The sequence below is a fragment of the Rhizobium sp. BK312 genome (assembly GCF_014193605.1).
In the GTDB taxonomy this organism is placed as follows: domain Bacteria; phylum Pseudomonadota; class Alphaproteobacteria; order Rhizobiales; family Rhizobiaceae; genus Rhizobium.
Window position 1 is genome coordinate 500,503 of record NZ_JACHZP010000003.1, and the last position, 56,324, is coordinate 556,826.

Genomic DNA, 56,324 nt, shown 5'->3' on the forward strand with positions numbered 1-56,324 from the left:
GAGGGCGTTTCCAGACGTCCTTAGCCGGGTCGACGACGGCGCCTTCGGTCTCGACGACGCGATCGAAGAAGGCCGAAAACTTCGGCAGGTTTTCCTTGGTGAATTTCGGGCTGTCGATGACGTCGGAGAAGCGCCAGACGTTCTCTTCGGCATCGGCCACGGCGCGAGCCGCCATTTCCGGCGTGCGGGTCACCTGGATCGTTAGGATTTCGCCGAGCTCCGCCTTCATCTGCGCGGAATCATTGGCGGGTGGCGGCGGCAGCAGATCGAGAAGGTTGATCTCCTTGGCATCGGCGAAAGGTTTGGCATCTTCGGCGAAAACCGGCGAGGCTAGGCCGACGACGAGCAACAGGCTTAAAGCTTTGGCAAAAGTACGCATTTGGGGGCTCCCTTCAAAAGACCCTCGTACCTAGCAAGCTGTCATCTCAGTCTCGTGACAAAAATCGGTGAATAACTGCTACGCCTCGGTGCTGCCATGGGAAAGGATTCAATGCATCCGCAGTTTTTCACCTTGCCGGCGCCAGGCGGTCGATAACGCCCAGGTCGTCGTTCTCGCGCACCTGCTTCAGATGCTCCTCGGCCTGCGTCGCCTCGCGCTGGCGGTTCCACATGGACGCATAAAGCCCGTTCCGTGCCAGCAGTTCGGCATGTGTGCCGCGCTCGGCGATCACGCCGCTTTTGAGCACGATGATCTCGTCCGCGCCTATAACGGTCGACAGGCGGTGAGCGATGACAAGCGTCGTGCGGTTCTTGGAGACGACGTCGAGGGCGGCCTGTATTTCGCGTTCGGTCGTCGTATCGAGCGCAGAGGTCGCCTCGTCGAGGATCAGAACGGGCGGCGATTTAAGAACGGTGCGCGCGATCGCCACGCGCTGCTTCTCGCCGCCAGACAATTTGAGACCGCGTTCGCCGACCTTGGTCTCGAAGCCTTCCGGCAGTTGACGGATGAAATCGCCGATCTGCGCGATCTCCGCGGCCGCCGTCACTTCCGCCTCGCTTGCGCCCGGCCGGCCATAGCGGACGTTGTAGGCGATGGTGTCGTTGAAAAGCACGGTATCCTGCGGCACCATGCCGATGACCTTACGCAGGCTCTTCTGTGTGACGGTTCGCAGATCCTGGCCGTCGATGGTGATCGTACCGCTTTGCACATCGTAGAAACGATAAAGCAGGCGCGACAACGTTGATTTTCCGGCGCCTGAAGGCCCGACGACGGCGACGGTCTTGCCTGCCGGAACTTCGAAAGAAATGCCCTTCAGGATCGGCCGGGCCGGATCATAGGCGAAATGTACGTCCTTGAACGCGATCGCGCCATTACCGATGACAAGTTCCTTGGCGTCAAGCGCATCGACCACCTCGGGCTTGACCTCGAGCAGATCGAACATCTCCTCGATATCGGTCAGGCCCTGGCGTATTTCGCGATAGACGAAGCCGATGAAGTTGAGCGGCACGGAAAGCTGCAGCAGCATGGCATTGATGAAGACGAAGTCACCGACCGTGTGTTGGCCGTTCAGGACCGACAAGCCGGACATGACTAGCATCACCGTCGTGCCGAGGCCGAAGATCAAGCCTTGGCCGAAGTTCAGCCAGCCAAGTGACGTCCAGACGCTGGTGGCTGCCTTTTCATATCGCTCCATCGATTGATCGAAGCGTTTGGCTTCCATTTCCTCGTTGCCGAAATATTTGACCGTCTCGAAATTCAGCAGCGAATCGATCGCCTTGGTGTTGGCGTCGGTGTCGCTGTTGTTCATCGTCCGGCGGATGGAGATGCGCCAGTCGCTCGCCTTGACGGTGAACCAGATGTAGAGCCAGACCGTGACGGCCGTGACCGCGAGATAGGAAAAGCCGTAGCCGCGCCAGAAGATAATGGCGGTCAGCAGGAATTCGATGAAGGTCGGAAACGTGTTGAGGATCGTGAAGCGGACGATCGTCTCGATGCCCTTGGTGCCGCGCTCGATGATGCGCGAGAGGCCACCAGTCTTGCGCTCCAGATGGAAACGCAGCGAGAGCTCGTGCATGTGCACGAAGGTCCTGTAGGCGAGTTGGCGCACCGCATATTGGCCGACACTCGCAAACAGCGCGTCGCGCAGCTGGTTGAGGCCGAGCTGGATCAGGCGCGTCGCGTTCGTGGCGATGATCAAGGCGACAGCGCCGACCAAAAAGGCAGGCAGAATGCCCTGCATGTCGAGCTTGCCGTTCAGCGCGTCGACGGACCATTTGAAGAAGTAGGGGACCAGCAGCAGGAAGAATTTCGAAACCAGCAGGAAGACGGTCGCCCAGACCACCCGCATCTTCAGATCCATGCGCCCGCTCGGCCACATATAGGGCCAGAGATTGACGATCGTGTTCAATGGATTGCTGGAATCCGCCGATATGGTTTTCTTCTGGCCTGCCATGTACGTCTCCGGCGAATAATTGAGCAGCCGGGCGTGGCAGCGTTTGCACAGCCGACTTGCAAGCCTTCACAGCCAAGACATGGCCATTGCACGAAGGCTATGGGGTCGGGGGACGCTTATACTATTTTCATGCCGTATAAAAGCAGCGGCCAGGCGTTGATGCACCTGGCCGCTGTCAATGTTCACGACGGACCGTCGTTGCTGCTAGAGATGCTCGCCCGAAAGCCGCTTGCGGTGAAGCGCCTCGGCATTCGGCAATGCATCCTTCGGCAGGCCGAAGACCTGACCCGGCAGGATCCGGTCCGGATTGTTGATCTTGTCCTCATTGGCCAGATAGATCGTCGTATAGCGCACTCCCGCACCGTAGATGCGGCGCGAGATCTGCCACAGCGTATCGCCGCGACGGATAATGACGGCATTGGTGTCCTGCGACAGCGGTGCCTGCTCGAGCGTCTTCGGCTCGTTGGACGAGACTTCGGCATTCGGCTGTGCTGGCGCCGTCTGCGCCGGCGCCGTGATAACGGCGATCATCTGTTCGAGTCCAGGCAGCGCGGCGCCGACCGACTTCGGGTCCTTCGGCAAGGCGACGAGAGCAGCTAGCGCCTTGCCGGCCACGCTGGAGGCATCGGCCGCAGCCTTCTTGAGCGCGGCGCTGGCGTTGATGGTCGGCCGGAATTCGGAGAGCGACTTCAACGCGATTTCCGTGCCGGAGCGGGCGGCTGCGAGCTGCTCCGTATTCGGTTGCTTACCGTCGGTAAAGAGGCCCTTCAGCAGCGCGAAAGCCTTGCCGGCGCCTTCCTTGAGCTTGGCAAGCTCGCCCTCGTCGAGCGGTACCATGTTTGCCGTGGTCGCTTGCGCTTGACCATTGGCGGCGGGCGTCTGCGCCGCAACCGTCACCTGATTACCCTCGGGGCGCGTGAAGTTGACGCTGGTCCGCACCACGACTTTGCCGGCACCGTCAAGCACATCGACGCGGATCTTGTGATCGCCGACGGCCAGAGGCATGGGTCCGTCTACGACGAAGTGACCGTCCGCACCCGCGACGTTCTCACCGATCAGCTTTTCGTCGGCATAGGCTCGGACCTTGGCATTCGGCTTCGCGGTGCCGGCAACGAAGATATGGTCGTTTTCGATCTCCACCGCATTGACCATGACGTCCTGATCCGCTTCCGCCTTTGCCGCCGGCGGCGTTGCCGTGCCGGCTGCCGGATTGGCGGATGCGATCGCCGTACCATCCTGTTGCAGCTTGGCATCTGTCGTGGCTGCTGGCTTGTCCGTCGTTTTGGCCTGAGTGTCGGCTGCGGACGCGTCCTGTTCGCCGGCGGTCACGCGGCCCTGTTTGGCGGAAGGCGCGGTGATGATGCGGCTTGCAGCGCCTGGCTTGGACACCATCGCGAGGACCTGGCTGGAATTGTCTTTCGGCACGGAGACAGTGGCGACTTCCTCGGAATTGACAGCCTTGCCGTCCTTGCCTGTAGCGCGCAGCACCAGTTCGTGGTCCCCAGGCGGCAGCGGATTGTCGAGCACGGCGGCAAAGTCGCCGCTCGGGCCGGCATTGGTGGTGGTGACGACCTTTTCGCCGTCGACGATTTCCAGCTTGGCATTCGGCTCTGCCGAACCAGCAATAACTGTCGAGCCATCCGGCTCGACGCGCAACACGTCGAATGAGGGTACGCGAGGATTGGCAGCCGCGTTGGTCTCGGGCGCTTGTTGGCCTGTCAGCGCTGCGAAAGCCTTGTCGATCGCTGCACTCGCTTCGGCGGCATTGTCGGGGAGAGACTGGATGATGGTGAGCGCCTTGCCAGCGCCGTCCTGTACCTTCTTCACAAGCCCCGTGGTCGCTGCGTCGATTCCCTCAGGAAGCGCGAAGCCGACGATCGATTGCAGGGCGTTGGTTGCCTTCGTCTTTGCGGCCGTGAAGGTATCCTGGGACGGTGTGTTGCCATCCTTGAACAGCGCCTTGAGATCGGCAAGCGAGGTGGTTGCCGCACCCGTAAGCTCGGTCAGTTTCTTGGTGAGATCTGCGGTATTGGCGGCATTCTGCGCGGTTTTGGTCGCGTTCTGTGCAGTCTCGCCGGCCTTCTGCGCGTTTTGGTCGATGGTGTTCTTCACCGTGTTGCTGGCTTGATTGACCGCATCGCCGATCGGGGTCTTGTCACCGTTGATGCGCGGCATCACGAAGAAGACCATCAACAGGGTCGCAATTGCCAACACCAACAGAGCCAGCCACCCGGCACGGTTCTTCATCATCAGTCATCTCCACGCGGCGAAGTCGTCGCAACTCCTGAAATTGCTAGCGATTTCGGCTGCTTTTACAAGCTTTCTCAGCCATTTTCGCATGTCCCGGCACAAGTTTTCCTTTGAAAAATCTTGACTGAGCATCTGCAGCATAGTTGTTTGCATCCATGACCGACGATTCCACGCCAATTCGAACCATTTGCGTCTATTGCGGCTCACGGCCGGGGCGCGATCCCTCCCACATGGCTGCCGGCCGCGAACTGGGCAAAAGCATTGCCGAAAACGGCCTGCGCCTGATCTATGGCGGCGGAACAAAGGGCATCATGGGCGCTGTCGCGAGCGGCGTGCTATCGCACGGCGGTCAGGTTACCGGCATCATTCCGGAATTCCTCGTCGATATGGAAGCGACGCGCCATTCGCTCGGTCAGCTCGACGAGCTCATCATAACGCCTGACATGCATGCGCGCAAACACGGCATGTTCGAACGCGCCGACGCTTTCGTGGCATTGCCGGGCGGCATCGGCACCTTGGAAGAGATCGTCGAGATCATGACCTGGGGTCAGCTCGGCCGTCACGAAAAGCCGATGGTCTTCGCCAATATCAACGGTTTCTGGGACCCGATGATGGAACTCATCCGCCATATGACGGAAGAGGGCTTCGTCCATACCGCCCACCGCGTCCAGCCGCTGGTTATCGACAAGATCGCCGATATTATCCCGGCCATCCGCAAGCACGCTGCGGAGGTACCCGGAGATCGCGGCGGCGAAGAGGCCGTCATTTCCAAGCTTTGACTGGGGATCTGCTAACCAGGCCCGCTGGTTAGCCTCCTCTACTCTGACGCAGCATCGACCAGCTGTAGAGCACGAGACCCGCCCAGATCAGCGAAAATGCAACGAGCTGCGTCGTGCCGAAAGGTTCCTTGAACAGAAAGACGGCGATCAGGAAGACCATGGTCGGCACGATGTATTGCATGATGCCGATGGTCGACATCCTCAGAAGCTTCGCGCCATTGGCGAAGATCATCAGCGGCAGCGCCGTCACGAGCCCGCAGCCGAGCAGAAGCGCGGTATCCGAAATGCCGGTCTGGTAAAAGTGGCCTTCCCCGCGCGCTTCCAGATAGAGGATGTAAAATGCTGCCGGGATGCAGAGCAGCAGCACCTCGATGAAGAAGCCCTGATTGGCTCCCACAGGCAGGGTCTTGCGGAAAAATGCATAGAAGCCCCAGGAGAAGGTCAGCGACAACGCGACCCAGGGCAGGGTGCCGGCTTTCACCGTCAGAATGATGACGGCGGCGGCTGCAAGGCAGATCGCGACGATCTGCGTCGGCGCCAGCTTTTCCTTGAGCAGGATGGCGCCGAGCGCAATGCTGAATAGCGGATTGATGAAGTAGCCAAGGGCAGCATCGAGCGAATGGCCGGCGCCGATCGCCCAGACATAGGTTCCCCAGTTGACGGTGACGAGCGCTGCCGTCAGCGATGCCATGGCGATCGTGCGCGGATTACGAAAAGCCGCCTTCACGTCACCCAGGCGCCCCAGCGCCAGCAGCACGATGCCCGCGACGGGAACCGACCAGACGATGCGATGGGCAATGACCTCGAAAGCCGGGATATGCGCCAGCGCCTTCATATAGAGTGGCAGAATGCCCCAGAAGAGATAGGCCGTCATCGCAAAACCGAAGCCGCGGATAGCGTCATTATTCTTGATTTCAGGTTTGACCGTGTCGGTGGCCATGAATTTTCCCGTCATTCTCTGTTATTTGAGACGGGATTACCCCAATGCATGCGGCATGGCTAATTCATTTCATTGACGGCATCGTCAAGCTTTTTGATGGGCGGCGGATTACTCCGCCGCGATCTTGCCTGCCATGTGCCGGTTCTTCATCAGCTTGTAGATGACGGAATCCATCAGGGCCTGGAACGATGCGTCAATGATGTTCTCGGACACGCCGACAGTCCACCAGCGTACGCCGTCGCTATCGGTAGATTCGATCAGGACTCGGGTGATGGCCTCCGTACCCCCATTGAGGATACGCACCTTGAAGTCGGCCAGTTCCAGGTCGTCGATTTCGTGCTGGTATTTGCCGAAATTCTTCCGCAGCGCCAGGTCGAGCGCGTTGACCGGGCCGTCGCCCTCGGCAACCGACATGATGGTCTCGCCATCGATGATGATCTTCACGACCGCTTCCGAGACGATTTTCACCCGGCCGTGGGAATCGAAGCGGCGTTCGACCATGACGCGGAAACCATCGATCGCAAAGAATTCCGGGATGGTGCCGAGCGTGCGGCGGGCCAGCAGCTCGAAGCTTGCATCCGCGCCTTCGTAAGCATAGCCTGTCGCTTCACGCTCCTTGACGATCTGGATCAGCTGGTCAAGCCTGGGGTCGTCCTTGCCGACCTCGATGCCACGCCGTTTCAGCGCGTTGATGAAGTTCGACTTGCCGCCCTGGTCGGAGACCATGACCTTGCGGAAATTGCCGACGCTTTCCGGCGGCACGTGCTCGTAGGTGCGCGGGTCCTTAAGCAGCGCCGAGGCATGGATGCCGGCTTTAGTCGCAAAGGCGGATGCGCCGACATAGGGTGCCTGATGGTCCGGAGAGCGGTTCAGCAGTTCGTCGAAGGCATGCGAAAGGCCGGTCAGCCCGACGAGCCGCTCCGCATCGATCGTCGTCTCGAAACGTTCGCTATAGGCCCTTTTCAGCGCTAGGGTCGGGATCAGCGTGATGAGATTGGCATTGCCGCAGCGTTCGCCGATGCCGTTCAGCGTGCCCTGGATCTGCCGCACTCCGGCTTCGACTGCGACGAGCGAATTGGCAACCGCCTGGCCGGTGTCATTGTGGGCATGGATGCCGAGACAGTGCCCGGGAACGCCGCAGGCGATGACGGCTTCGACGATGGCGCGCACCTCCGGCGGCTGCGTACCGCCATTGGTGTCGCAGAGCACGACCCAGCGCGCTCCGGCATCATAGGCCGTCTTGGCGCATGCCAGCGCATAGGTCGGATTGGCCTTGTAGCCGTCGAAGAAATGCTCGCAATCGACCAGGGCTTCCTTGCCCGCGGCGATGGCCGCCTTGACGCTTTCGGCGATGCTTTCGAGGTTCTCCTCGTTGGTACAGCCGAGCGCCACCTTGACGTGATAGTCCCAGCTTTTCGCGACGAAACAGATCGCGTCGGATTTCGCCTGCAGCAGGCTCGCAAGGCCGGGATCATTAGAGGCGGAGATACCGGCGCGCTTCGTCATGCCAAAGGCGACGAAGGTGGCCGATTTCGTGCGCTTCTCATCGAAGAAGGCCGTATCGGTCGGGTTGGCGCCGGGGTAACCGCCTTCGATGTAGTCCAGGCCGAACTCATCCAGCATGGTCGCAATCGCAATCTTGTCCTCGACCGAGAAATCGATGCCGGGCGTCTGCTGACCGTCACGGAGCGTCGTGTCGAAGAGATAGATTTTTTCGCGTGTCATACTGTTTCCTCCGGCGAACCGGTTTGATAATGGCGTGCCCTCGTCCGTACTCTCTCGGTTTCGCCTTGCTAAACCGTTTGAGTCCACCTTCTCCCCGTTTGCACGGGGTGAAGGGCTTTTGAGGTCGTTCCCTATCCCCGCGCGCGGGGAGAGGGCTAGGGTGAGGGGCCTTACGTGGCCGATACCTTGCCTGCGAACTTGTCGGTGGCGCGGATGAGCTGGTCCAGAATGCCCGGCTCGGACGAGGCATGGCCCGCGCCCTCGATCAGGTGGAATTCCGCCTTCGGCCAGGCTTTGTGCAATGCCCAGGCATAACGCGCCGGGCAGGGCATGTCGTAGCGTCCGTGAACGATGACGCCGGGAATGTCCTTCAGCTTGTAGGCGTCCCGTAGCAGCTGGCCTTCTTCGAGCCAGCCGGCATTGACGAAGAAATGGTTCTCGATACGGGCGAAGGCATGCGCATATTCCGCATCCTCGAACTGGGCGCTGACGGCAGGCTCCGGCAGCAGGGTGATCGTCTCGCCTTCCCAAATCGACCACGCCTTCGCGGCCTCGATGCGCGCAGCCTTTTCAGGGTGCGTCAGCAGCCGATGGTAGGCGGCCATCATCTCATGGCGCTCTTCCGGCAGGATAGGGGCGATGAAACGCTCCCATTTATCGGGGAACATTTCGGAGACGCCGAACTGATAATACCAGTCTAGTTCGGCCTTCGTCAGGGTATAGATGCCGCGCACGACCAGTTCGGAAACCCGCTCCGGATGCGTTTCGGCATAGGCGAGCGCCAGCGTCGAGCCCCAGGAGCCGCCGAAAACAAGCCATTTTTCCGCACCGGCCATTTCGCGCAGCCGCTCGATGTCAGCAACGAGGTGCCATGTCGTATTGGCTTCCAGGCCTGCATGCGGCGTCGAGCGCCCGCAGCCACGCTGATCGAACAGGGTCACGTCGTAAAGCGTGGGATCGAATACGCGGCGATGGCTGGGCGAGATGCCGCCGCCCGGACCGCCATGCAGGAAGACGGCGGGCTTGGCGCCGGGCGTTCCCACCCGTTCCCAATAGATCACATGCCCGTCGCCGACATCGAGGTGACCGGAAGCATAGGGTTCGATTTCCGGATAGAATGTGCGCAGGACTTCGGTCATATTTTTAGTCCCTCCGCCGGCCAGACATCCGTATCATGGTCGGGATGCTGGAACGATATGATCTGCTCCTGTCGCGAGTAGAAATCCGGATCCTGATGGACTGGCTTTTCGAAAATCGTCTCCACCCAGGGCAGACGATAGGCGTGGTTGACCTGGATCTGAGGGGCGAGATCGTCGCGTTCGTCGAAGGCGCCGATGGCGATTTCGAGGCCGCCCGGATGACGGTAGGTCAGCGGTGTGCCGCAGTTCTTGCAGAAGCCGCGATCGATGTTGACGGAGGACTGGAAATAGGTCGGTTCACCGCGCGTCCATTCCAGGCCATCTTCAGGTGCCGTAACGAGGGCGGAGAAGAAGTTGCCGAACTGCTTTTGGCACATGCGGCAATGGCAGATCGACGGACGGCCAAGCTCGCCGCGAATGCGAAACCGCACCGCACCGCATTGGCATCCTCCGCTTCTGATGGCTTCACTCATGGTGCTTCTCCTCTGGCCAGCTTCGGGTATCGTAATCGGGATGTTGGTAGGATACGATGTCAAGCACGAAAGGCGCCTGCTCGGCGTCCTCTTCGGTCCGGTGTCCAGGCAGCAGATGCAGCCGATCGACGAAGCCGATCTTGGCTTCCGTGCCATATTGGACGACAGGCGGCAGTTGCGAGGGATCGTCGAAGGCACCGGCCGCAACTGCCATGCCATCGGGCGCCTCATAGGTCAGCGGCGTTCCGCAATCCCCGCAGAAGCCGCGCTTTACGAAGTTCGAGGATTGAAACGCCTTCCGCTGGCCACGTGTCCATGTAAGCTCGGCGCCGCGCACTGAAACCAGCGGCGCATAATAGGCGCCGAATGCCTTCTGACACATGCGGCAATGACAGATGGAGGCATCCTTCAGCCCGCCTCGCACCCGAAAGCGAACCGCGCCGCACTGACAGCCGCCGGTGTAGGTCATGCTCACCGCTTGATCTCCCAAGTCGTGATGCGCTCACCCGTCGCCGCATCCTTCCCATCCTTGAGCTGAACACCTCTTGTCGTCAGCTCCTCGCGAAGCTTGTCAGCCTCGGCGAAGTTCTTTACCTTCAGCAATTCCAGACGCTGGCGCACCTTGGCATCGATCTCTGCGGCTACAGCTTCGTCGATCTCCGCCTTCTTCGGCAGCAGGCCGAGAAGATCGGCGCTGGCCGCGAAGACCGACAGGAGGCGGGCATCGGCATTGGCAGCTTGCGCCAGGGCATGCAGTGCTTGGATGGCGGCAACGGTGTTGAGATCGTCGCCGAGTGCGGCAAGCACGGTTTCATCGGGAGCCGCCCCACTTACGTCGGCAGCCGGCCATTTGGCGATCAGCCGTTCGGCTTCTTCGAGGCGCTTCACGGAAAAGTCGATCGGCTCGCGATAATGCGTCATCAGCATCGCAAGCCTCAGCACCTCACCCGGCCACGTCCGTCCGCCGAGTTTGTCCGTCTGCAGCAGTTCGTGGATAGTGACGAAATTGCCCTCCGATTTCGACATCTTCCGGCCTTCGACCTGCACGAAGCCGTTATGCATCCAGACGTTCGCCATCGCATGCGTACCGTGCGCGCAACGCGATTGGGCGATTTCGTTCTCATGATGCGGAAAGATCAGGTCGAGCCCGCCGCCATGAATGTCGAAGACATCGCCGAGATAGCGCCCGCTCATGGCCGAGCACTCGATATGCCAGCCCGGGCGGCCGCGGCCCCAGGGACTTTCCCAGCCGGGCTCGTTCTCATCGGAGAGCTTCCACAGTACGAAATCGCCGGGGCTTTTCTTGTGCTCGTCGACCGCGACGCGGATACCCGCCTGCTGCTCGTCGAGATTGCGCTTCGAAAGCTGACCGTAATCGGCCATCGACTTGGTATCGAACAGCACCTCGCCGGCCGCCCGATAGGCATGGCCCTTCTCGATCAGCGTTTCGATGATCGCGATCATCTGCGCGATGTTTTCAGTCGCCCGCGGCTGCACAGATGGCTCCAGGCAGCCGAGCGCCGTCGTGTCTTCGCGGTACTGCCGTTCGGTCTTCTCCGTCACCAGGCGGATCGCGTCGTTCAGCGGTAGGCCGGGATGGTCGCGCAGCGCGCGCGCGTTGATCTTGTCGTCGACATCGGTGATATTGCGGACATAGGTGACGTGGCTCTCGCCGTAGACGTGCCGCAGCAGCCGGAACAGCACGTCGAAAACGATCGCCGGACGGGCATTGCCGATATGGGCGAAATCATAGACCGTCGGGCCGCAGACATACATGCGGACGCTGTTGCTGTCGATCGGCTGGAAATCGACCTTTTCGCGCGTCAGCGTGTTGTAGAACTTCAATTGCGGCTCGGCGGCCATGTCACTCTCCCAAAGGCATAAATCCGAAAAATACCGTCACCGGCAGGCCGGACGTTTGTCATCTTGGATTTTGGGAGACGAAAACGGCCAGGCCAGCGAAACGCTAGCGAATAATCTTCCGGCAGATAATGCAGATAACCGTTTTCATGGGCGGCTTTATCGCGCGCCGGATGAATTTGGTCAAGTGGGGATCAGGCGTCTCGCGCAAAGGCCTGGGATGTTTTTATTACGGCATTCGATAGTCGACGAGCCTGTTCTCGCGCACGACGAAAAGCTTGCCGGTTTCAGTGACGTCTGGGCCGGTGAGCGGGACGATCGCCTGGGCGATCTCTCGCGGATGCGGCAGCGTATCCGGATCTTCGCCGGGCATCGCCTGGGCGCGCATGGCGGTGCGGGTAGCACCGGGATCGACGCTGGTGATGCGCAGCGGCGTGCTCTGCGTTTCCCCGGCCCAGGTGCGGGCCAAAGCCTCGACAGCCGCCTTGGAGGCGGAATAGGGACCCCAGAAGGGCCGGCAGCGATGAGCGGCGGCCGAGGAGAGGATGACGGCGCGACCGGCATCGGAGCGCATCAGCAGCGGCTCGACGGAGCGGATCAGTCGCCATGTGGCGGTGACATTGATCGTCATCACCTTCTCGAACACCTTGGCTTCGACGTGGCCGATCGGCGAGATCACGCCGAGGACACCCGCATTGGCAACCAGAATATCGAGTTTGCCCCACCGCTCGTAGATGGAAGCGCCGAGCGCGTCGATGGCATTCATGTCGGCAAGGTCGAAAGGAACGAGAGTTGCCGAGCCGCCGGCAGCCTTGATGGCATCGTCAAGCTCTTCAAGCCCGCCAACCGTGCGGGCGCAGGCGATCACGTGCGCACCAGCCTTGGCCAATTCCAGTGCCGTGAAATAGCCGATACCGCGCGATGCGCCGGTGACGAGGGCGATCTTGTCCTTGAGATTGACGCTCATGCTGCCTGGATCCGGATATGTAAGGGAAGGGAGAGGAGCGAAATGCCCCTCTCGGCCGTTACTTGGGCGTGTCAGCCGTTGCTGGCGAGAACGGAAAGCTTGCGCACGTTGCTGGTGCTTTCCTTGTCGAGCAGGCGCGTCGGATAGTCACCGGTGAAATAATGGTCGGTGAACTGCGGCTGCGCATTGTTGCGGGGCTCGCCGCCCACGGCTCGGTATAGCCCGTCGATCGACAGGAATTCCAGCGAATCCGCGCCGATGAAATCGCACATGGCCTTCAGGCTGCTGTACTGGTTGGCGAGCAGCTTGTCGGCGTCCGGCGTGTCGATGCCGTAGAAGTCCGGATGGAAGATCATCGGGCTGGCGACGCGGATATGCACTTCGCTGGCGCCGGCCTCGCGGATCATCTGCACGATCTTGACCGAGGTCGTGCCGCGAACGATGGAATCGTCGACGAGCACCACGCGCTTGCCGGCAATGATCTCGCGGTTGGCGGAATGCTTGAGCTTCACGCCGAAGGCGCGGATCTGCTGTGTCGGCTCGATGAAGGTGCGGCCGACATAATGGTTGCGGATGATGCCGAGCTCGAAGGGAATGCCGCTCGCTTGGGCAAAGCCAATGGCAGCAGGTGTGCCGCCGTCCGGCACGGGAACAACAACGTCGGCCGCAACAGGCGCTTCCTTGGCGAGGTTGATGCCCATGTTCTTGCGGGCAACATAGACGTTGCGGCCGCCGACGACGGAATCGGGACGGGCGAAATAGACATATTCGAAGAGGCAGAGACGCTCGGGCTGCGAAACTTCCGGCTTGCGGGTGTCGATGGTGATCGAGCCGTCGGGCTGGATCTCGCAGATGATCACTTCGCCATTTTCGACGTCGCGAACATATTTCGCGCCGATGATGTCGAGAGCACAAGTCTCCGAGCAGAAGATCGGCTTGCCGTCGAGTTCGCCCATAACCAGCGGCCGGATGCCGATCGGGTCGCGGGCGGCGATCAGCTTCGTGCGCGTCATGGCGAGCATTGAATAGCCGCCTTCCATCTGCCTGATAGCATCGATGAAGCGATCGGAAGAAGAAGCCTGTTTGGAGCGGGCGATGAGATGCAGGACGACTTCGGTATCCGAGGTCGACTGACAGATGGCGCCGTCGGCGATCAGCTGACGGCGCATGGTCAGGCCGTTGGTGAAATTGCCGTTATGGGCGATGGCGATGCCACCGACTTCCAGCTCGGCAAACAGCGGCTGGACGTTGCGCAGGATCGTTTCGCCCGTGGTCGAATAGCGGACATGGCCGATCGAACGGTCGCCAGGCAGCCGCGCGAGCGTCGCAGGATCGGTATAGTGGTCGCCAACCAGACCCATCCGCCGCTCCGAATGGAAGCGTTGACCATCGAAAGAGACGATGCCGGCCGCTTCCTGGCCGCGATGCTGCAGGGCGTGCAGACCGAGCGCCGTCAGCGTCGCCGCATCCGGATGCCCCAGAATGCCGAAGACGCCGCATTCTTCATGCAGCGTGTCGCCGTCGATATCGTCCTCGAAGGAAAGGGAATGATTCATGGCTGCGGGCCTTTGCTCTCAACGTGGGCGGATCGGGGCGGCGTCACGAGTAACCATTAAAATAGCTCAAAATCCGGCCGGAAAAAATATCGGGCCGGATCTTCGATTGTCACGCCGCTCAAATGGCGATTCTCGGGCGGCAGGTCAAGCCTGTAAACGCGCCATCAGTTGTTTGTCTGCGGCGCCGGTGCGTCGTCCGAGGGCGCGGTGTCGTTCGGCGCGGCGTTATCGCCATTTCCTTGCTGCTTCGGCGCGATCTTGTTGAGGATCTCGGCCGGCAGCCTCGCCTGAATGTCCTGCGGAAGCGCTGCGGTCAGCTTCTCGACCATCGAATCGAGGAACGGCTTCGACTTGGCGTTGTTGACCCAGTCCGGACGTGCGGCCGGTGCCACCAGCCAGTTCCAGAAGGCCACGACGACGACCATCAGGAGCAGGCCGCGAGCCGCGCCGAAGAGGAAGCCGAGCGTGCGGTCGAGCGCGCCAATGCGGCTGTCGATGATGAAATCGGCAATCCGGATGGTGATGAAGGAAATGATGATGAGCGCCAGCAGGAAGATGACGGCGGCTGACGCGATCGTCGCGATCTTGGTGTCGGCCTTGTATTGCAGGGCATAGGGAACGAGCAGCGGATAAAGATAATAAGCGGCGACTGCGGAGCCGCCCCAGCTGACAATCGAGAGGATTTCGCGCGAGAAGCCACGAACCATGGCCAGAACGGCGGAGAAGAGAATAACGCCGATAACAATACCGTCGAAAATCGTAATGGGCATTTATAATCCACTTCAAGACTTGCCAGACCTTTTGGTCGGCATCGGCCTCAATCAGGAGCCTCTTCTTCACCAAGAACGGCTGAAGTAAGGCTCAGTCTTCATCTTCCGCGCGTTTCAGCGCGCCCTTCGATCCGGCAATGCGCGCCACCAGATCCGGCAGGCTGTCGATCTCGCTCCAGCGTCCGCCGTTGACCTTCGGCAAATCGGCGGAAGCGGCAGGCAGAACAGCCCCGGAAAATCCCAGCTTCTCGGCTTCCTTGAGGCGCTGGGCGGTGTGCGCAACCGGCCGGACGGCGCCCGACAGGCTGACTTCGCCGAAATAGACGCAATCGGCGGGCAGAGCAAGACCGGCTAGGGAGGAAACCAGTGCAGAAGCGACGGCAAGGTCCGCAGCCGGCTCGGAAATGCGGTAGCCACCGGCAATATTGAGGTAAACATCGTGCTGGCCGAGCCGCACGCCACAATGCGCTTCCAGAACGGCGAGAATCATAGAAAGGCGCGCAGAATCCCAGCCGACGATGGCGCGGCGCGGGGTGCCGAGCGATGTCGGCGCGACCAGCGCCTGCACTTCGACCAGCACCGGACGTGTCCCCTCGATGCCGGCGAAGACAGCCGCACCGGGCGATTTTTCGTTGCGCTCGCCGAGAAAGAGCTCGGACGGATTGGGCACGTCGCGCAGGCCGGCATCGGACATTTCGAACACGCCGATCTCGTCGGTGGGGCCGAAGCGGTTCTTCACCGTGCGCAGGATGCGGTAATGATGCCCGCGATCGCCTTCGAAATAGAGAACGGCATCGACCATATGCTCGACGACGCGCGGCCCTGCAATCTGGCCATCCTTGGTGACGTGGCCGACCAGCACCATGGCCGTGCCAGTCTGCTTGGCGAAACGGATCATCGCCTGCACGCCGGTGCGCACCTGTGTCACCGTGCCGGGCGCGGACTCGGCAAGCTCGCTCCACAGCGTCTGGATGGAATCGATGATGACGAGATCCGGCCGCTTGCCTTCCGCCAGCGTCGCGAGAATGTCCTCGACATTGGTCTCTGCGGCCAGCAGCACTTCCGTATCAGCGGCTTTCAGACGTTGGGCGCGCAGGCGAACCTGCGCCACGGCTTCTTCACCGGAGACATAGACGATCTTGTGCCCCTGCCGGGCGAGGGCGGCCGCGGCTTGCATCAGCAGAGTCGACTTGCCGATGCCGGGATCGCCGCCGACAAGGACGGCCGAGCCGCGCACGAAACCGCCGCCTGTCGCGCGGTCGAGCTCGGATATGCCGGTATGAATGCGCGGGGCTTCCTCGATCTCGCCCGAAAGCGTCGTCAGCGTCACCGGCTTGCCCTTGCGGGGTGTCTTGGCCGGTCCGCCGCCGATCCCGCCCATCGGATCTTCCTCGACGATGGTGTTCCATGCGCCGCAACTGTCGCATTTGCCGACCCAGCGATTGTGGACCGTGCCGCAGTTCTGGCAGATGAATTGTGTACGGGCCTTAGCCATCGGATGCTGTTCTCAAGTTCAAATGCTTCGCTCTTTGCGACGAATCGCGATCGGCTGACAGATAATGTCTTTCCCGGCCTATCAAAACTAATGATTTCCGTATCAATGGCGATCGTGTCAGCTTTTATGCTGGGTTTTTATGGACGATGACCGATGTTTGACTATTCGCTTGCGCACTGGATCGCCTTTCTCACCGCTGCAACCCTCCTCAATCTGTCGCCGGGGCCGGATATCGCTTTCATTCTCGGCCATACGATCAGAAGCGGCATGCGCTCGGGCTTTGCGGCGCTGTTTGGCATCTGGAGCGGCGCGTGCCTGCATGTGCTGATGGCGGCTGCGGGACTTTCGGCGATCCTTGCTGCCTCCGCGCTGGCCTTCTCGACGGTCAAATGGATCGGTGCCGCCTATCTGATCTGGCTCGGCATCCAGGCGCTGCGCTCGAAGGGCGAGGCGGCATGGATCAAGGAGGCCGGTAAAGCCTTGTCCTTTGGCCGCATCTATCGCCAAGGCATCCTGGTCTCGCTGCTCAATCCTAAGGTCGCCATCTTCTTCCTGGCCTTCCTACCGCAATTCGTCGTCGAAGGTGCCGGCCCGGTCTGGGCGCAGCTTCTTCTGCATGGCAGCCTCATCATTGTCGTCGCCGCCTTCATCGAGCCGCCGCTCATCCTGCTCGGCGGCCGTCTGAGCGAGGCGCTTCGGCGCAATCGGAGCCTCGGCCTGTGGCTCGATCGCGGTCTCGGCACGCTGTTCGTCGCCCTTGGCGTCCGGCTGGCGATCAGCGCCCGCTAAATATTCTGAGAGTAGCCGGGCTATTCCTCGACCTCTTCCGAGATATACCGGCGCTCGTGCCGCAGCCCCATGCTGGTCAGCATCTCGTAGCCGATCGTGCCTGCCGCCCTTGCGGCCTCGTCGACCGAGATGTTGCTGCCGAAAAGCTCGACATAGTCACCGGTTCTGACCAGGTTTTCCGGCAGGTCGGTGATATCAAAGATGGTCAGGTCCATGGTGATGCGGCCGGCAACGGGCACCTTATGACTGGCAATGAAGCCATGACCGCCTGCAATGCCGGTCTCGCGCAGCGGCACGCCGGCGCTCGATAGGCTGCGCATATAGCCATCGGCGTAGCCGGCGGAGACGATTGCTAGCCGGCTGTCGCGGGTCAATTGCAGCGCACGGCCATAGCCTACGGTTTCGCCCGATTTGACCGAGCGGATCTGGATGATCCGCGCCTCCGCCGTTGCCACCGGACGCATCGGATTGGCCAAGCCGGGCACCGCCTCGCCGCCGTAGGTGGCGATGCCTGGACGGGTAAGATCGAAGTGATAGTCGGCGCCGAGAAAGATGCCGGCCGAATTGGCAAGGCTTGCCTCGATGCCTTCGAAGGCAGCGCTGACCTTGCGAAAGGCCTCGAGCTGCTGCCTGTTCATTGCATTGGAAGGATCGTCGCCGCAGGCGAGATGGCTCATGACAAGCACCGGCGCAAAGCTTGCCGGGCGGGAGACGTCATCGGCAAGCGCGATCGCATCGTCCATAGGCAGGCCGAGCCGGTTGAAGCCAGTGTCGACCTGCAGCGCACAGGGATAGTCGCCATAGTCGGATAGAACAGACATCCAGAAGGTCAGTTGCTCCTCCGAAGCGATGACGGGCACGAGATCGTTTTCGAAGAACCGCCGCTCCATGCCCGGCCAGATGCCGCTGAGCACGAAGATGCGGGCCTCGGGGGCATAGAGCCGCAAGGTCGCGCCCTCATCCGCTGTCGCAACGAAGAAATCGCGCGCGCCGGCGCCATAAAGCGTTTCACCGACATCCTCGATCCCGAGCCCGTAGGCATCGGCCTTGACCACGGCTGACGTGCGGGCTTTCCCCGAGCGGCGCGCGAGGTCGCGCCAGTTTTCGACGAGCGCGCCGAGATCCACCGTCAGCCGCAGGCCGGCGGAAGCGAAAGCATCGTCGTCATTGAAATTATCTGTCATGGGGCGCCCTAAATAAGGAAGTGGCCGGAGGTGATTTGGCTCGAGCCAGGATACCGGTCGTCGATGAAAAGAAAAAGTGCTGCGAGGGATGTATGCGAAACTAGGCAAAAACTGCCGCCACATGTCTGACGACAGCTTCCGGCTTAGCGCCTGAAACCACCGGCTGCTTCGAGGCTCGAATTAGGTGAAGAACAAACCTTCATACACGCAGCGCGCATCATCTTGAAAGTAGGCAGTCGTAGGCTTTAGTTTCCGGGATGATGGCTATTTCGCAATAGCGGCAACGGACAGTACCCCGCTGGCAATCGCCGGAATAGGACTCAGTCGTCACGCCATCTCACCGGCCATGAGGCGGTATCGCGATCAGGATGCTGGTTGTTGCTCGTCTTGATCGCCGCAGCCCAATCGGCGCCGTTATTTTCGGTCGCACCGGTATTTTCTATGCCCGTGATCGTATTGAACCAGGCCACCATGTTCTCGGTGCAGGTGTTGGCATGTGGCGGGAAGGCGTGCGGATCGTCCAGCGAACCGATCATCAGGTTGGTGCGGCCGTTTTCGAGGTGATGGAAAAACAATGGCGTGCCGCAATTGGCACAGAAGCCGCGCTCGACAAGCTCTGAGCTCTTCCAGACGCTCGGCTTGCCGCGTGTCCAGGTGAGCGCATCATTAGGCGCGGCGACGAGCGCGGCAAAGATGTTGCCAGAGGCTTTCTGGCACATGCGGCAGTGGCAGAGATGCGAATTATCGAGCATAGCGCTTGCGTGGTAGCGCACAGCACCACACTGGCAGCCGCCGCTTATCTTCATCTCGATGCGCTTCAATTTTTCTCCTCCTTCAAGGGCGGGTTTGGGCTTAATGCTTTTTAGGTTTTCATCTTTTGATCGTCCAGCAGAACGACGGATCCGATCACGCCTTCAGACGTCTGCCTATGACTTTCGCTTCGGCCACCGGTTATAAGCGGCGGCCGAAGTTCGCAGAGACTGTTTGGATGGCCTCGCAGCAGCGAAGTTCTGGTGCGCGCGCTGGTAGGCCAGAGGCAGGCGGCTAGCGTTGGAAGGTGAGATGGATAGTGCCGCTCGGTGCGGTTTCTGATTTGACCGCATAGCCAGCTTCCAGGCCGCGCAGATCGTCCCACAGGCGTATGCCTCGTCCGAGCAGAATCGGCGTGATCGCGACATGAAGACGATCGACAAGGCCCGCCTTCAGAAAGTCGCGAACGATCGTAGGGCCACCGCCGATCCTTACGTCTTTACCGTCCGCCGCCTCGACGGCTTGCTGGAGCACATCGGTCGGCGCCGCGCTGAGGAAATGGAAGACGGTGCCGCCAGCCATCTCCAGGGAAGGTCTGGGAGTATGAGTGAGGACGAAGACTGGGACGCGGAAGGGCGGTTCTTCGCCCCACCAGCCCTGCCAATTCGGGTCGTCGGGGAAGTTGTGCAGCCCGAACATGCCGGCGCCCATGATCTCGGCACCCACGTTCTCGAAGTATTCTCTGGCGTAATTATCGTCGACACCTGTGGTCCCGGTTCCGCTGGTATCCTTGAGGACGCGCTCGTGAAACGTTCGCGTTGCAACATATGCGCCGACGAGACGCGGCCAGTCCTCGCCAAACGGGGTTTCGGGTGTCTGATCCGTCGTCGTTGCGAACCCGTCGAGCGAGATCATGAGATCGACACGTATTGCCACTGGAGCTCTCCTTGCGAGTGGTTGCACCATAGCTGCTCCAGCAGTCCGGAGCTCAATACTAAGGTAAGTGCCTTTATATAAGATGCAGACAGTAAGGCAAGTACCTTATTGTTGTTGACTAAAGGTTGAAGACGTTTTACCGAGTCATATGCCTTACCATTCGACGCCCCTCGATCTTGCCTTTCATGCTCTCAGCGACCCGACCCGCCGCGCGGTGGTATCGCGGCTGGCTGAGGGCGAGGTGCCGGTCAGCATCCTTGCCGAACCTTTCGACATGGCACTGCCCTCCTTCGCCCAGCATCTCAAGGTGCTGGAGGATTGCGGACTGATCGCTAGCGAGAAGCGGGGGCGCAGCCGCTGGTGCCGACTGGTGCAGGCGCGCTTCGACGAGGCTGCGGACTGGATGGAGGCAGAGCGCAGGCGCTGGACCGAACGATTGGATCGCCTGGAAGTCTACTTGGACAAGAAGGAAGAGGATGATTGAGAACATGGCAAACCCGTTCGACACTTGGGCGCTCGATAGGGAAATCGTGCTGGTGAAACTGCTGAATCATCCGCGCGACAAGGTCTTTGCCGCGTGGATGGACCCCAAGGCCCTCGCCGAATGGTACGGTCCGGCCGGATTTGAAATTGAGAACCACGAAGCCGACATCCGCGAGGGCGGGATCTGGCGGTTCGACATGGTGGGCGTGTTCGAGGGCCGGAAGCAGCGCTTTGCGAACCTCATGCGCTTTCTGGAGATCGTCCCGAACGAGCGGATTGTGATGGACCATGGCACGCCGGAGCCCAATGACCCCGATCGTTTCCGCGTCACAGTGACCTTCGATGAGCAAGCCGACGGCAAGACGGTTCTTACCCTGCGCCAACTCCACCCCAGCCCCGAGCGGCGCCGGTTCGTCATCGGCTTCGGCGCGGTCGAATACGGGCTACAGACGCTGGATGGCCTCGCAGCATGGTTGGACAGCTGACGTGTGATCCATCAAAGCAGAGGGGTCTCTCTCTACGCAAATCTTCACCGCCCATGCTTGCGCCGGTTTCGGCGAGCGCGTCGAGATCAGGTCGCGAAAGTGAAGGCATCGTCGCCTCAGGAGGGGAGGGAAAATCTGTCATGAATCGCCGCGATGAGAAGCGAGTTGTAGAGAGGATTGTTGCAAGGAGAAAGCGCGGAAAGGCTGGATACCAGCCTTTCTCATATGCGATCACTTTTATTCAAGACGCGCGGCAGCCGGCTCGATAATGTGCTGACATGCAGAACGTTTCGCAGAAAGAGGCGGCTGACGCCATGCCGCTTGCCAAGGTGGAATCGACCCGCTTCTGGCGGGACGGTCGCTTTCGCGGCATGGAATGCCTGAGCGCAAGCTTCGTGACGCATGAATATGCTCCGCATGCGCACGACACCTTCAGCATCGGGACGATTGAAAGAGGCAGCCAGATCACCACGCTGCTCGGCAGTCGGGAAGAAGCCGGACCGGGCGACCTCTATATGATCAATCCTGGAGTAGTGCATGACGGTGCTCCGGGCGGCGAAGGCTATCGCTACCGCATGATCTACCCGGACGCGAAGCTCTTCGTCGACATTCTGGAAGACGTCACGGGCAAAGCCTTCAACGCGACGCCATCTTTCGCCAGTTCGTTGTTGCGCGATCCGCAGCTTGCCGACGCCTTCCACAAGGCCCATCGCACACTCGAGAGCGGCGCCGGCGCGCTGGAATCCGATGAAGGCATGTTCTCGGTGCTGGCAGCGCTCTTTGCGCGCTACGGCAGCACTATCATCCTTCCCGTCGATACGAAGGAGCGTAGCGCCGTCGCGCGCGCCCGCGACTACCTCAGTGAGAATTTCGACAGCGATATCGGATTGGAGGAGTTGGCCAAGGTCGCGGGGCTGAGCCGCGCGCACCTGATCCGCGCTTTCCGCCGGGAGTATCATATTACGCCCCACGCCTTTCTGACCGACCGGCGCGTCATCGTCGCCCGCCGATTGCTCAGGGAAGGCCGCATGCCGGCCGATGTCGCCATGGAATGCGGTTTCGCCGATCAGGCGCATTTTACGCGCCACTTCAAATCGCGCACCGGCGTCACCCCCGGTCAATTCCGCGTCGGCTAAAGCATTCCCAGGAAAAGTGCGCAGCGGTTTTCCATCCGGAATGCGCTGGGAAATAAGAACATAGAGCATTTCGCTTTTCTGCGAATGTTGAAAACGCTTTGCCGATTCTGGATGGAGCTCTAGTCACTTTCGTTCAATACAGCGCCAGATGCCGTCGGCTACCTCTTCGCCATTGTTGAAGTGGAGGTTGCCAATGTTGCAGCAAAGCCGGCCGGCCGGCGAATTCAAAGCCGGGATGCGTGCCATTTTTCCGCTGATCGTCGCCGTCCTGCCGATCGGCCTCGTGTTCGGCGCGGTTTCGGCGACCAAGGGGCTTTCGCCGCTGGAGACCACACTGATGAGCGCGCTCGTCTTCGCCGGCGGCTCGCAATTCGTGGCGATGGATATCTGGACACATCCCGCAAGCTGGATTGGCGCCGGCTTCGCGGCCCTGCTTGTCAATGTCAGGCACTTACTGATGAGCGCTTCGATCGGCACGAAGATGCAGTCTTTCTCCGGCACCAAACGCTATATCGCCATGCTGTTTCTCGCCGATGAGATTTGGGCCATGGCGGAATTCCGCGCCGGCACGTTGCGGCTCACACCCGCCTGGTATGCAGGCATCGTCACGCCCTTCTACTTGGCTTGGGTCGGCTCGTCGCTTGCGGGTGCTCTGCTTGGCGCCTTTCTCGGCGATCCCGCCGTCATTGGTCTCGACTTCGCCTTTCCCGCTGTCTTCATCGTGCTGGTCATGGGCTTTTGGAAAGGACCGGAAACCGGCGCGGTGCTTGCCGCGAGCGGAATTGCAGCCGTTGCTGTCCACCAGTTCGTGCCCGGTGTCTGGCATATTGCAGCCGGTGCGCTGGCGGGGCTGGCAACGGCTTTCTGGAAAGGCAGGGCGCGGGAGCAGACGGCATGACGCTTGATCTCAACACACTGCTCGCCATCCTCTCCATGGCTGCCGCAACGATCTTCACCCGTGTTGGCGGTCTTGTCTTGATTCGCTACGTGAAGATCGACGAGCGCCGGCGAACCGCAATCGAAGCTATTCCACCGGCCGTGCTGATGGCCGTCATTGCTCCGACGGCTTTTGCTACGGGCTGGGCGGAGGCGCTGGCCTGCGCGGCCACCGCAATCGTCTCACGCCGCTTGCCGATGCTGGCAAGCGTTGTTGTTGGTGTCGCGACGGTGGCTTTGCTGCGAGCTGCGGGACTGTGAAGCGTCTCCGGGAAAAGTGCGAAGCGTTTCTCCGTCCCAGCGGAACATTGACGCGTCAAGCTTCGTGTCAATGTTCCTCATACTGCGTGAAAGACGGATCGGCGAGATCGGCAAAGCGGGTGAATTCCGACTGGAAGGCGAGCTTCACCGTGCCTGTCGGTCCGTGGCGCTGCTTGGCGATGATGACGTCGGCCGTGCCTTTGACGCGGTCGAACAGGGCTTCCCATTCCCCATATTTCGGGTCGTTCGGATCGCGCGGCTCCTGGTTCTTAACGTAATATTCCTCGCGGAACACGAAGAGTACTACGTCGGCGTCCTGCTCGATCGAACCGGATTCACGCAGGTCGGAAAGCTGAGGCCGCTTGTCGTCGCGGCTTTCGACCGCACGCGAGAGCTGGGAGAGCGCGATGATCGGCACGTTCAATTCTTTGCCGAGCGCCTTCAGGCCGGTGGTGATCTGGGTGATTTCCTGAACACGGTTCTCGTTCGATTTGCCGGAGCCGGTCATCAGCTGCACGTAGTCGACCACCAGAACGTCGAGGCCGCGCTGGCGTTTCAGGCGTCGGGCACGCGCGGAAAGCTGGGCGATGGAGATGCCGCCGGTCTGGTCGATATAGAGCGGCACCTTCTGCATCATCATAGAGCAGGCGACGAGCTTTTCGAAATCGGCGTCATTGATGTCGCCGCGTCGGATCTTCGACGAGGAGACTTCCGTCTGCTCGGAGATGATACGCGTGGCGAGCTGTTCGGACGACATTTCCAGCGAGTAGAAGCCGACGACGCCGCCGTTCTTCGCCTTCATCGAGCCATCCGCTTGGACTTCGCCCTCGTAAGCGGCGGCGATATTGTAGGCGATGTTGGTCGCAAGCGAGGTCTTACCCATGCCGGGGCGACCGGCAAGTACGATCAAGTCGGAGCGCTGCAGGCCGCCCATCTTGCTATCAAGCGAGTGGATGCCTGTGGAGATGCCGGATAGGCCGCCGTCACGCTCCTTGGCGACGGCCGCCATGTCGATTGCGAGCGCCACGGCATCGTTGAAGGACTGGAAACCGCCGTCGTAGCGGCCATTCTCGGCAAGCTCGAACAGCCGGCGCTCCGTATCCTCGATCTGCGTCTGCGGAGGCATGTCGAGCGGTGCATCATAGGCGATGTTGACCATGTCCTCGCCGATGGTGATCAGCGCGCGGCGCAGCGCCAGATCATAGATGGCGCGGCCATAGTCTTCCGCATTGATGATCGACACGGCTTCGACGGCAAGCCGCGCTAGATATTGCGCAACCGTCATGTCGCCGACCTTCTCGTCCGCCGGCACGAAACTCTTGATCGTGACGGGGTTGGCGGTCTTGCCCATGCGGATGATGTCGCCGGCGACCTCGAAGATCTTGCGGTGCAGCGGTTCGTAAAGATGAATCGGCTTCAGGAAGTCGGAGACGCGGTAATAGGCATCGTTATTGACGAGAATGGCGCCGAGCAGAGCCTGTTCCGCCTCAATGTTATTGGGCGCTTCGCGATAGTGCTGGTCGGCGGGAGCAATGGCGGCGAGCTTGCGCGCAGCTTCGTTCATTTTCCATCTCTTCATGCTTTAGGGTGTCGACTGGTTTGCGACGATCCGATGTCATGGTCAACCGTGCAAATGAGCGTCCACGCGAAGTGGGGCGAATAGGTCCGGCCTATCAACGTTTTTCCACTCGTCCACAGGCGCAGATTGTCGGGACGTAAAAAATCTCTTGTGACCACTTTGCAACGAAAAGATCGACACACGAATCACATATGCAAATCATCCGTGGGGATATTTTAGCCGGGTCTTTCGCCGTGTACATCAATTGTTGCGGCTATCATGCTTGAAAAGCTGGGAAAATCCGGGTATTCCCTTTAAATTAGGGTAGGATGCTAATAGTATAAAGTTGCAATAATGCCAGGTGCGCCATCAAGACAAGAACTTTTCGACGACCTCTCTTCGTTCAATCGCAAGCTGAGGGCGGCTTTTGATGCCCTCGTTCGCGAGCACGGCATGACCCTTTCCCGTGCGAGGGTTTTTCGCAAGCTCTCCCGCCGGGATGGGATAAACCAGAGGGAGCTTGCCGACGAGCTGGAGCTGGAAACGCCGACGCTCGTACGCATCCTTGATGCGATGGAGGCGCAGAATTTCATCGAACGTCGGGCCGCCGTATTCGATCGCCGCGCCAAGCAAATCTTCATAACGGAATCCGGAAAAGTCGTTGCTGCGGAGGTCGAAGCTCTTGCCACCGGTGTGCGCGCGGATATCTTGGAGGGGATTTCGGACGAGGATGTCGGCATGGCGCTGAAGGTTATTCGCGCCATGACTGCCAATCTTCAGAATATCGGCAAATCATGAGGTAATGCATGAGCGGGGATCCGGGCCCGGTCGCCAATGCGCAAGCCAACGCCGTCCCGCCCGCTCCACCGCCTATGCCGGGCTGGAAAGTGCCGCTCTATATTGCGGCATCCGTTCTGTTCTTCCTGACCCAGGGTCTGGGTCTTAATCTTGCCTTCGCCAACCTTACGCAGATCCAGGGAACCATTGCGGCGACCACCACAGAATCGGCGTGGCTTTCTGCCGCCTATATGGCGCCCAATGTCAGCCTCGCCATCGCGCTGGTGAAGATTCGCCTTCAATATGGCGTGCGCAATTTCGCCGAGGTCAGCATTCTCGGCTTCGTGCTCGCCTCGCTGCTCAATCTCTTCGTCTCCGACCTGCATTCTGCGATCGTCGTCCGCTTCCTGAGCGGAATTGCCGGCGCGCCGCTATCGACACTCGGCTTCCTTTATATGCTGGAGGCCTTCGAACCGGCGAAGAAGATGACTGTCGGCGTCAGCCTGGCGATGATGAACACGCTGCTTGCTGCCCCCATCACGCGACTCGTGTCACCCTCGCTGCTGGACTATGGCGAATGGCGTGGCCTCTACACGCTCGAGATGGCGTTGGCGCTCCTCGTCATGCCAATCATCTATCTGCTGCCGCTGACACCGCCGCCGCGCGTCAAGGTCATCGTGCTGGGCGATATCTTCAGCTATCTTCTCGTGGCGATCGGTTTCGGCTGTCTGGCCGTCGCCCTGTCGGTCGGGCGCCTCTACTGGTGGCTGGAGGTGCCATGGCTCGGGGTCGTCCTGGTGATTGCCATAGCGTCCCTGACCGTTGCCATTGTCGTCGAGCTGAGGCGGTCGACGCCTTTGATCGACGTTCGCTGGCTGCTTCGGCCGGAAATTCTACATCTGACGGCGATCCTCCTGGTCTTCCGTATCATTGCCGCCGAGCAGACTTCCGTCATCATGACCTTTTATCAGAACGCGGTCGGGCTGCTCTATGATCAGCTTTCCATTCTGTACTGGATCATCCTGGCCTTCTCCATCATCGGCGGGCTCATCTGCACGGTGTTCATGAGCTACGGCTTCAGCTGGCAGATCCAGTTCGTCGCGCTCATCCTGATGGGCGTGGGCGCGCTGATGGATTCGCAGGTGACGAACCTGACCCGTCCCGAGCAGATGTATTTCAGCCAGGCGTTGGTCGCAGCCGGCGCGGCCCTGTTCCTGCCACCCTCCATGTCGCAAGGCTTCAAGGAGGCTATATCCAAGGGTCCCCCCTACCTGGTGACCTTCTTTGTCGTCTTCACCTTCACGCAAAGCATCGGCGGCCTGATCGGCTCGGCCTTCTATGGCACGCTGATCACCATTCGCGAGAAGTTCCATTCCGCCGTCCTGACCGAGCGCGTGCTGCTGACGGATCCGCATGTGGCCACACGCGTCAGCCAGCTTTCATCCTCCTATGGCAAGGTGATCGGGGATAGCGCGCTCCTGAAGGGGGAGGGGCTGGCGCTGCTCGGCGCACAGGTCAGCCGCGAGGCCAATATGCTCGCCTATGGAGATGCCTTCTTCACTGCCGCCGTAATCGCCTTCCTGTCGCTTGCCGGCCTCTCAATCCATGTCTTCTTCCGATTCGTCAGGGCTCGCCTTGCCGACGGTCGGGCTGAGGTCGTGACATCCAACCCATGAGGATATGAAATAGCTCCATGTCGAGGCTTGTTCGCTCCCCCATCGAAGTCATCGCGGTTCTCGCCGGCATCGGCGGCGTCATGTTGGTTCTCTATGCCTGGCATCTGCCGCCGTTCAAAACCGCGGTCGAGACTACGGACGACGCCTATGTCAAAGGCTATGTCACGACCATCAGCCCGCAGGTCAGCGGCTATATCACCGACGTGCCGATCAAGGACTACAAGCTCGTCAAGGAGGGCGACGTGCTCGCCCAGATCGACGACCGCATCTACAAGCAGAAGGTGGCGCAGGCCCACGCGACGCTGGACGGGCAGAAGGCGGCACTTGCCAATTCGCAGCAGCAGGAGCAGGCCGCCAAGGCCGGCATCGTCTCCAGTCAGGCGCAGATCGATAGCGCCAACGCAGCGCTGAAGCGTGCCCAGCTTGCCTTCGATCGCGTCACGACACTGGTCTCCAGAGGTGTCTCGACCACGAGCGATTCCGAACAGGCGCAGGCGACGCTGCAGCAGGCTCAGGCATCGGTCAATCAGGCAAAGGCCGCTCTCGACGTCTCTCAGCAGAACCTGACGACGATCATCGTCAACCGCGCCTCCCTGGAAGCCGGTGTCAGCGGCGCGGAGGCTGCCGTGCAGCTTGCCGATATCGATCTCGACAACACGACCATCAGGGCGCCGCAGGACGGCCGCATTGGGGAAGTTGGCGTACGCCTCGGCCAATATGTGACACCAGGTACGCAGCTGATGAACCTGGTGCCGAAGGACGTCTGGGTCATAGCCAATTTCAAGGAAACGCAGCTCGATGGCATGAAGCTCGATCAGCCCGCCACGATTTCCGTGGATGCGCTCGGGCATCGCGAGATCAAGGGCCGCATCCAGCGTTTCTCTCCGGCAGCGGGTTCCGAATTTGCCGTCATCAGGCCCGACAACGCCACGGGCAATTTCACCAAGGTCGCCCAGCGTCTCGGTGTAAGGATCAAGATCGAGGATGGACAGCCACTCGCCGACCAGTTGGCGCCTGGCATGTCCGTCGTCGTTTCGATTGACAAGGATTCGGCTCCGCTGCCGGAGCCCAGGAATAACGACTGACAGAGGCGTTCGCTTTATCGTCTGCCAATAACCAAAAAGCCTGGGTCGAGGACCCAGGCTTTCTTTCATTCACAGTTTTGGAGAAGGCTTGAGGATCAAGCTTCTTCTTCGCCGTCGCGGTCAGCTTCAGGATCGAAGAAATCTTCCGGACGCAGCGCGTCTTCGTCAACGCCGTAGATGGCGTCTGCGGAGGTGAGGGTTTCGCCCTTGGCCTGACGCTCGGCTTCTTCAGCGGAGCGGGCGACGTTGAGCTCAACCTTGATTTCGACTTCGGCGTGAAGCCCGATGGCAACATCGTGCAGGCCGATAGCCTTGATCGGCGTGTTCATGTGAACCTGGCTGCGACCGATGTTGAAGCCTTCGGCGGCGAGGATTTCGACGACGTCGCGAGCAGCGACCGAACCGTAGAGCTGGCCGGTTTCGCCAGCCGAGCGAACGACGATGAAGGACTTGCCGCCGAGAACGTCGGCAACCTTCTGGGCTTCGCTCTTGCGCTCGAGGTTGCGGGCTTCGAGCGTGGCGCGCTCGGCTTCGAAACGAGCCTTGTTGGCGGCGTTGGCGCGCAGCGCCTTGCCGAGCGGCAGCAGGTAGTTACGGGCAAAGCCGTCGCGAACCTTAACGGTTTCGCCCATCTGGCCGAGCTTGGAGATGCGTTCGAGAAGAATGACTTCCATTTTCTTGTTCCTTTCGATGTCAGATTTTCGTGTCTTGATTGGGTGTGTCGGCATTCTTGTTCGGGGTGAGCGATATCGCCTTGCGAGTATCGTAGAGGCCGAGAACAAGGATGATGAAGAGCGGCAGCGTCACAAAGAAGCATACCAAGTAGCAGATGATTAGAACCGGCAGACGCCAGTCCTTGCCTCGCGTCCGGTAGTGCAGCGAAGCAAAGCCGGAAACGATGAAGCCCGCGCCGAAGGCGCCAAGCACGGCGGCGGCAATGAGGCCGAGAACGCCACCGAAGAAGATCGCGACGATCGCCACGAGAAAGACGAAGATCGCATTGCGGTTCATACGCAGCGACGAGGGGATATCGTCGCGCGGACGCAGATTGTGGCTCGAGGCCGCGACGATGCGGGTCGCTACATAATAGGCGGCCAGCAGCATCATGACCCAGATCATGCCCCAGGCGATCGGAATCATGTAGAGCATCAGCGACTTCATCTTCGCGATCGCAACCGGATTGAGCTGAAGATCGGGAGACTGCTGGTTTACCGCGGCCATGTAGGCGTCGACGACTTGTCCCACTAAATCGGCACCGTAACCCATGACCGCGCCGGCGACGATGATGACGACGGCTGCAAGGCCGCACAGATGCAGCATGATGTCGGAGAGCGGATACCAGGCCATCAGATTATCTGGCCCACCAAGTTCAGAGGCAGGACGCGCCAGATTGGCGAGATGGCTGAGCCATGCTGGTATCAGCGTCAAGAGAACGACGAAGAGCCCGAAATAGACCGAGGGGGCGATGATCGTGCCGACGATGCCGGCGACCACGACGGCAACGATGACGGCGATATTGCCCCAGCCGAGGCCGACGATAAGGATCGGAAGAGCAGAAAGCGCACCGAACAGGATGAACAACAATGGCTGAAGGGTCGCGCCATACACGAGTAGGGCGGCGGTCAGACCGGCGAGCGCGCCGATGCCAAGCTCTTTTGCGTTCAACTTTTTCACGTCGCTGTCCTGCTTCGTATCGAGCAGTTAGAGGATGCCTTCGCCACGCGGGCGTGAAAGCTTATCCCCAACATGGGGTTTCAAGGTTCCGATCCGCGCCCATCGCGAAAGGGAGAAGGGAAGGCATCGCTGCCTTCCCTCTAATTCGGTCGGCGTCAGCTTATATTAAGCGACGACGTAAGGCAGCAGGCCGAGGAAACGCGCGCGCTTGATCGCCTGGGCGAGTTCGCGCTGCTTCTTCTGTGAAACGGCCGTGATGCGAGACGGAACGATCTTGCCGCGCTCGGAAATGTAGCGCTGCAGGAGACGAACGTCCTTATAGTCGATGCGCGGCGCATTGGCGCCCGAGAACGGGCAGGTCTTGCGGCGGCGATGGAACGGACGGCGGACCGGTGCGGAGGAAACTTCAGACATTCTCAAATCTCCTTATACGCGGTCTTCGCGCGGACGGCGCGGACGGTCTTCGCGGTCACCACGATCCGGGCGCGGACCACGATCGCCGAAGCTGCGCTCCGGACGGTCGCCATCGCGGCGCGGACGGTCGTCACGGTCGCGCTTCTGCATCATGGCCGACGGGCCGTCTTCGTGCTTCTCGACAGCGATCGTCATGTAACGCAGGACGTCTTCGCTGATGCGCATCTGGCGTTCCATTTCCTGGATCGCAGCGGCCGGAGCATCGATGTCCATCAGGGCGTAGTGAGCCTTGCGGTTCTTCTTGATGCGGTAGGTAAGGGACTTGAGGCCCCAATTCTCGATACGCCCGACTTTACCGCCGTGAGCTTCGATGACACCCTTGTACTGTTCTACGAGGGCGTCGACCTGCTGAGCGGAAATATCCTGCCGGGCAAGGAATACATGTTCGTAAAGAGCCATGGATAGCTTTGCCTTTCTTGCGTTGGTCTGAACCCGATATTCGGCGGCTAAGCCTCAACGACTGCTCCTGAGAGGGTAAACCCAAGCAAGAAAAGCGTTTCCGAGACGGTCGAGAGCGGAGACACGGGAGGCTGGAACGCTTCCGTTCCGAACGATTCCCCTTGCGGAAAACCGGCCCTCCGTTCAGCCACCAGCCAGAAGACCGGGTTGCGAACAGGGCGGCTTATACGGATTTTTCTCCGAAAGGCAAGGGTACGAGCGAAATTATGCCGTTTTGCCCGTGAGCGGCGTTGATGCTCGGGCCAAATCGTGAGCTCCTGTTCGCCGCAGCGTTGCACCCGCCGCGCTCTCCCATATGATGGGATGCGAATTGCAGCAACAGGGATGGTTCATGCGCATCTTTCTCGTTCGGCACGGCGAATCCCTTGGCAATATAGACGACCGGGCCTATCGGCAATTCGGCGATCATAATGTGCCCTTGACGGAATGGGGCTATCGACAGGTGCTGGAGGCGGGGGAGGCGATATCAGCCTATCTGAAGGCATTGCCATCAGCCGAATTGCGCAAGCTGAGCGTCTGGTACTCGCCTTTCCTGAGGACGCGGCAGAGCAAGGATGCCCTGCTGGAGGTTCTGTCTGCCGAGCTCATCGGGGATGTCAGAGAGGATTATCTGCTGCGTGAGCAGGATTTCGGGCTCTTCACCGAAATCTACGATCACGCCGAACAGAAGCGGAAATTCCCCGACGAGTTCGAGAAATGGGCCAGGCTGCGCAACAATAGCGGCAAGTTCTATGCGCGTCCGCCGGATGGCGAAAGCCGCGCCGATGTCGCCCAGCGCGTCCGTCTGTTCCTGCAGACCGTCATGCACGACGCCGAAAACGGCAGAAACAATATCATCATCGTCGGCCACGGCGTCACCAACCGCGCTTTCGAGATGAACTTCCTGCACCACCCGGTCGATTGGTTCGAGCGCTCGGACAATCCGGGAAATGCCGATGTCACCTTGATTGAAGGGCGCAATTCGGAGGGTTATCGGTCGATCCTGCTTCACAAGTCCACGGACCGTGTGACAGGGCAGGAAGAATTGAAGGAGGCTTATGGTTCCGAATTGGCGATTGCGCCGAAGGCGTAGTAATAGTTGCTTGCCGTAGGCATGGCTTTTCCACTGCTGCATGAGCCTGCTTTTATTTCAGCGGCAAAGCTGGCTCTCGAATGTGTTTGCAATCATGGCTTGTGAAACGGCTGGAGCTGTGGAATTCATGGCTTGGCTGCGATGGGGATGGGCTGTGAAGACTGTGAAGAAAAGCTTTGCTTTGCTGGGTTTTGCTTTGGGCTTCGCTCTTCTTGCGCAAGAGGCCGCGGCTCGGCTGAGCTACGACGTTCGAACTGCGGATGATGGCATTACCTATATCACGGTCATTGGCAGCTTCGAAGCCGATGATGATCTGAGCCTTTTCCGTAATAAGGCTGTTTCCAGCCGCGCTATTTATGTCGGCTTCGACAGTCACGGTGGCAATGTCTATAAAGCGCTGGAACTCGGTCGGCTGATCAGATCTCTGGGGCTCAGCACTCTTGCTGTCAGAAGCGCTGAATGCTCCTCGGCTTGCTCCCTATCGTTTCTCGGCGGAGTGGGCCGTTTTGCCGAACCGGGCTCGATCGGCGTTCACAAATCTTCGTTCAGCGATACAAAGGGGATGGATGTCGAGACCGCTGTTGCAGCCGTCCAGCGGCAGACCGCCGACGTGATTGCCTATATGAATGAAATGGGCATCGATCCCGGCTTGCTGCAGCTCACTCTCAAATACGACAGCAACGATATACGCTATCTGTCCTCGAGCGAAATGACACAGTTTCGGGTAACGACAGTGTCATACCAGGAGCTTCAGGAATTCGAGGCAAAATCGTCGTCTAACGATGCTCCGGTGGCGAGTGCTGAAGCGCGCAACGCGGCTCAGCCAACGAGCGAGGATTCGCCGCTTCTGCAAGTTCCGATCCCAAGAAACGGCATTGTTCAGGACGACACAGGTGCAGCCCCGCTGAAGACAAGCCGGAACATGAGCGCCAAGACGATTGGGACTTTCCCGAATGGGAGCGAGCTGACGATCAAGAAGAGCATTGGCGACTGGTATCGTGTGTCGATCGGCAAAAAGTCTGGCTATATGCATCAGACGGCGGTGTGAGTGCGCGAATTTGAAGAAAATCGCTTTGGCAAACAATATATCGAAATAACCGTCCATCCGGTGTTGAAGACAGCTATCCAGCTGGCCAAGGGGGCAAATCCTCCCATGGCGGTCCATTTGACCGCCCAAGGCCGGTATGCAGTTACCATCAAGGACGTCTACGACAAAAATATCGCGCCACTGGTATATCAGCACCTTATGGGGAGTAAACAAATCCCTCTCAGTGCGATCATAACTCACGGCAATAATTACGTTCGGGAAATCTGCTGCAGCGCGTCCACCGCAACGGCCGAATAAACGGGCGAACTCGCCCGTTTATTCATTGTTTTGCATCTTACCGGCACACGCTTTACATCGGCATCGGATACTTGCGACGGACCTGCTCGATCTCTGCGAGCGCCTCGTCGGGCAGGGTCACATAAGCGGCGGCCACATCGGTCTCGAGTTGCGCCATCGTCGTCGCGCCGATGATAACCGAGGTCATGAAGGGCTTGGTGAGGCAATAGGCGAGCGCCAGTTTCGAAGGATCGATGCCGTATTTGGCGGCGATTTCGAGATAGGCCTTCACCGGTGGTTCCTGCAGCGGCTGCAGGCGGCCACCGATATCGAGATTGATCGAGCCGCGCGAGCCGGCCGGCCTTGCGCCGCCGACATATTTGCCGGTAAGGATACCGCCGGCGAGCGGCGAATAGGCGAGCAGCCCAACATCTTCGTGATGCGACAGTTCGGCCAGATCGAGGTCGAAATGCCGGTAGAGCAGATTGTATTCGTTCTGGGTCGTGGCGACGCGCGGCAGGCCCTTTTGCTCGGCGATCGTCAGATATTTCTGAATGCCCCAGGTCGTCTCGTTAGAGAGGCCGACGGCGCGGATCTTGCCGGCCTTCACCAGTTCGCCCATCGTTTCCAGGATCTCGGTGATCTCGGCTATGACTTTCTCGCGATCCTGGTTGAAGGGGTTATAGCGCCAGTTCTGGCGGAAATGGAAATGGCCGCGGTTCGGCCAGTGGACCTGATAGAGATCGATGTAGTCGGTCTTCAGCCGCTTCAGGCTGGCATCAACAGCTGCGTTGATATTGGCGGCATCTGGGCCTTGTCCGCCGCGCAGATATTCGCGCCCCGGGCCGGCGACCTTGGTGGCGAGCACGATATCCTTGCGCTTGCCGCTCTTTTCGAACCAGGTGCCGATATATTCTTCGGTGCGGCCTTGAGTCTCCGGTCCCACCGGTGTCGTCGGATACATTTCGGCGGTGTCGAAGAAATTGATGCCCTTCTGAACGGCATAGTCCATCTGCTCATGGGCTTCGGCTTCGCTGTTCTGCGTGCCCCAGGTCATCGTGCCCAGGCAGATCTGCGAAACGGAAATATCGGTGCGGCCTAATCTCTTATATTTCATGGGAAAACCTTGGGGATGGGAGAAGGTCAAAATGAACGAGGTCGCGCAAATTTAGGCTCGATCTGAGCGAGCGCAAGAAAAAAATCATTGCACTTCGCAGCCGCAAAAGCGCGCGGCTGCGGGGCTTGCACTATTGACTCCGCTGCAAACAATGTCATTGGGAAGCAAAACGACCCCCAAAAGGACGCTTTATAATGACTGTTGCTTTCACATTTCCCGGCCAGGGCAGCCAAGCCGTCGGCATGGGCAAGGACCTTGCCGACAATTTCGCCGAGGCGCGCGCCGTCTTCGAGGAAGTCGATGATGCGCTCGGTGAAAAGCTCTCCGACGTTATCTTCAACGGCCCGGAAGATAAGCTGACCCTGACGGCCAATGCGCAACCTGCGCTAATGGCAGTGTCGATGGCAGTTATCCGTGTACTGCAGGCGCGTGGCCTCGATCTGGAGAGCAAGGTCGCCTATGTGGCTGGTCATTCGCTCGGCGAATATTCCGCTCTCTGTGCCGCCGGCACCTTCTCGCTTGCCGACACGGCGCGGCTTCTCCGTATTCGCGGCAATGCCATGCAGGCGGCTGTTCCGGTCGGCGTCGGCGCGATGGCTGCGATCATCGGCCTTGAACATGCCGATGTCATCGCGGTTTGCGAAGAAGCTTCCGCGCTTGGCGCCTGCCAGATCGCCAATGACAATGGCGGCGGCCAGATCGTTATCTCCGGCGAGAAAGCCCCGGTCGAAAAGGCAGCGGAACTTGCGACCGGCAAGGGCGCGAAACGCGCGATCCTGTTGCCGGTCTCCGCGCCGTTCCATTCCGCATTGATGGCGCCTGCTGCGGACGCCATGCGGGAAGCGCTTGCCGGCGTCGCCAAGACCGACCCGGTCGTGCCTGTTATCGCCAATGTGAAGGCGGCTCCGGTTACCGACGCCGATGAGATCGCGCGGTTGCTCGTCGAGCAGGTCACCGGACAGGTGCGCTGGCGCGAGACGGTGGAATGGTTTGCCGCCAACAACGTGACGACATTGTATGAAATTGGCGCCGGCAAGGTGCTGACGGGTCTTGCCCGCCGCATCGACAAATCGGTCAACGGCATCGCCGTCAACAATGCTGCAGATATAGATACGGCGCTTGCCGCATTGCTTGCCTGATATATTCAAGGAACGAGGGACACACATGCTTGATTTGACCGGCCACAAGGCCCTGGTAACCGGTGCATCCGGTGGCATCGGCGAAGAAATTGCCCGGCTCCTGCACAAGCAGGGTGCAATCGTCGGCCTGCACGGCACGCGCGTCGAAAAACTCGAGACGCTGGCCTCCGAACTCGGCGATCGCGTCAAGATCTTTCCGACCAACCTGTCGGACCGCGACGAAGTCAAGGCGCTCGGCGCCAAGGCCGAAGAGGAGCTTGGCGGCGTCGATATTCTCGTCAACAATGCCGGCATCACCAAGGACGGCCTGTTCGTCCGCATGAGCGACGAGGACTGGGACGCTGTTCTGGAAGTCAACCTGACGGCCGTTTTCCGCCTGACGCGCGAGTTGACCCATCCGATGATGCGCCGCCGCTATGGCCGCATCATCAACATCACTTCGGTCGTCGGCGTGACCGGCAATCCGGGCCAGGCGAACTACTGCGCCTCCAAGGCCGGCATGATCGGCTTCACCAAGTCGCTGGCCCAGGAAATCGCGACGCGCAACGTTACGGTCAACTGCGTTGCCCCGGGTTTCATCGAAAGCGCGATGACGGGCAAGCTGAACGACAAGCAGAAGGAAGCCATCATGGGTGCCATTCCCATGAAGCGCATGGGCACTGGCGCGGAAGTCGCTTCCGCCGTCGCCTATCTTGCATCTTCGGAAGCCAGCTACGTCACGGGTCAGACGATCCACGTCAATGGCGGCATGGCAATGATCTAAAGGAATTGCTGTTGGAGGGTACTTTCCCGCCAATAGCATGTTGAGCAACCCGGAGCCGGCTATTTTCTGGCTTTGCGACAGACTTAAACCGTGTTAAGCGGGCCATGACTGTGAACAGTCGTCCGGAAAATTCAGGCGGACTGGGCCGTATTCAAGGCGCTGGACCGGATCTCAATGCCGGGTTGAACGGGTTTGCCAGCGGCGTCGGAACAGATGCTGCAGGTTTGAATTAGGGTAGGGATGTCACAAGGCATTCTCATCAGGATATAAGGTCGAGGAAACCGACATGAGCGATATCGCAGAACGCGTAAAGAAAATTGTTGTTGATCATCTTGGCGTTGACGCCGACAAGGTTGTTGAAAGCGCAAGCTTTATCGACGATCTGGGTGCGGACTCGCTCGACACCGTCGAACTGGTCATGGCCTTTGAAGAAGAATTCGGCGTTGAAATTCCGGACGACGCTGCCGACTCGATCCTGACGGTCGGCGACGCGGTAAAGTTCATTGAGAAGGCCCAGGCCTAATCATTCGCGCTTTTTGACAGGGCGGGCTGAAGAGTCCGCCCTATTTCGTCCGGCGATGCCGGCCGAAACCTATTTATACGCATATCATCATAAAAAGACGGGGGTCTGCGGGCGATGAGACGTGTCGTTATCACGGGTACCGGCATGGTATCACCTTTGGGCTGTGGCACTGAGGTGTCTTGGACGCGGTTGCTCGCTGGGCACAACGGCGCTCGCCTCGTAACTGAATTCGAGGTCGAGGATCTTGCTGCAAAGATTGCCTGCCGAATTCCCGTAGGCGACGGCACCGACGGCACGTTCAATGCTGACGATTGGATGGAGCCGAAGGAGCAGCGCAAGGTCGATCCCTTCATCATCTATGGCATGGCGGCCGCCGATATGGCGCTGGCCGATGCCGGCTGGCACCCGGAAACGGACGAGGATCAGATTGCAACGGGCGTGATGATCGGCTCGGGCATCGGTGGCCTCGAAGGCATTGTCGAAGCCGGCTATACGCTGCGCGACAAGGGTCCGCGCCGCATCTCGCCCTTCTTCATCCCAGGGCGTCTCATCAATCTCGTTTCGGGGCAGGTTTCGATCCGCCATAAGCTCCGCGGCCCGAACCATGCCGTCGTCACGGCATGTTCGACCGGTGCGCACGCGATCGGCGATGCCGCCCGCCTTATCATGCTCGGCGATGCCGATGTCATGGTTGCCGGCGGTGCCGAAGCTCCGGTCTGCCGCATTTCGCTTGCCGGCTTTGCCGCCTGCAAGGCGCTGTCGACGGACTTCAACGATACGCCGCAGAAGGCCTCGCGCCCCTATGATCGCGACCGTGACGGCTTCGTCATGGGCGAGGGCGCCGGGATCGTCGTGCTCGAAGAGCTGGAACATGCCAAGGCACGCGGCGCCAAGATTTATGCCGAAGTCGTTGGCTATGGCCTCTCGGGCGATGCGCACCACATCACTGCTCCGTCCGAGGATGGCGAAGGCGCATTCCGCTGTATGACATCGGCTTTGAAGCGCGCAGGTCTGACGCCGGCCGATGTCGACTACATCAATGCACACGGTACCTCCACCATGGCGGATACGATCGAGCTTGCCGCAGTCGAGCGGCTGGTCGGCAATGCCGCGTCGAAGATCTCCATGTCGTCCACCAAGTCGGCCACTGGCCATCTGCTCGGCGCCGCCGGTGCGATCGAGGCGATCTTCGCCACGCTCGCCATCCGCGACAATATCGCCCCGCCGACGCTCAATCTGGACAATCCGGAACGCGAAACCGCCATCGATCTCGTTCCGCACAAGGCCCGCAAGCGCGAAATCAACGTCGCGCTGTCGAACTCCTTCGGCTTCGGCGGCACGAATGCATCGCTTGTTCTGCGTCGCTATGAGGCTTAATAACAACGCATAACGGTGAGAGCGGGGATGTCTTTCGGCAACCTCGCCCGCATTCTTGATTGTTGCTGCGCCTTCGTCTTTTTCGGGAATGCGGTGCGGGAACGCCTGATCGGTCGAAGTCGGAGCCTCGGTTCCGCCTTATCTTCTGAACCTGTTTTTTGCCGCATTGCTTGGCCAAAGAGCAGGCAATCACAAAAGGGAAGGGATTGCCGGTGAGCGATACGAACCAGAGCAATGGAACTCCGAACGGGCAGAAGGGGCCGATCATCCCGAAGTCGGCCAATGAAGCCTTGCGTCCGGAGCGTGTTCCGGACCCGCCGAAGCGTTCGCGCAAAGCCCGCAGCCAGATGGTCATCTTTCTGAACTTCCTGATGACGCTGGCAGTTTTTGTTGCCGTCGTTGCGATCGGCGGCGCCTATTACGCGTTTTCGATCTATCAGGGCCCCGGTCCGCTGACGACCAATACGAATTTCATCGTTCGGAATGGTGCCGGTCTCGGCGAGATCGCCAATCGCCTTGAATCCAATAACATCATCAGCGATCAGCGCATTTTCCGGTGGCTGACGGCCACCTATCTCCATGACGGCGAAACTCTTCGGGCCGGCGAATATGAGATCAAGGCTGGTGCTTCCATGAAGGACATCATGGAACTGCTGAAGTCCGGCAAGTCGATCCTCTATTCCGTTACCCTGCCTGAGGGCCTGACGATTCGGCAGATGTTCAATAAGCTGCAGGCCGATACCGTGCTGGAAGGCGATCTGCCGTCGGCGCTGCCGCCGGAGGGCAGCCTGAGGCCTGACACCTATAAGTTCACGCGCGGCACCAAACGCACGGAAATCATTCAGCAGATGGAGGCCGCGCAGACGAAGCTGGTCGAGCAGATCTGGGAAAAGCGCGACTCTAGCGTGCAGTTGGCGAATAAGCAGGATTTCGTCACGCTGGCCTCCATCGTGGAAAAGGAAACCGGTCTTGCCGATGAGCGTGCGCACGTCGCATCCGTCTTCCTGAACCGCCTCGGCAAGGGTATGCGTCTGCAATCTGACCCCACCGTTATTTACGGCCTCTTCGGCGGCGAAGGGAAGCCGGCCGATCGTCCGATCTATCAGTCCGACCTGAAGAAGGACACGCCTTATAATACTTACCTCATCAAGGGTTTGCCGCCGACGCCGATCGCAAATCCTGGGAGGGACGCTCTGGAGGCTGTCGCCAATCCGTGGAAGACGCAGGACCTTTATTTCGTCGCTGACGGCACGGGCGGACACGTCTTCGCCGCAACGCTTGACGAGCACAACGCCAATGTCAGGCGCTGGCGCAAGCTGGTTGCCGAAAAGGGTGAAGATCCCAGCGCCATTGCCGTGGACGGTCAGCCCGACGATGCTGCCGTCGCTCCCGGCTCAGGCGCACAGCAGAAGAAGAAAACCAACTGATCCTCATTGCGCCGCGGCTTGCATAGGAAGCGCGGCGCGGATTCACTTTACATTGACCCATAATGCGAAGACTTTCGTTGGATGGGGATAGAATTATCGGAGGCTTGCATGGCATTGCAGTCCATGACCGGTTTTGCCCGGCGTGAGGGAACGAGCGGTCGTGGCCGTTGGGCATGGGAGCTGCGCTCCGTGAACGGCAAGGGATTGGATGTCCGTCTGCGTCTGCCGCCAGGCCTAGAGCGCCTTGAGGCTGCTGTCCGCAAGTCGATTGCGGATCGGCTCACGCGCGGCAACCTGCAGGTCAACCTTTCCCTTTCCATCGAGGAGAGCCGCGTCGAGGTCGTCGTGAATCAGGATGCGCTGGCGGCGGTCCTGGCGCTGCGCGATCAGCTGGCCGGCATCGTCGATCCCGCGCCGTTGCGACTGGAAAGCCTGATGGCCGTGCGCGGCTTGGTGGAATTCAAGGAAGCCGAAGAAAATGAAGATGCGGTCGCTGCCCGAGACGCCGATATCATGATCGGCCTTGAGACCGCGCTCGGTGATCTCAGCGACATGCGCCGGCAAGAAGGAGATGCACTCGGTAAGGTGCTGCTCGGCCATGTGGCAACGATCGAGGCACTGACGACGACCGTCGAGCGTGATCCCTCTCGTTCGCCGCAGCAAATTGCTGCAAGGCTAGCCACGCAGGTGTCGATGCTTCTCGATGGCTCGTCCGGCCTCGACCGCGACAGACTGCATGCGGAGGCGGCCCTTCTCGCCACCAAGGCCGATCTGCGCGAGGAAATCGATCGTCTCAAAGCGCATGTGGTGGCAGCGCGCGATCTCATCTCCAAGGGCGGCCCTGTCGGACGAAAGCTCGATTTTCTTGCACAGGAATTTAACCGGGAATCGAATACCATCTGTTCGAAATCGAATGCAGCGGCGGTTACTGCCGCCGGTATCGAGTTGAAGGTGGTTATTGACCAGTTCCGCGAACAGGTCCAGAATTTGGAGTAGGCCATGAAGCCGGCGACATCCACATCCATTCCAATCGCCCGCCGAGGGCTGATGCTAGCCATCTCCTCGCCGTCAGGTGCCGGCAAGTCGACGATCGCGCGCACACTGCTCGATAAGGACAAGCAGGTGAGCCTCTCCGTCAGCGTCACGACGCGGCAGCGCAGGCCGAGCGAAATCGAGGGCGTGCACTACCATTTCGTCTCGCAGCGCGAGTTCGAGCGCCTTCGCGATTCAGACTCCCTGCTGGAATGGGCCGAGGTGCATGGCAATTTCTATGGCACACCGCGCGAGCCCGTGGAGACTGCCATGGCAGAGGGCCGCGACATGCTTTTCGATATCGACTGGCAGGGTGCGCAACAGTTGCAGGAGAAGATGCCGGCTGATGTCGTCTCCATCTTCGTGCTGCCACCGACCATGACGGAGCTGCAGTCGCGCCTGCATCGCCGTGCTGAGGATTCCGAAGAGGTCATCGCCATGCGTCTCGCCAATTCCCGGGCCGAGATCGCTCACTGGCGCGAATACGACTATGTCATCGTCAATGACGATCTGAACGTTGCTTTCGACGCCGTTCAGTCGATCGTCAAGGCCGAGCGCCTGCGCCGCGACCGCCGGCATGGCATGTTCGATTTCGTTCGCGATCTGCTGGAAGAGACGCCGAAGCTGTAAAGCCGGTTACAGACAGTTTGCCAGCCGGCAGAATTCTTCTACCGAAAGCGTTTCTGCGCGGCGCTGTGGGTCGATATCGGCCTTTAGCAGCAGGGCTTCGCCACCAATTGGCTTCAGGCTCTGGCGCAGCATCTTGCGGCGCTGGCCGAACGCGGCCTGTGTCACCTTCTCCAGCTTGTCGACTGAGCAAGGAATGGGGTTTTCCCTTGGTGTCAGATGCACAACCGTCGACGTCACCTTCGGCGGGGGCGTGAAGGCCTGCGGAGATATGTCGAACGCCATATGAGCCAATGTCCGCCAGCCGCAGAGCACGCCAAGCCGGCCGTAATGGTCATCATCCTCCTGCGCCACGATCCGCTGACCGACCTCCTTCTGGAACATCAGCGTCAGGGACTGCCAGAAAGGCGGCCATTGCGCCGGCAGCAGCCAGTTCACCAAAAGCTGCGTTCCGACATTATACGGCAGATTGGCGATGATTTTGACTGGCCCTTGCGGGGCAAGGGCGGCGAAATCCGTCTTCAGCGCGTCGCCTTCGATCACCTCGAGCCGGCCCGGATAGTGATCGGCGATTTCGGCCAGCGCCGGCAGGCAGCGCGCATCGCGTTCGACGGCGATGACCTTGGCCGCCCCGAGCGCCAGGATGGCGCGCGTAAGACCGCCCGGTCCGGGTCCGACCTCGAAAACGGTGACACCCTCGAGTGATCCCGCTGTGCGCGCGACCTTCTGAGTCAAATTGAGATCGAGAAGGAAGTTCTGCCCAAGCGCCTTGCGCGCATCGAGGCTATGGCGCTGGATTACATCGCGAAGGGGAGGCAAGCCATCGAGAGCGGCCATCAGGGATTGTTTCCGGTCTTGCTGCTGATCTCGCTCGCCAGCTTCAGGGCGGCAACCAGGCTGTCTTCCTTGGCAATGCCCTTGCCGGCGATGCCGAAGGCCGTGCCGTGATCCGGAGACGTGCGGACAAAGGGTAAGCCGAGCGTGACATTGACGGAATCGTTAAAGCCGAGCGCCTTGGCTGGGATCAAGGCCTGATCGTGATACATGCAGATGGCGACGTCGTAACGTCGACGGGCGTCGTCATGGAACATGGTGTCGGCGGGCAGGGGCCCGAATGCATCGATACCCTCACTGCGGAGCCTGTCGATGGCATGCCGCACGATTTCGTCGTCCTCCTTGCCGAGCGCACCATTCTCTCCCGCATGCGGATTGAGGCCGGCAACGGCAAGGCGTGGTCTGGATATGCCGAAACGGACGCGGAGGTCGTGATCGGCGATCCGGCATGTCTCGGCGATCAGATCGGAGGTCAGCGCTCCCGGCACTTCCTTCAGCGGAATATGGATGGTGACTGGGATTGCGCGAAGCTTCGGCCCGGCAAGCATCATGACCGGCATGACCGGCTTTCCAGTGGCGCGCGTTGCAAGATCCGCCAGGAATTCCGTATGGCCGGGAAAGCCGAAACCGGCATCATAGAGCACCGATTTGGCGATCGGATTGGTGACGACGGCGGATGTCTGGCCACTCATGCTGAGAGCAACGGCGGTTTCGATCGCGGCAATCGTGCCCTTGGCGGTGCCGACATGTGGTTCACCGGCGATGACATCCATGCCAGCTTCGATCGGCAGGATCGGCAGCGCATCGGTAAAGATATTGCAGGCATTCGCCGGATCGGCGGTCGCAAGCGGTACGGTCAAGCCGAGCTGCGACGCACGCGCCGCAAGCACGGCAGCATCGCCGAGGAACAGAAAGGGCGGCAAATTCAACTCGCCACGGCGCAGCCAGGCGGCGAGCGTGATGTCGGGGCCTATGCCAGCCGGATCCCCCTGCGTGAGCGCAAGGGGGAGGGAGGAGCGCGGCGGCATCGTCAAATCAGCGATAGACGATCTGCGCCTTGGAGCGCAGTTCATCCATGTACTTCTTATCGTTAGCGCTGACGCCTGCGGCCTTATCTTTGCCGATATCCTCGGCGCGGAACACGGCAGCCGCGGCAACGTCATCGTTCACCTGGCGCTGCGAACAAATGGCCACATATTCGACGCCACGATCGGTCACGATGGGAGCGGTCGTATTGCCGGAAGCCTTCTCCAGCATCGGCTTCCACATTTCCGGGACTTCCGGTGCGAGCACACGGCCGAGATCCTGGACGGAGACATCGCGCATCGTAGCGGCAAAGACCTTCGCCTGATCGCAGCCAGGGAACTTCGACCGTGACGCCTCGGCTTCTGCCTTGCGCGCATTCAGGATCGCGTTGCGCTTTGCTGCCGGTACGACGAAAACGATCTGCTTCAGGAAATACTCGGTCGTAACGGGCTTTGTCTTGTTTTCCGTCATGCGCGTCACGAGATCGTCGTTCGACATCCGGCTTCGTGCGCCGAAACGTGCATTGACAACCCGGGGCCAGCTCATGGAAACGGCGATATAGGACTTGAAATGATCAACGCCGACGCCGGCCTTTTCCAGAATCTGGCTGAGCTGCGCCGGTGTCATCTTGTTGCTGGAGGCGAAGCGGCCGAAAGCGGCATCGACGTCCGTCGTCGAAACGGACATGCGCAGGCGGGAGATCTCCGCGCGCTTCAACGTTTCGTCGACGAGCTGCTCCTTGGCGAGCTTGTTCAGATCGCCCTTCTGCCGCTGCAATTTGAGGAAGGCGACGCGTTTGGCGATGTCACCGGATGTGATCACCTGGCTATTGACGAGAACTTTCACTTCGCTTGCTGCGAAAGCAACATCGCTGCTCGGCACGGCGAAGCTCGCCATAACCAAGGCCGCCGCTCCAAACACCAGAGCGCGCATCGGTGCATTTCCAGAAAACATCAATTACCCCTTCCCAAAGGTATTTCCTGCCAGCATTGCGCCGTTTTGGTGCGCCTGTCGCGCAATACGGCAACTTTGCGCCACATGTCTACATCAAGCGCGATGAATTGCAAAATCCTTGCGGCGAAACAATGACGTCGGAAACAGCAAGCCGCATCCATGCAAAAGAGCCGGCGGTGAAGCCGGCTCTTTTGCAGTTTCGATTCATATCAGAACGTCGCGTCCTGGACGCTGCCAAGGTTGACATCGCCAAGCGTACGGAAGGTCAGGCGAGCGCCGATCGACCAATTGCTTGCCGAGCTGGCTGTCGAATCCTTCTTGTCGAGGAATGACACAGTAAAGATCGTGCACTCGTCCTCGTAGGAAAGACCCACGCCCTGGCGGGTAATCTCATTGCTGTTGAGATCATAGCTGACTGTGCCGAAGACGGACCAGTATTCCTTGAACTTGATCTGCGCGCGCGACTGGATTTCATCCTGATTGCTGGTGAAACCATATTGCGGCTGGGCTGCAATATGCGTGTAGATCAAGGATGTTTGGAATACATCGTTCGAGAAGCCGACAGATGTATCGCCGCGCTTGAAAGCGAAATCCTTCTGGTCGAAGCGATAGGATGTCGCGAGCGAGATACCTTGCGGTGTCGTCAGACCGAACATGGTGACGTAGTCGGAACGGGTCGTTTCAAGCCCCGAATCCGAACCGACGCCAGCCAGATCGTCGGTTGCAAACGAGTTGCGGCCCGCGAGCTGATAGGACTGTCCGAAGATATGCTGAAGCTTGTAACCGCTGTCGAAGCTGGCCGTATAACGCCACCCCACATTCGCGCGTGTACCACCCTCGATGCGATCGAAGCCCGAGAACTTGTCACGATCGAAGAGATTGGTGGCGTCGAAAACGAAGCTCTGTGCATCTTCGTTCGGCAACCGACCAGCAAGCTGCTCGTCCGGCCGCACATAGATCTGCGCGATCGGCTCGAACACGTGCGTGCTGTTGCTTGTCGTGATGAGGAACGGATACTTGGCTTCGAGCCCCGCCGTGACCATGCCACGAGTTGCATAGTCGCTGGTGTCGTAATTGCCGGGATAGCTGAACGATGTGCCGAAAGAGTTGGGCGAGTTCATATCCAGACCATAGACGTCACCGCGCGCCGCCGCCAATGGCGTCAGCACAAGGCCTTCATCGGTCGTAAAGGTACGCTGCCACTGCACCTCGGTGCTCAGGCGCGTATAGTCGCCGGAGAGGCCGAGGAAACGGTCGTTCAAGTTGGCATCGCCAAGATTGACTACGTTGTCGAGTGCGGATGTCTTCTCGCGCGACAGGTGCGTGAAGTTCATCGTTGCCGACAGCTCGCCCCCGTAAACCGACTTCGGGTCTACGTAGTGATAGTCGATGCTCGGATAGACATATGCCTGCTGCTTTTGTGCCGTGGCATTATTGTCTGTATCCTGCACGTTATAGTAGAAAGCGCGCATATCGAAGAAATTGCGCTTTCCGATACCTGTCAGATAGGCCTGGTTCGTATGGGTGCTCTGGGTGAGCCCGTCCAGTCCATAGGTGCGCGAGAAATTGTTATCGCTTTGCACCATGACATCCCAGCCGAAAGTCCAGCGAGGATTGATCCTGAAATCGGCCTTGGAATTGATCATGCCGCGAGTTTTGTTCTCGGCATCAGTCGTCCCGGCCGTGAAGGCGTCCGGATTCATCTGGCTGATGCCGGCAACGCGCAGGGTATGCGTGCCATTCTCGAAACGCTGGCGGAATTCACCCTCGAGCAACAGCCCCTGGTTGCTGAAGCCCGTGGCAGTGACCGTCGCATCCATGCTCGGCGAAATGACGTAATAGTAAGGAACCTTTACGCCAACGCCAAGACGCTGCGAAACGCTCACCGACGGAAACAGGAAGCCGGACTTGCGCTTGACCGTATTGTCGGGAACCGTGACCCACGGAATATAGGCGATCGGCAGGCCGAACAATTCGAAGCGAGCGTGCTCGAGACGAATGGTATGGGTCACGCCATTCTGGACGACGCGTTGTGCTTTGACCTGCCACAGCGGCGCACGTCCCTGTTCAGAGCAGGCCATGCAGGCGGTGTAAACGCCCTTTGTAAGAATCAGCTGATTGCCGCCGACACGCTCGCCCTTTTCGGCGACCATTCGGGTGTTGTCAGGCATTTCAATGCGAAGGGCGTTCACGAACCCGTCGGAGAAGCTGTCGGTGACGTCCATTTTGTCACCGTACATGCGATTGCCGTCCGGAGTGATCAGCTCGACATTGCCGAGCGCCGTCATTCGTCCGGATTTCTGATTATATTCGACCCGCTGAGCGACCATCCTGTAGCCGCCATAGTTGATCTGGACCGCACCGCTTGCGGTGACGATCTGCGTATCCTTGTTATAGACCAGTTCGTTGGACGAAAGGACTAGCTTTGCACCGTCCGGCACCTTCACCTTGATAGGGGAGGTCGCAGTGCCGGCACCGCCATTGTTATTGCTGGCATTATTATTGTTGACCTGGGCGTAAGCGACGACCGGGCTCAAAATATATGCACATGCGGCCGTGCCCGTAACCAGGGCAGCCACAAACTTTCTGATACTCTTGCGGTTGCCTGCCGCCACTTAGCCGTCCTCCTGATGAAGCAGGATCGTTGCTCCGAATGCCAATGCGACGATCACGGGTATCCATGTCGCCACATAGGGAGGAACCACTCCGCTGCTCCCGAATGCCTTTACAAGCACGGTGACAACATAAAGCACGAAGCCGGAGAGGATTCCACCCAGAATCACAGAGCGCGATTGATTGAATCTACTGAATTTTAGGGACACGGTTGCCGCAATCAGCGTCATTGCCACCAGAAGGAATGGCTGTGACAGAAGCGAATAAAACTGTGTCTCAAGTGCGTTGGTCGATATGCCGAAGGAGCGAGCGACCTTTATTCGATTAGAAAGATCATAAAAAGCAATGGTTTCCGGTTGAGCCAAGCGTTGCGAAACGAAATCCTGTTTCAGATTCGTACGAACCTGTACCGAACTCTTGTGGTCAGGAATTTCACCAGGCCGCCGCTCGACGACATTGTTAAGAAGCCAGTAACCATCTTGCAACTTAGCCGAGTCGGCATCCTGCCGCAGGACGATATTCCCCTGTGAATCAAAGTGGATAAACACGACACCGGTCAACGTCGTTCCATTGTTCAGAATGGCCTTGGCACCGATGATCGTGTCGTCTTTTCCGCTGGATTGGCGCAGCCACGGAACAGAAAGCGTATTGCGATAGGACGGGTCTCCGCGCAGGTCGGCTTCGATTGTCTCAGCATGTCGCTGACCCCATGCCGCAACCGGATTAAGCGCGAGCATGGTCATGAGACCGACGCAGAAAGCGCCCATCACGAAGGGCGTCATGAATTGCCATACGGAGATACCAGCCGCGCGCGCGATAACCAGTTCGCGGCGGCGGTTGAGGGCGATCAGCACCGTCATCCCGACGAAGAGCGCGATGAACGGTACCGTCTGCTGCAGGATGAACGGCAGCCTGACCGCCGTCATCAACAAGCCGACGGACACCGTATAGCCGGGTAGTCCGGCAAGACGGCCGGCGGTCTCGCTGAAATCGACGAGATAGACGATCGAGACGACGCCGAGGAAGAACCAGAACGTCGTTACGATGTAACGCGTGAAGAAGTAGCGCCAGAGCGTGCCGAAAATCATGCACCGCCCCCGTTCGAGCTGCCCGGTGCGGTCGGCATGCGGTCCTGGATTTTTTGTCTCCAGTTGTTGAGGCGGTTGCGGATCGAGACGGGCATCGCCATCTTCCGGCTTCGCAGCAAGAGGACAATCGCGATAAGTGCTGCGATGATATTGATGCCGTAGAGAACGCCAATGAATTTGGTCGAATGGTCAATCTGGTTGGCGGCGTAGAAGTCGGCCCAGCGTAGCGCGAACGCTATGCCCAGCGCCGACACCATCGGATGCAGCCGCGCCTCGCGATGTGACCGCGCATCGCCCGCAATCACGAGAGATATCAGCGCGAAGATTGCCGGCAGTGCCCAGTCGTTGAGCCGCCGATGCAACTCGGCCCGATAATCGCCAGGCCTTTGCTTATAGTCCGGATCGTTCGTGTCCGGATTGAGCAGGAAGCCGAGGCTGCGATCGCTGGCTCGCGCATTTGGCTGGCCGCGACTTTGCGTCATGTCCGAGAGGTCGAAAGAGTAGGAATCGAACTTGATGACCGAGACGGTGCCGTCGGGTGTTTTGCGGTGAACTTCACCGTCCTTCATGAGCAGCGACGTACCGCTTGGGTCGACCGCCCCTTCCTTCGCATAATAGATGAGATCGAAGGCGGGATCGCGCGAATCGACCACAAACAATCCCTTGAGGATGCGTCCCGACAGACGCTGCGAAATCTGGACATAGAGCCCGTCCTCGATGCGCCGGAAGTTCTTCTCTTCGATCACTGTGGACAAAAGGTCCGCATAGGCCTCGGCCACCATCTGACGGGCAGCGACGCGGGCTCTCGGCTCGACGACATTGTCGACGAAAAAGGAGAACACGCTAATCGCAATGGCGAGAATCATGATCGGGCGGATGATGATGCTGCGCTTCGCGCCGGCAGCTTCCATGACGGTCAGCTCGGAATCGCTGTTCATCGCGGTCAAGGTTTGCGTGATGCCGATGACCAATGCGAAAGGCAGAACGATCGGGATAATCGTCGGCAGAATGAGCGTCGCGAGCTTTGCGAAAGAGCCCATGGACTGACCACTATCGGTCACGAGGTTGATGCGCTGCAGAACCTGGGTGGTCCAGATAATAGCGAGCACCGGCAGCAGTGCCACCAGGAACATCATACCGACACGCCGTACGATATATGTTTCGAATAACTTCATGCCGGCCCTTAAACGCAACAGCTGCCGTGCAAGCCGACAGAGATTCACCCTCCTCTACGCTGTTTGCGTTTTTTTGGCGACAACCAACTCGAAAAAAATTCGTTAATTTTCCGAGATTTTTTTGTCGTGTGTCGTTTGAGATAAAGCCAGCAGAGCGGCGAATATGACAGGCGAAGAAAGCCAGCCGAGGACGGCATCGGAGAGATAATGCGCACCAAAAGCCACTCTCAGCGCAGGGATCAGCAGTGAAACCGCCGCGATCGGCAGAGCCGCGGCCGATCGGAACGGCTGCGGGATGATGAGAATAAGACAAAAGAGCCAGCCGGCCGCCGCGGCCTCACCGGAGATGAACGAACAGTTGCTGACACATTTGCCGGCGAAGGACCCGGCATGCACAAAATCGAGCGTGCCGCCGAAGAGATCGGTCTGCCGGGGCCGCGGGCGGCCCGAGAACGCCTTCAGCCACAGATTGACGATCAGCACCGGACCGACGAGCAGGGAGCCGAGCGCGACCTTGAGATTTCGGGCTCTGGGCGCATTGAAGGTCGCGCCGTGATCCCGCCAGCATCCGAGCAGCATCCAGAGCAGCATGAAGGCGACGACATAGGGCAGTTGAAAGAAGATTTCCCTCAGCAGGCGCATGTGCTGATCGCTGCTAAAAGGAAAAATGCCACAGATCTGGTCAGGCCTTGTGTTTCCAAAGCATTGCTGCCGTTGGAAGAACATGTTCGCGATGCTGAGATCGATCTGTGGAAAGAGGGAAAACAGACCCAGCAAAGCCCACCAGAGACAGAAGAGGGCAATGAAGGCATCGCCTGCCGTGCGTGGCCGTAGAACCTCTGGAAACCGATCTTCGCGGTTGATGCTGTTGAAATCTATGATCAAGGTGGCTTCCTGGCGAGAATTGAACCGCCGAGGCGGTTAAACACCATCGCGCCAGCCTAATCCCGCTGAATGACAGTGATTTGAAGAGGCCGGACATCTCTTATGGAGAGAATACCGCGTCGAAAGCTTGTATTCCTTGGGGAGACCTTGAATGATGGTTGTGCAAAATTCTCTCACTACGACGTATATTTATCGGAGCAGAAATGTCTGTGAAATTCGAGATTTCCTTCGCCAAGTCGGCTCGTCTCAGCGGCGGTCTGGCCATTCTCCTGAAAGACACGGACAGTGAACTGCCGGCGGGGGCAGAGAGCGCAGATCCGGCGAATGTTTTCGCCAAGGCGGCGCCGGTATCCGGCTTCAAGAGCAAAGCGTTGAGCAGTCTGGATATTATCGCCCCCGAGGCCTCGCCTGTCGATCGGATCATCGTCATCGGTGCCGGCAAGGCCAAGGACCTGACAGCGCACGACTGGCTGAAGCTCGGCGGCACCGCAGCTGCAAAAATCCGCAACACGGAGAAGGTCGCGATCTTCCTCGATGCATCCAACATCGAAGTCGGAGCTAAGGAAGCGGCCGATTTTGCCCTGGGCATGCTTCTGCGCGCCTACAGTTTCGATACCTACAAGACCAAGAAGGGCGATGATGACGAGAAGAACGCTTCCCGCAAGGCGATGAAAGTCACGATCGTCACCCAGGAAGCGGCAGCCGCCAAGAAGCTCTACGCGACCTCCGAAGCCGTGGCCGGTGGCGTGATTCTCGCGCGCGATCTCGTGAACGAGCCGCCGAATGTCCTCGGTCCCGTGGAATTTGCGGCCAAGGCCAAGGAATTGGAAAAGCTTGGCGTCGAGATCGAGATCCTGACGGAGCGTGAAATGCGCCGGCTCGGCATGGCGGCTCTGCTTGGGGTCGCGCAGGGTTCGGCCCGGCCGCCGCGGCTCGTGATCATGCAATGGAAGGGCGGCAAGGCGAAGGACAAGCCGATCGCCTTCATCGGCAAGGGCGTCGTCTTCGACACAGGCGGCATTTCCATCAAGCCGGCTGCTGGCATGGAGGAGATGAAGGGCGACATGGGAGGGGCTGCGGCCGTTACCGGCCTCATGCATACGCTTGCCGCACGCGAAGCCAAGGTCAACGCCATCGGCGTCATCGGTCTTGTGGAAAACATGCCCGACGGCAATGCGCAGCGTCCGGGCGATATCGTCACCTCCATGTCCGGCCAAACGATCGAGATCATCAATACCGACGCCGAAGGCCGGCTCGTTCTCTGCGATGCACTCTGGTACACGAACGACCGCTTCAAGCCGCAGTTCATGATCGATCTGGCGACCTTGACCGGCGCGATCCTCGTGGCGCTCGGCAATTTGCAGGCCGGCCTCTTCAGCAATGACGACAAGCTGGCGGGCGAACTGACGGCGGCGGGTCTTGCGACCGACGAGCGTCTCTGGCGCATGCCGCTTGGCAAGGACTACGACAAGATGATCGACAGCAAGTTCGCCGATATGAAGAATACCGGCGGACGCCATGCCGGCTCGACCACAGCCGCCCAGTTCCTGAAGCGCTTCGTCGGCGACACGCCCTGGGCGCATCTCGATATTGCCGGCACGGCGATGGGCTCGGTTCAGGACGAGATCAATCAGTCCTGGGGTTCCGGCTTCGGCGTGCGCCTGCTCGATGAACTGGTCCGTGCCAATTACGAATCGTGACCAGCCGGATTTTGTAAGATAGAAGGGGCGCCATGACCGACGTTCTCTTCTATCATCTGACGGAATCGAAGCTTGAAGACGCCCTGCCGCCGCTGATCGACAAGAGTGTCGAACGTGGCTGGCAGGTCGCCGTGCAGATGCGCGAGCCAGCCCGGCGCGATCTCCTCGATAGCCATCTATGGACCTATCGCGAGGACAGCTTTCTGCCGCATGGCACGGATGAAAGCGAAATGGCAGACAAGCAGCCGGTGCTGCTGACCATTTCCTCTGACAATATAAATAACGCTTCGGTGCGTTTCTTCATCGACGGGGCCGAGGCAACGGATGTTGGGACCTATCAGCGCGTCGTGCTGATGTTCGACGGCTACGATCAGGAGCAGTTGGAAAGCGCGCGCGCCCAATGGAAGCGCCTGAAAGGCGAGGGACATAACCTCACCTACTGGCAGCAGACGCAGGATGGCCGCTGGGAGAAGAAGGCCTGACCTTCTTCCGATTGGCGGGAAGGTGCTTTACGCGCCTTCCGACAGGATCTTCTGGATGAAATCCTTCTTCGCCGCCGTATAGGACGCGCGATCATTGGCATATTTTGCCGCAAGCTCGATCTTCAGTGCCTCATAGGCATGCGCCAGATCCGGCTCCCTGCGCAATCGGTCGCGAAAGATCAGGAAGTTGCGCCAGGTCGGGCCGCCATATTCGACCACATGCACGAGGTGCGTGCGGGTATCCCCTTGAATGTCACGACCGAAAATATGGTCGTCCGGCACGATATTGCTGCCAGCATAGACGTAGCCGATAGACGCCATCGGCTCGACACAGGCAAGCCCATCCTCGAAACGCCGCACGCCGACGGCAATATCGATGATCGGCTTGGCCTTTATCGTTGGGATCGAGGTGCTGCCGAAATGCTGGACATCGACGGCAAGGTCTCCGAGAGCCTTGCGAATGGCAGCTTCCTCCAGCAAATAGGCTTCATGCCAGCTCTGGTTCGGGTCGGCGAGCTTGACGGATTTGTTGCCGACGCCGAGGCCAAAAGATTGTTCATGCTCCGATGCCATAGGCATCTCTCCAGTGAAGACGATGCGCCACGCTAGCACGCCGCGGGCGGCATTGTCTTCACCGGGAAAGCCTCATCAATCGTAAAATGCTTCAACAAATTTGCGCTTGCCCAGCATGAAGGCATCGGCGACGTGGCGCAGCGGCGAAAGATCGACGTCGGATGTACCGGCTTTGACGATCTCGGCAAAACGACGATAGAGCGATGGATATTCGGCTTCGGGCGCGGAGAATGTCAGCTCGCCGTTGACGGAAAGCTTGGAGCCGCCTTCGGCCAGAACCATCTGGCCGGCATCCGTCTCTGCGACAATATCCCAGCTCTGCTTGCCGGTCTGGCGCCAGTCGAATTCGGCGTGGACCGGAAGGCCGGTCCCGCTCTTGAAATGCAGGTCGGCGGCGATCGGCGAATCGCGATTTTCCGGGAATTCGAGTGTCGCGCCGGTCAGGAAAAGCGGCGGCAGGATATGGGTGACGATCGACAGCGCATTGATGCCCGGATCGAAGACGCCGAGTCCGCCGGCCTGCCAGATCCATTCCTGGTTCGGATGCCAGTGGCGGACATCTTCCTTCCAGATTACGTGAGCGCTACGGATATTGGTGCTGGCGAGGAAGCTCTTTGCAGCCTCCACCGCCGGAGCATAGCGCGAGTGCCAGCTAGCAAAGAGAGATACGCCCTTGGCCTTGGCGAGGTTTTCGAGGTCGGCGACTTCACTCAGCGTCGCACCCGGCGGCTTTTCCATGAAAACATGCTTGCCGGCCGAAAGCGCCTTGTATGCGGCTTCATAACGATATTGCGGCGGCATGCAGAGGGAAACGGCATCGATGTCAGGCACGGCATCGAGCATGGCTTCGATCGTCGTGAAGGCGGGAATGCCTTCGACCGTGCCGTGACGGCTTGCCGTGGCGATCAGTTTGAAATCCGCATTGTTCGCGATGGACGGAAGATGCTGGTCGCGGACGATCTTGCCGACACCGACGATAGCGAGGTTGATGGGGGACATGGGTGTCTCTCGATTAGTATGATTATTGATGCGATCTTTATCAGAATGCCGCATGTGGGCAAGGGCGGCAAATCGCAAATGCAGGAGTCAGGTCCAATCTTGGATGGATATATCCAGGCGTCATCATGCTTGGAAAACGGGTGCGGGCTCTTGATTCACAGCTTGAAATCGGCACTCTTCCACTGCGCGGCCAAAAGATCCGGGAAGAATCACTGCGGGGGGAAATCATGAAAACATTGCTCGGCTTCAGCCGAATCATCGACTATGTGACTGAGATCATTGGAAAATCAGTCTCATGGCTTATTTTGGTCGCCGTCTTGGTGAGCGCCGGAAACGCGGTCGTCCGTAAGGTCTTCAACACCTCGTCCAATGCGTGGCTGGAAGCGCAATGGTATCTGTTCGGCGCAGCCTTCATGCTCGCCGCCGCATACACGCTCCGGCAGAACGAGCATATCCGCATCGACATCGTCTACGGCTCGCTGCCGCGCCGGGTGCAGCACTGGATCGATCTCATCGGCCACTGCCTGTTCCTGATGCCTTTCGTGCTGCTCATGGTCTACGATCTCGTGCCCTATGTCCGCACATCTTTCCTGTCTGGAGAGGTGTCTTCCAGCGCCGGTGGCCTGATCATCTGGCCGGGCAAGGCGCTGCTGCTGGTTGGGTTTTTCCTGCTAGCGCTGCAGGGGATCTCCGAGATCATCAAGAAGATCGCAGTCATGCGCGGCGATATGGATGATCCGACGCCCTATGTACCGACGCATGCGCCGCTCGATATCGAAACCCCGGCCGGGGAGGCGCGCTGATGATCGAATTCATCGCCGTGAACATGGCGCCGATCATGTTCGCCTCGCTGATCATTTTCCTGCTTCTGGGTTATCCCGTCGCCTTTGCGCTCGCTGCCAACGGTCTGCTGTTCTTCTGGATCGGCGTCGAGCTTGCACCCTATTCGGGCGGCACCATCCATCTCTCATGGCCGCTCCTCAATGCTCTGCCGGATCGGTTCTGGGGCGTCATGTCGAACGACACGCTGCTGGCAATCCCGTTTTTCACCTTCATGGGCATCGTGCTGGAGCGATCCGGCATGGCCGAAGACCTGCTCGATACGATCGGCCAGCTCTTCGGCCCTATTCGCGGCGGTCTTGCCTATGCGGTGATTTTCGTCGGAGCGCTGCTCGCCGCCACCACCGGCGTCGTCGCGGCTTCGGTCATCGCCATGGGGCTGATCTCGCTGCCGATCATGCTGCGCTATGGCTATGATCGGCGAGTTGCCTCCGGCGTCATCGCCGCTTCCGGCACGCTGGCACAGATCATTCCGCCATCGCTCGTCCTGATCGTGCTTGCCGACCAGCTCGGCCGTTCGGTCGGCGACATGTATGCCGGCGCCCTCATTCCCGGCCTCGTGCTGACTGGTCTCTACATGCTCTATGTATTGATCATGTCGATCGTGAAGCCGAACTCCATGCCGGCATTGCCGAAGGAGGCCCGCTCGCTCGGCTCGGGCGTCACATCCCTGCTGATCGCATTGCTGGTGTGTGCCGGCGTGGCCTATGCCGCCCACATCTATCTGACCCCGACCTATGGCGGGGATGCGGATATTCTCGGTGCCACCGTCGGCGTTGCCTTCATCTATGCCATTGCAGTCCTGGACAAGAGGCTGAAGTTCAACGTCATGTCCCGGCTGGCGCAGCAAGTCATCATCGTCCTCATTCCACCGCTGGCGCTGATCTTTCTCGTTCTCGGCACCATCTTTCTCGGCATCGCGACGCCGACGGAAGGCGGCGCCATGGGGGCAGTCGGCGCGCTTGCGATGGCCGCGGCCAAGGGCAGGCTGAACATGGAGGTCATCCGCTCGGCGCTGACCTCCACGACAAGGCTTTCGGCCTTCGTACTGTTCATCCTGATCGGCTCGCGCGTCTTTTCGCTGACCTTCTATGGCGTCAACGGCCATCTCTGGGTCGAGCATCTGCTGGTTTCGCTGCCCGGCGGCGAGGTCGGCTTCCTGATCGCCGTCAACATCCTCGTCTTTGTGCTGGCCTTCTTCCTCGACTTCTTCGAGCTTGCCTTCATCATCGTGCCGCTGCTGGCACCTGCCGCCGATAAGCTCGGCATCGATCTCATCTGGTTCGGTGTTCTGCTCGGCGTCAACATGCAGACGAGCTTCATGCACCCGCCCTTCGGTTTTGCGCTGTTCTATCTCCGCTCGGTCGCTGCCCGTGTGCCCTATCTCGACAGGGTGACGGGCAAGCAGATCGCGCCCGTCACGACAGGGCAGATCTACTGGGGATCCGTGCCCTTCGTTGGCATCCAGATCCTGATGGTGGCATTGACGATCATGTTCCCGCAGATGGTCATGCACTACAAGGGAGCGGGCACGGGTGTCGATCCCAACACGATCAAGATCGATGTCCCCGGCTTCGGCGCACCCGGCCAGGACAATGGCGGAGGCCTCGGTCTGCCGGGGCTGCAGCTTCCAGGCGGCAATCCGCTTGACGGCAAGCCGGCGGATCAGGGCGCCGGCGATCAGCCGAAGTCGCCAGCCAACGATCTCAGCCAACCTCCGTCTTTTAATTGATGCACACGGCGC

Annotated in this window: 55 protein-coding genes (1 of these 55 running past the window's edge); 24 read left to right on the forward strand and 31 right to left on the reverse strand. The window is 59.7% G+C overall.

Annotated features, from left to right (window positions below; genetic code table 11):
- The 3 genes from FHT85_RS11065 to FHT85_RS11075 form a co-directional block, all read right to left on the reverse strand.
- Positions 1-379: the 5' portion of an acid phosphatase gene (locus tag FHT85_RS11065; RefSeq protein ID WP_112410695.1), read on the reverse strand. Its footprint begins 320 nt before the window's first position; only the first 379 of its 699 coding nucleotides appear in the window; the start codon lies at positions 377-379; its stop codon lies off the left edge, out of view.
- Positions 380-506: 127 nt separating this feature from the next.
- Positions 507-2,393: an ABCB family ABC transporter ATP-binding protein/permease gene (locus FHT85_RS11070; RefSeq protein WP_112410694.1), complete on the reverse strand. Its 1,887-nt coding sequence runs from the start codon at positions 2,391-2,393 to the stop codon at positions 507-509.
- 204 nt (positions 2,394-2,597) lie between these two features.
- Positions 2,598-4,643, reverse strand: a complete 2,046-nt coding sequence (locus tag FHT85_RS11075) for a LysM peptidoglycan-binding domain-containing protein (protein WP_112410693.1) — start codon at positions 4,641-4,643, stop codon at positions 2,598-2,600.
- Positions 4,644-4,798: 155 nt separating this feature from the next.
- Between FHT85_RS11075 and FHT85_RS11080 the strand changes: the two genes are divergently transcribed.
- Positions 4,799-5,422, forward strand: a complete 624-nt coding sequence (locus FHT85_RS11080) for a TIGR00730 family Rossman fold protein (protein WP_015339326.1) — start codon at positions 4,799-4,801, stop codon at positions 5,420-5,422.
- 28 nt (positions 5,423-5,450) lie between these two features.
- Here the strand turns inward: FHT85_RS11080 and rarD are convergent, their stop codons facing one another.
- From rarD to radA, 10 genes are all read right to left on the reverse strand, one after another.
- Complete coding sequence (gene rarD, locus FHT85_RS11085; RefSeq protein ID WP_112337943.1) at positions 5,451-6,362, reverse strand: EamA family transporter RarD; 912 nt, start codon at positions 6,360-6,362, stop codon at positions 5,451-5,453.
- 108 nt (positions 6,363-6,470) lie between these two features.
- A complete protein-coding gene (gene cimA / locus FHT85_RS11090) occupies positions 6,471-8,087 on the reverse strand; it encodes a citramalate synthase (RefSeq protein ID WP_112410692.1) in 1,617 nt (538 codons plus the stop codon).
- A gap of 170 nt (positions 8,088-8,257) precedes the next feature.
- Complete coding sequence (pip, locus tag FHT85_RS11095) at positions 8,258-9,226, reverse strand: prolyl aminopeptidase (RefSeq protein ID WP_112410691.1); 969 nt, start codon at positions 9,224-9,226, stop codon at positions 8,258-8,260.
- Entirely contained in the window at positions 9,223-9,699 is a 477-nt protein-coding gene (locus tag FHT85_RS11100) for a GFA family protein (protein ID WP_112337940.1), read from the reverse strand. Before FHT85_RS11100 ends, pip begins: the two co-directional genes overlap by 4 nt.
- Entirely contained in the window at positions 9,692-10,168 is a 477-nt protein-coding gene (locus FHT85_RS11105; RefSeq protein WP_112410690.1) for a GFA family protein, read from the reverse strand. Before FHT85_RS11105 ends, FHT85_RS11100 begins: the two co-directional genes overlap by 8 nt.
- 2 nt (positions 10,169-10,170) lie before the next feature.
- Positions 10,171-11,562: a cysteine--tRNA ligase gene (cysS, locus tag FHT85_RS11110; protein ID WP_112410689.1), complete on the reverse strand. Its 1,392-nt coding sequence runs from the start codon at positions 11,560-11,562 to the stop codon at positions 10,171-10,173.
- 226 nt (positions 11,563-11,788) lie between these two features.
- Complete coding sequence (locus FHT85_RS11115) at positions 11,789-12,526, reverse strand: SDR family NAD(P)-dependent oxidoreductase (protein ID WP_112410688.1); 738 nt, start codon at positions 12,524-12,526, stop codon at positions 11,789-11,791.
- A 71-nt stretch (positions 12,527-12,597) separates the two neighbouring features.
- Positions 12,598-14,082 carry an amidophosphoribosyltransferase gene (gene purF, locus FHT85_RS11120; RefSeq protein ID WP_112410687.1) on the reverse strand — a complete coding sequence of 495 codons (1,485 nt, stop codon included), beginning with the start codon at positions 14,080-14,082 and terminating at the stop codon, positions 12,598-12,600.
- A 164-nt stretch (positions 14,083-14,246) separates the two neighbouring features.
- The gene (locus FHT85_RS11125) at positions 14,247-14,852 is read right to left on the reverse strand and encodes a CvpA family protein (protein ID WP_112337935.1); all 606 of its coding nucleotides are present in this window, start codon (positions 14,850-14,852) and stop codon (positions 14,247-14,249) included.
- A 91-nt stretch (positions 14,853-14,943) separates the two neighbouring features.
- Positions 14,944-16,347 carry a DNA repair protein RadA gene (gene radA / locus FHT85_RS11130; RefSeq protein ID WP_112337934.1) on the reverse strand — a complete coding sequence of 468 codons (1,404 nt, stop codon included), beginning with the start codon at positions 16,345-16,347 and terminating at the stop codon, positions 14,944-14,946.
- A gap of 153 nt (positions 16,348-16,500) precedes the next feature.
- On the opposite strand from radA, the gene FHT85_RS11135 reads away from it, so the two are divergent.
- Entirely contained in the window at positions 16,501-17,136 is a 636-nt protein-coding gene (locus FHT85_RS11135) for a LysE family translocator (RefSeq protein ID WP_112410686.1), read from the forward strand.
- Between the two features lie 20 nt (positions 17,137-17,156).
- Here FHT85_RS11135 and alr read toward each other — a convergent pair whose 3' ends face one another.
- From alr to FHT85_RS11150, 3 genes are all read right to left on the reverse strand, one after another.
- Positions 17,157-18,320, reverse strand: coding sequence for an alanine racemase (alr, locus tag FHT85_RS11140; RefSeq protein WP_112410685.1), 1,164 nt, complete (start codon positions 18,318-18,320; stop codon positions 17,157-17,159).
- Positions 18,321-18,640: 320 nt separating this feature from the next.
- Positions 18,641-19,141: a GFA family protein gene (locus FHT85_RS11145; RefSeq protein ID WP_112337931.1), complete on the reverse strand. Its 501-nt coding sequence runs from the start codon at positions 19,139-19,141 to the stop codon at positions 18,641-18,643.
- 223 nt (positions 19,142-19,364) lie between these two features.
- Positions 19,365-20,006: a dihydrofolate reductase family protein gene (locus FHT85_RS11150; RefSeq protein WP_112337930.1), complete on the reverse strand. Its 642-nt coding sequence runs from the start codon at positions 20,004-20,006 to the stop codon at positions 19,365-19,367.
- 148 nt (positions 20,007-20,154) lie between these two features.
- On the opposite strand from FHT85_RS11150, the gene FHT85_RS11155 reads away from it, so the two are divergent.
- The 5 genes from FHT85_RS11155 (at position 20,155) to FHT85_RS11175 (ending at position 23,307) form a co-directional block, all read left to right on the forward strand.
- Positions 20,155-20,490, forward strand: coding sequence for an ArsR/SmtB family transcription factor (locus FHT85_RS11155; RefSeq protein WP_015339343.1), 336 nt, complete (start codon positions 20,155-20,157; stop codon positions 20,488-20,490).
- A 4-nt stretch (positions 20,491-20,494) separates the two neighbouring features.
- The gene (locus FHT85_RS11160; protein ID WP_112410722.1) at positions 20,495-20,974 is read left to right on the forward strand and encodes an SRPBCC family protein; all 480 of its coding nucleotides are present in this window, start codon (positions 20,495-20,497) and stop codon (positions 20,972-20,974) included.
- A 314-nt stretch (positions 20,975-21,288) separates the two neighbouring features.
- A complete protein-coding gene (locus FHT85_RS11165; protein ID WP_112338018.1) occupies positions 21,289-22,110 on the forward strand; it encodes an AraC family transcriptional regulator in 822 nt (273 codons plus the stop codon).
- 193 nt (positions 22,111-22,303) lie between these two features.
- The gene (locus FHT85_RS11170; protein ID WP_112410684.1) at positions 22,304-23,008 is read left to right on the forward strand and encodes an AzlC family ABC transporter permease; all 705 of its coding nucleotides are present in this window, start codon (positions 22,304-22,306) and stop codon (positions 23,006-23,008) included.
- Positions 23,005-23,307: an AzlD family protein gene (locus tag FHT85_RS11175; RefSeq protein WP_112410683.1), complete on the forward strand. Its 303-nt coding sequence runs from the start codon at positions 23,005-23,007 to the stop codon at positions 23,305-23,307. Before FHT85_RS11170 ends, FHT85_RS11175 begins: the two co-directional genes overlap by 4 nt.
- 67 nt (positions 23,308-23,374) lie before the next feature.
- Here FHT85_RS11175 and FHT85_RS11180 read toward each other — a convergent pair whose 3' ends face one another.
- Positions 23,375-24,871 carry a replicative DNA helicase gene (locus FHT85_RS11180; RefSeq protein ID WP_112337927.1) on the reverse strand — a complete coding sequence of 499 codons (1,497 nt, stop codon included), beginning with the start codon at positions 24,869-24,871 and terminating at the stop codon, positions 23,375-23,377.
- Positions 24,872-25,219: 348 nt separating this feature from the next.
- Here FHT85_RS11180 and FHT85_RS11185 point away from each other — a divergent pair, with 348 nt between their 5' ends.
- The 3 genes from FHT85_RS11185 to FHT85_RS11195 are packed head-to-tail and all read left to right on the forward strand — an operon-like array spanning position 25,220 to position 28,403.
- Entirely contained in the window at positions 25,220-25,663 is a 444-nt protein-coding gene (locus tag FHT85_RS11185) for a MarR family winged helix-turn-helix transcriptional regulator (protein ID WP_112410682.1), read from the forward strand.
- 8 nt (positions 25,664-25,671) lie between these two features.
- A complete protein-coding gene (locus tag FHT85_RS11190) occupies positions 25,672-27,318 on the forward strand; it encodes an MFS transporter (RefSeq protein ID WP_112337925.1) in 1,647 nt (548 codons plus the stop codon).
- Between the two features lie 17 nt (positions 27,319-27,335).
- Entirely contained in the window at positions 27,336-28,403 is a 1,068-nt protein-coding gene (locus FHT85_RS11195; RefSeq protein ID WP_112410681.1) for an HlyD family secretion protein, read from the forward strand.
- Positions 28,404-28,498: 95 nt separating this feature from the next.
- Here FHT85_RS11195 and rplI read toward each other — a convergent pair whose 3' ends face one another.
- The 4 genes from rplI to rpsF all read right to left on the reverse strand — a co-directional run bounded on the left by rplI (position 28,499) and on the right by rpsF (position 30,950).
- The gene (rplI, locus tag FHT85_RS11200) at positions 28,499-29,077 is read right to left on the reverse strand and encodes a 50S ribosomal protein L9 (protein WP_015339352.1); all 579 of its coding nucleotides are present in this window, start codon (positions 29,075-29,077) and stop codon (positions 28,499-28,501) included.
- 19 nt (positions 29,078-29,096) lie between these two features.
- Entirely contained in the window at positions 29,097-30,077 is a 981-nt protein-coding gene (locus tag FHT85_RS11205) for a DUF2232 domain-containing protein (RefSeq protein ID WP_112410680.1), read from the reverse strand.
- Between the two features lie 165 nt (positions 30,078-30,242).
- Positions 30,243-30,491: a 30S ribosomal protein S18 gene (gene rpsR, locus FHT85_RS11210; RefSeq protein WP_004122103.1), complete on the reverse strand. Its 249-nt coding sequence runs from the start codon at positions 30,489-30,491 to the stop codon at positions 30,243-30,245.
- A gap of 12 nt (positions 30,492-30,503) precedes the next feature.
- Positions 30,504-30,950 (reverse strand): 30S ribosomal protein S6, encoded by a 447-nt coding sequence (gene rpsF, locus FHT85_RS11215; RefSeq protein ID WP_015339354.1) that lies wholly within the window; start codon positions 30,948-30,950, stop codon positions 30,504-30,506.
- A 391-nt stretch (positions 30,951-31,341) separates the two neighbouring features.
- Here rpsF and FHT85_RS11220 point away from each other — a divergent pair, with 391 nt between their 5' ends.
- The 3 genes from FHT85_RS11220 (at position 31,342) to FHT85_RS30515 (ending at position 33,427) form a co-directional block, all read left to right on the forward strand.
- Positions 31,342-32,082, forward strand: coding sequence for a histidine phosphatase family protein (locus tag FHT85_RS11220; RefSeq protein WP_112410679.1), 741 nt, complete (start codon positions 31,342-31,344; stop codon positions 32,080-32,082).
- Positions 32,083-32,209: 127 nt separating this feature from the next.
- Positions 32,210-33,130 carry a hypothetical protein gene (locus FHT85_RS11225; RefSeq protein WP_246779944.1) on the forward strand — a complete coding sequence of 307 codons (921 nt, stop codon included), beginning with the start codon at positions 32,210-32,212 and terminating at the stop codon, positions 33,128-33,130.
- Entirely contained in the window at positions 33,131-33,427 is a 297-nt protein-coding gene (locus tag FHT85_RS30515; RefSeq protein ID WP_246779945.1) for a hypothetical protein, read from the forward strand.
- Positions 33,428-33,479: 52 nt separating this feature from the next.
- Here the strand turns inward: FHT85_RS30515 and FHT85_RS11230 are convergent, their stop codons facing one another.
- A complete protein-coding gene (locus FHT85_RS11230) occupies positions 33,480-34,523 on the reverse strand; it encodes an aldo/keto reductase (RefSeq protein ID WP_112410678.1) in 1,044 nt (347 codons plus the stop codon).
- 194 nt (positions 34,524-34,717) lie between these two features.
- Here FHT85_RS11230 and fabD point away from each other — a divergent pair, with 194 nt between their 5' ends.
- The 7 genes from fabD (at position 34,718) to gmk (ending at position 41,414) form a co-directional block, all read left to right on the forward strand.
- Positions 34,718-35,662: an ACP S-malonyltransferase gene (fabD, locus tag FHT85_RS11235; protein WP_112410677.1), complete on the forward strand. Its 945-nt coding sequence runs from the start codon at positions 34,718-34,720 to the stop codon at positions 35,660-35,662.
- 25 nt (positions 35,663-35,687) lie between these two features.
- Positions 35,688-36,425, forward strand: coding sequence for a 3-oxoacyl-[acyl-carrier-protein] reductase (gene fabG / locus FHT85_RS11240; RefSeq protein WP_112410676.1), 738 nt, complete (start codon positions 35,688-35,690; stop codon positions 36,423-36,425).
- A gap of 286 nt (positions 36,426-36,711) precedes the next feature.
- Positions 36,712-36,948: an acyl carrier protein gene (locus FHT85_RS11245; RefSeq protein WP_004122114.1), complete on the forward strand. Its 237-nt coding sequence runs from the start codon at positions 36,712-36,714 to the stop codon at positions 36,946-36,948.
- A gap of 114 nt (positions 36,949-37,062) precedes the next feature.
- On the forward strand, positions 37,063-38,325 hold the full coding sequence (gene fabF / locus FHT85_RS11250) for a beta-ketoacyl-ACP synthase II (RefSeq protein WP_112410675.1): 1,263 nt from the start codon (positions 37,063-37,065) through the stop codon (positions 38,323-38,325).
- A gap of 212 nt (positions 38,326-38,537) precedes the next feature.
- A complete protein-coding gene (gene mltG / locus FHT85_RS11255; protein ID WP_112410674.1) occupies positions 38,538-39,752 on the forward strand; it encodes an endolytic transglycosylase MltG in 1,215 nt (404 codons plus the stop codon).
- Between the two features lie 108 nt (positions 39,753-39,860).
- Positions 39,861-40,748, forward strand: coding sequence for a YicC/YloC family endoribonuclease (locus FHT85_RS11260; protein WP_112410673.1), 888 nt, complete (start codon positions 39,861-39,863; stop codon positions 40,746-40,748).
- A 3-nt stretch (positions 40,749-40,751) separates the two neighbouring features.
- On the forward strand, positions 40,752-41,414 hold the full coding sequence (gmk, locus tag FHT85_RS11265) for a guanylate kinase (RefSeq protein WP_015339363.1): 663 nt from the start codon (positions 40,752-40,754) through the stop codon (positions 41,412-41,414).
- 6 nt (positions 41,415-41,420) lie between these two features.
- Here the strand turns inward: gmk and rsmA are convergent, their stop codons facing one another.
- The 7 genes from rsmA to FHT85_RS11300 all read right to left on the reverse strand — a co-directional run bounded on the left by rsmA (position 41,421) and on the right by FHT85_RS11300 (position 49,986).
- On the reverse strand, positions 41,421-42,248 hold the full coding sequence (gene rsmA / locus FHT85_RS11270) for a 16S rRNA (adenine(1518)-N(6)/adenine(1519)-N(6))-dimethyltransferase RsmA (protein ID WP_112337915.1): 828 nt from the start codon (positions 42,246-42,248) through the stop codon (positions 41,421-41,423).
- Positions 42,248-43,273, reverse strand: coding sequence for a 4-hydroxythreonine-4-phosphate dehydrogenase PdxA (pdxA, locus tag FHT85_RS11275; protein WP_112410721.1), 1,026 nt, complete (start codon positions 43,271-43,273; stop codon positions 42,248-42,250). Before pdxA ends, rsmA begins: the two co-directional genes overlap by 1 nt.
- Positions 43,274-43,280: 7 nt before the next feature.
- Complete coding sequence (locus tag FHT85_RS11280) at positions 43,281-44,225, reverse strand: peptidylprolyl isomerase (protein WP_112337914.1); 945 nt, start codon at positions 44,223-44,225, stop codon at positions 43,281-43,283.
- Between the two features lie 209 nt (positions 44,226-44,434).
- Positions 44,435-46,840 carry an LPS-assembly protein LptD gene (locus tag FHT85_RS11285; protein WP_112410672.1) on the reverse strand — a complete coding sequence of 802 codons (2,406 nt, stop codon included), beginning with the start codon at positions 46,838-46,840 and terminating at the stop codon, positions 44,435-44,437.
- Entirely contained in the window at positions 46,841-47,926 is a 1,086-nt protein-coding gene (gene lptG / locus FHT85_RS11290) for an LPS export ABC transporter permease LptG (protein ID WP_015339368.1), read from the reverse strand.
- On the reverse strand, positions 47,923-49,101 hold the full coding sequence (locus FHT85_RS11295) for an LptF/LptG family permease (protein WP_112410671.1): 1,179 nt from the start codon (positions 49,099-49,101) through the stop codon (positions 47,923-47,925). The genes lptG and FHT85_RS11295 overlap by 4 nt, the downstream gene beginning before the upstream one ends.
- 102 nt (positions 49,102-49,203) lie before the next feature.
- The gene (locus tag FHT85_RS11300; RefSeq protein ID WP_112410670.1) at positions 49,204-49,986 is read right to left on the reverse strand and encodes a phosphatase PAP2 family protein; all 783 of its coding nucleotides are present in this window, start codon (positions 49,984-49,986) and stop codon (positions 49,204-49,206) included.
- Between the two features lie 203 nt (positions 49,987-50,189).
- Here FHT85_RS11300 and FHT85_RS11305 point away from each other — a divergent pair, with 203 nt between their 5' ends.
- Positions 50,190-51,686, forward strand: coding sequence for a leucyl aminopeptidase (locus FHT85_RS11305; protein ID WP_112410669.1), 1,497 nt, complete (start codon positions 50,190-50,192; stop codon positions 51,684-51,686).
- Positions 51,687-51,718: 32 nt separating this feature from the next.
- Entirely contained in the window at positions 51,719-52,168 is a 450-nt protein-coding gene (locus FHT85_RS11310) for a DNA polymerase III subunit chi (protein WP_112410668.1), read from the forward strand.
- Positions 52,169-52,195: 27 nt separating this feature from the next.
- Here FHT85_RS11310 and FHT85_RS11315 read toward each other — a convergent pair whose 3' ends face one another.
- Positions 52,196-52,741: a GrpB family protein gene (locus tag FHT85_RS11315; protein WP_015339373.1), complete on the reverse strand. Its 546-nt coding sequence runs from the start codon at positions 52,739-52,741 to the stop codon at positions 52,196-52,198.
- A gap of 75 nt (positions 52,742-52,816) precedes the next feature.
- Positions 52,817-53,740: a Gfo/Idh/MocA family protein gene (locus FHT85_RS11320; RefSeq protein ID WP_112410667.1), complete on the reverse strand. Its 924-nt coding sequence runs from the start codon at positions 53,738-53,740 to the stop codon at positions 52,817-52,819.
- A 227-nt stretch (positions 53,741-53,967) separates the two neighbouring features.
- Here FHT85_RS11320 and FHT85_RS11325 point away from each other — a divergent pair, with 227 nt between their 5' ends.
- Together FHT85_RS11325 and FHT85_RS11330 are read left to right on the forward strand one after the other, a co-directional pair.
- Positions 53,968-54,543, forward strand: coding sequence for a TRAP transporter small permease subunit (locus tag FHT85_RS11325; protein ID WP_112338016.1), 576 nt, complete (start codon positions 53,968-53,970; stop codon positions 54,541-54,543).
- The gene (locus FHT85_RS11330) at positions 54,543-56,312 is read left to right on the forward strand and encodes a TRAP transporter large permease subunit (protein WP_112410666.1); all 1,770 of its coding nucleotides are present in this window, start codon (positions 54,543-54,545) and stop codon (positions 56,310-56,312) included. The genes FHT85_RS11325 and FHT85_RS11330 overlap by 1 nt, the downstream gene beginning before the upstream one ends.
- Positions 56,313-56,324: the final 12 nt, after the last annotated feature.

Bases quoted from the DNA above. Each gene is read 5' to 3' on its own strand.
- FHT85_RS11280 (WP_112337914.1), bottom strand. From the start codon at position 44,225: ATGTTTTCTGGAAATGCACCGATGCGCGCTCTGGTGTTTGGAGCGGCG.
- FHT85_RS11180 (WP_112337927.1), bottom strand. From the start codon at position 24,871: ATGAACGAAGCTGCGCGCAAGCTCGCCGCCATTGCTCCCGCCGACCAG.
- FHT85_RS11190 (WP_112337925.1), top strand. From the start codon at position 25,672: ATGAGCGGGGATCCGGGCCCGGTCGCCAATGCGCAAGCCAACGCCGTC.
- FHT85_RS11080 (WP_015339326.1), top strand. From the start codon at position 4,799: ATGACCGACGATTCCACGCCAATTCGAACCATTTGCGTCTATTGCGGC.
- gmk (WP_015339363.1), top strand. From the start codon at position 40,752: ATGAAGCCGGCGACATCCACATCCATTCCAATCGCCCGCCGAGGGCTG.
- pdxA (WP_112410721.1), bottom strand. From the start codon at position 43,273: ATGCCGCCGCGCTCCTCCCTCCCCCTTGCGCTCACGCAGGGGGATCCG.
- alr (WP_112410685.1), bottom strand. From the start codon at position 18,320: ATGACAGATAATTTCAATGACGACGATGCTTTCGCTTCCGCCGGCCTG.
- FHT85_RS11165 (WP_112338018.1), top strand. From the start codon at position 21,289: ATGCCGCTTGCCAAGGTGGAATCGACCCGCTTCTGGCGGGACGGTCGC.
- FHT85_RS11070 (WP_112410694.1), bottom strand. From the start codon at position 2,393: ATGGCAGGCCAGAAGAAAACCATATCGGCGGATTCCAGCAATCCATTG.
- fabD (WP_112410677.1), top strand. From the start codon at position 34,718: ATGACTGTTGCTTTCACATTTCCCGGCCAGGGCAGCCAAGCCGTCGGC.
- fabF (WP_112410675.1), top strand. From the start codon at position 37,063: ATGAGACGTGTCGTTATCACGGGTACCGGCATGGTATCACCTTTGGGC.
- pip (WP_112410691.1), bottom strand. From the start codon at position 9,226: ATGACCGAAGTCCTGCGCACATTCTATCCGGAAATCGAACCCTATGCT.
- rsmA (WP_112337915.1), bottom strand. From the start codon at position 42,248: ATGGCCGCTCTCGATGGCTTGCCTCCCCTTCGCGATGTAATCCAGCGC.
- FHT85_RS11295 (WP_112410671.1), bottom strand. From the start codon at position 49,101: ATGAAGTTATTCGAAACATATATCGTACGGCGTGTCGGTATGATGTTC.
- FHT85_RS11160 (WP_112410722.1), top strand. From the start codon at position 20,495: ATGGCAAACCCGTTCGACACTTGGGCGCTCGATAGGGAAATCGTGCTG.
- cysS (WP_112410689.1), bottom strand. From the start codon at position 11,562: ATGGCCGCCGAGCCGCAATTGAAGTTCTACAACACGCTGACGCGCGAA.
- FHT85_RS11310 (WP_112410668.1), top strand. From the start codon at position 51,719: ATGACCGACGTTCTCTTCTATCATCTGACGGAATCGAAGCTTGAAGAC.
- FHT85_RS11195 (WP_112410681.1), top strand. From the start codon at position 27,336: ATGTCGAGGCTTGTTCGCTCCCCCATCGAAGTCATCGCGGTTCTCGCC.
- FHT85_RS11105 (WP_112410690.1), bottom strand. From the start codon at position 10,168: ATGACCTACACCGGCGGCTGTCAGTGCGGCGCGGTTCGCTTTCGGGTG.
- FHT85_RS11320 (WP_112410667.1), bottom strand. From the start codon at position 53,740: ATGTCCCCCATCAACCTCGCTATCGTCGGTGTCGGCAAGATCGTCCGC.
- FHT85_RS11115 (WP_112410688.1), bottom strand. From the start codon at position 12,526: ATGAGCGTCAATCTCAAGGACAAGATCGCCCTCGTCACCGGCGCATCG.
- FHT85_RS11305 (WP_112410669.1), top strand. From the start codon at position 50,190: ATGTCTGTGAAATTCGAGATTTCCTTCGCCAAGTCGGCTCGTCTCAGC.
- FHT85_RS11135 (WP_112410686.1), top strand. From the start codon at position 16,501: ATGTTTGACTATTCGCTTGCGCACTGGATCGCCTTTCTCACCGCTGCA.
- FHT85_RS11155 (WP_015339343.1), top strand. From the start codon at position 20,155: ATGCCTTACCATTCGACGCCCCTCGATCTTGCCTTTCATGCTCTCAGC.
- FHT85_RS11225 (WP_246779944.1), top strand. From the start codon at position 32,210: ATGGCTTGGCTGCGATGGGGATGGGCTGTGAAGACTGTGAAGAAAAGC.
- FHT85_RS11100 (WP_112337940.1), bottom strand. From the start codon at position 9,699: ATGAGTGAAGCCATCAGAAGCGGAGGATGCCAATGCGGTGCGGTGCGG.
- FHT85_RS11260 (WP_112410673.1), top strand. From the start codon at position 39,861: ATGGCATTGCAGTCCATGACCGGTTTTGCCCGGCGTGAGGGAACGAGC.
- FHT85_RS11175 (WP_112410683.1), top strand. From the start codon at position 23,005: ATGACGCTTGATCTCAACACACTGCTCGCCATCCTCTCCATGGCTGCC.
- FHT85_RS11075 (WP_112410693.1), bottom strand. From the start codon at position 4,643: ATGATGAAGAACCGTGCCGGGTGGCTGGCTCTGTTGGTGTTGGCAATT.
- FHT85_RS11185 (WP_112410682.1), top strand. From the start codon at position 25,220: ATGCCAGGTGCGCCATCAAGACAAGAACTTTTCGACGACCTCTCTTCG.
- FHT85_RS11230 (WP_112410678.1), bottom strand. From the start codon at position 34,523: ATGAAATATAAGAGATTAGGCCGCACCGATATTTCCGTTTCGCAGATC.
- FHT85_RS11245 (WP_004122114.1), top strand. From the start codon at position 36,712: ATGAGCGATATCGCAGAACGCGTAAAGAAAATTGTTGTTGATCATCTT.
- purF (WP_112410687.1), bottom strand. From the start codon at position 14,082: ATGAATCATTCCCTTTCCTTCGAGGACGATATCGACGGCGACACGCTG.
- fabG (WP_112410676.1), top strand. From the start codon at position 35,688: ATGCTTGATTTGACCGGCCACAAGGCCCTGGTAACCGGTGCATCCGGT.
- rplI (WP_015339352.1), bottom strand. From the start codon at position 29,077: ATGGAAGTCATTCTTCTCGAACGCATCTCCAAGCTCGGCCAGATGGGC.
- radA (WP_112337934.1), bottom strand. From the start codon at position 16,347: ATGGCTAAGGCCCGTACACAATTCATCTGCCAGAACTGCGGCACGGTC.
- rpsF (WP_015339354.1), bottom strand. From the start codon at position 30,950: ATGGCTCTTTACGAACATGTATTCCTTGCCCGGCAGGATATTTCCGCT.
- cimA (WP_112410692.1), bottom strand. From the start codon at position 8,087: ATGACACGCGAAAAAATCTATCTCTTCGACACGACGCTCCGTGACGGT.
- FHT85_RS11125 (WP_112337935.1), bottom strand. From the start codon at position 14,852: ATGCCCATTACGATTTTCGACGGTATTGTTATCGGCGTTATTCTCTTC.
- FHT85_RS11330 (WP_112410666.1), top strand. From the start codon at position 54,543: ATGATCGAATTCATCGCCGTGAACATGGCGCCGATCATGTTCGCCTCG.
- rarD (WP_112337943.1), bottom strand. From the start codon at position 6,362: ATGGCCACCGACACGGTCAAACCTGAAATCAAGAATAATGACGCTATC.
- lptG (WP_015339368.1), bottom strand. From the start codon at position 47,926: ATGATTTTCGGCACGCTCTGGCGCTACTTCTTCACGCGTTACATCGTA.
- FHT85_RS11170 (WP_112410684.1), top strand. From the start codon at position 22,304: ATGTTGCAGCAAAGCCGGCCGGCCGGCGAATTCAAAGCCGGGATGCGT.
- FHT85_RS11315 (WP_015339373.1), bottom strand. From the start codon at position 52,741: ATGGCATCGGAGCATGAACAATCTTTTGGCCTCGGCGTCGGCAACAAA.
- FHT85_RS11220 (WP_112410679.1), top strand. From the start codon at position 31,342: ATGCGCATCTTTCTCGTTCGGCACGGCGAATCCCTTGGCAATATAGAC.
- rpsR (WP_004122103.1), bottom strand. From the start codon at position 30,491: ATGTCTGAAGTTTCCTCCGCACCGGTCCGCCGTCCGTTCCATCGCCGC.
- FHT85_RS11325 (WP_112338016.1), top strand. From the start codon at position 53,968: ATGAAAACATTGCTCGGCTTCAGCCGAATCATCGACTATGTGACTGAG.